The sequence below is a fragment of the Sinorhizobium sp. M4_45 genome, from assembly GCF_002885915.1.
Taxonomy (GTDB): Bacteria; Pseudomonadota; Alphaproteobacteria; order Rhizobiales; family Rhizobiaceae; genus Sinorhizobium; species Sinorhizobium meliloti_A.
Genome location: NZ_NWVE01000014.1, coordinates 1 through 56854, shown reverse-complemented (window position 1 = coordinate 56854; position 56854 = coordinate 1). Strand labels below are relative to the sequence as shown.

Below are 56854 nucleotides of genomic sequence, written 5' to 3'. Positions count from 1 at the left end.
TCAGGACCATTTCGAACCCGACGCCGCTTCCGCAATCTGCTGGATGGCGGGGTGGACGCTTTATCTGATAGCATATCTTCCGGCCATGAGCGGCCCTGTTCCCAGACCCGCGTTCAGCGCCGCACTCGGCAGTCAGGTCGAGCGCGGCAACGGCAAGGCGGGGTGCCTCTGTCCGCAGAGCACCGAGTTGCCGATGGTCCAGGATACCCAACCGAATAGACGTATCTCGCAAGGAAAAAGTGATGCACGTGCAACGAGATCAAAATGGAGACTTCACATTCAACCCCGCCGCGCTCGCGGATCGTTTCCAGCTCTCAACCGACGACTTTCGTCGGAACATCCGCAGGGGACTGGTGACCAGCATGGTCGAGCGCGGCGAGGGCGAAGACGTCGGCACGTGCCGCTTGCGCGTGAAGATCGGAAACCGGGTGTGGACCGCAATCCTGAACAGCGAGGATCGCGTGATCACCGAAGAAATGACCATTTATCGCGCGAGCGCGCGAACATCACGAGCCAGACCATCCGTAGGGGAAAGCTGAACCCGCCGCAGACAGTCCCAAGGGCCTGCACTACGCCAAGACTAACTTGAACCTGGCCTTGGCTCCAAATCGATGCTGCCTGACCAATTGACGCTTCGTCCGGTAACCTCACTCGGCAAATAGATTGGGACCGAATACTTCGTAGTGGATGTGCGCTTCGGAAATGCCAAGACTGAGCAGCATGTCGTGCTGCATGCGCATGAACGGAACCGGTCCGCAGATATAATAGTCAGCATCTTCGAGGAGTATGCTGTCCTTGATCCTTTCGACGTCGACCAGGCCCGCAAAGTCGTAGTCACGTCCTTCGGTGTCCGTCGGCAGGGGCTCGTTGTAGAAGATGAAAAGCTTGAAATCCGGATAGGTACGGGAGGCGTCCTTCAGACGGTCGCGCATCGCATGTACCGCGCTGTTGCGTGCGCCGTGCACGAAAACGACCTTCCGCGGCGGCGCCTGAAGCGCTTTTTTCAGCATGCTGACCATCGGCGTCAGCCCGACCCCGCCGCTGATCAGAACGATCGGCGTCGTCGCTGTGACGTCGATGTAGAAGTTCCCGTAGGGAGCCGTGAGCTTGAGTTCGTCGCCGACATTGATCTCGTCGTGCAGCAAGGAAGAGACATAGCCGGGCGTCCCCAATCCGCCATCTTCTCGCTTCACCGAAATTCGATAGCTGCGTCCGTTCGGAGAATCCGACAGGCTGTATTGGCGTATCTGCTGGTACCCGAGCTTCGGCACGTGCACGGCGACACTCGTGTATTGTCCGGGCTCGAAATCCGCCACCTGTTCACCGTCCGCCGGCTCCAGCACGAATGAGGTAATGACATCGCTCTCCGGATTCTTCTCACGAACGATAAAGCGCCGCCAGCCGGTCCAGCCACCGGGGCGGTCTTGCGAGCGCTCGTAGAGCTCACTCTCCATGCCGGCCAGGATATCCGCCAGATTGCCATAGGCCTGCGCCCAGGCCGAGATGATCTCCTCTGTCGCGGCGTCTCCCAGCACCTCCTTGATAGACGCGAGCAGATGCTCTCCGACGATCGGATACTGTTCCGCTCTGACGCCAAGGCTGGCATGCTTGTGGGCGATGTCCTTCAACACCGCCGAAAGGCTCTCCGGATTCTCGATGTTGGCCGCATAGGCGTAGACGGCGCGGGCGAGCGCTTGCTGTTGCTCGCCCCTTTCCTGATGCGCCATGTTGAAGATGTTCTTAAGCTCAGGATGCGCCTGAAACATCCGCTTGTAGAAGTGCTGGATGATCGCGTAACCGTGCTGCGCCAGGACTGGGGCAGTGGCTTTGACGATTTCCTTGGTCTGCTGGGTGAGCATTTGGGGTTCTCCTTTGGCCACTGAGCGGCTCTTCAAACCACGACGCTGTGACTGCGCCGGTTCAACATACGAATGGACCGACATGCCGTGCGGTACTGTGTTTCGGCTGAGCTGAGATTCTACTCAGCAATAGAGCGGAAATGCGCGCAACCGTCATTGCGACCGGACCGAGGATCGAATTTCGTTGTTCTCGAACCACGGATCTTTGGCCCGCGAGGTCAGGCAGCCCGGCCGAACCGCTCGTGCGCACCCGAAGCGGAGATCATGTCAACCGCCAGTTCCGAGTGGTGCTCGCACGCGATGCGGACAGCCGAAGTGCCCAGAAGGCTGAAGGCGGTTGAGAAGGCGTCGGCAGCCGTCGCAGTCGGGGCTACGACGGTCACCCGCCGATGGAGTCTTGGCGTTGCCCCGCTCAGCGGGTCGAGAATGTGGCCAAAGCGGCCGGAGGCGTCGAACTGGAAACCGTCCGGGCTCGAGGTCGCGACGGCCCTGTCGACGAGATTCAGAACGCTGTCCGGCGTGCCGGCATCTTCTCGCGTCGTGAGTCCGACCCGCCACGGCTGGCCGTCCTGCTGCGCCCCGATGGCGCGTGTCTCACCCATGCTGACCAGACTGTTTGCAATGCCCGCCTCCCTGAGCAGGCCGACGATCCGGTCGGTGATGTAGCCCTGCGCAATGCCGTTGAGCGTCAACGCCATTCCCGGTCGGGCGAATACGACGCGATCGCGGTTGAACTTGAGCTTCTCGAAGCCGACGCGCGATAATGCGCGCCTCTTCGCGTCCTCGGACGGCCCCGCAGGATCGGCGTCGCTGGCGGAAAAATGCTCGGCATAAAGCGTCCACAAAGGCTGAACGGTAGGGTCGAAGGCACCACCAGTCGTCTCCCAGAAGTCACGGCTCGCCTCCAGCAGGTTCACCAATTCCGCCGGCGGAGCGGCGATCGCTCCGGTTCGGTTCAGCTCGGAGAGGGCGGAATCGCGTTGGTAGAGACTGAACACCCTCTCGAGGCGCGACACCTCGGCAACGACGCGGTCTACTAGCCGCGCGGCGTCGGCCCGGCTCTCCAGGTTCAGGATCAGTGTCGCCGGAGCGCCCAGGGCACGGCCTCTCCACGTCACCGCGGCCACTGCGGCTTCGGCTCGTCCGCCAAGGCCTATGAGCGGGAGTCCCGCGGCAGCGGCCATGATGCAGATCGCCCGGCGGCGGGTAATCGGACTAGCCATGAGTTTGCGCCTCCCCATGGCTCTCAGTTTCGATTGCCGCGCCGTGCTCGGAGGCCCCGGTCCCCAGCACATAGTCCTTGGGAATTTCTTTGAATCCGGTGATCCGGCCGCCATTCTTCGCAGCGAAGTCCCGCGCAGCGCGTTCGCTCGAGAACGGCACCGCCTCCTCGGCGCCCATCCCGCCCCTAACCTTGCTACCGATGACGTAGAACGCCGTTTTCGCGTCGATCCAGTTCTCCGCTCCCGGCTCCTCCCAGCTCGGCGCCGCGCCCATGTCCGATACATAGATCGCGGCGACGTCCTTGGGTTCCTCCGGCAACAGGATGAAGGCGACGGTGTCCCGGGCCGATGAGAACCAGATGGGTTCGGGGATGTCCTGCAGGATGATCTGGCCCTTCGGCCCCGGATGCTCGAGGACGTTCATTCCGCAGTAGCGCCCCATCGCGTCGGCCGTAAGCGCATAGGGGGAGGGCATCGTCGCATCCTCCTCCTTCTGGCAGCCGGCAAGGAAAAGCGTTGCGGCGAGGATTGCAGTGGCGACCGTGAGCCTCATAGCTCCCTCCTTGAGAAGATCAACGTGGCGAAGCCGAGCGGTGCGAGCGTCCAGAACCCGAGAGCTGCGAGCAGGACGGGCGAGGAAAGGCCGGTGTGGTCGGCGACGCCACCCAGGGCCGAAAGAGCGCTTGCCCCGCCGGAGCCGAGGTTGAGCAGGCGGTAGACGTCAGTCGGGTTGGCGAGCAGGAGCAGGTTGAGCAGCCCGGTCGGAATGGCCAGCCCCTGCGCGGCAACGAGGCCGCCGAGCAGCGCCATGTCGTAGATCAGCACGAAGAACAGCCAGATACCAATGGCGATTCCCCCGGCCGTCGCGCGCTCCCTGGCCACCGAGCTTATCAGATAGCCGATCGCAGCAAACACGGCGCCAAGGAGGATCGAGGATGCGGTCATCGACCCGAAGGCCTGCCAGCTATCCGGTCCGACAGCGCTTCCCGTCGCGATCAGCGCCGCAGCAGCCGCGCCGTAGCCGAAGAGCGTTGCGAAGGCAAGTATCGCCAGATGACCGAGGAACTTGCCGAAGACGACCTCGCGTCGTCCGATAGGATAACTGAGGAGAAGCAGCATCGTTCCTCGCTCCATCTCGCCGACGATCGCGTCATGCGACAGCAGGAGCGCGATCAACGGCACGAGGAAGATGGTGAGGCTCGAGAGGCTGACGACGACGACATCGAGCTTGTCGACGCCCACGCTGCCGGTCGGCACGCTGCCAAGGAAGGACAGCGTCAGGGCGAGTGCGGTCAGTAGCAGGGTGGTCGCCAGTACCCACCGGTTGCGCATGCCGTCCTGGATTTCCTTTCTGGCGATGGTGAGGATATTGCTCATTTCGTTACCCCGCCGTTGAGAAAGTGCGCATAGAGGTCGTCGAGCGTCGGTTCGGTGATTGTCAGGCCGGAGAGCAGCGCAGCATCCGCGGTGATGTCATGCAGCAGCGCGATCTTGCGGTCCGAGGAGACTTCGGCGTCGACGACGCCGTCCGGGCCGCGGCACCATTTCATGCCGCCATTCAGCCAAGGGGGCGTGGCGTCGGCTTGCGAGAGCTTCAGGCTGATGCGCGTCGGCAGCCGGGCGATGCGACGAAGCTCCTCAAGCGTTCCGTCTACGATCTTGACGCCCTTGTTGACGATGATCACGCGGTCGGCCCGGCCCTCGAGTTCGGTAAGCGCGTGCGACGAGAGCAGCACGGTGGTGCCGTTCGCCCGCAGCTCGCTTATCAGCTCGTAGAAGTTCCGCCGCAGGGCCGGGTCAAGGCCGCTGGTGGGTTCGTCTAGCAGCAGGATCCGTGGCGTGCCGAGCAGGGCCTGCGCCAGCCCCAGGCGCTGTCGCATGCCCTTGGAATAGGTCCGGACCGGCCGGTCGACGGCTTCCTCGGCGAGGCCGACGCGCTCGAAAAGGCCTTTGGTGGTGGCACCGTCCACCCGCTTCAGCCGTGCATAGAAGCGCAGAGTCTCCCGGCCCGTAAGCGCCATGTTGAAGGAGACGCTTTCCGGCAGGTAGCCCAGGCTTTGCCGTACCGCGAAGTCGCCCGTCGCCGGATCTTCCCCCAGGACCCGCACCCGGCCTTTTGTCGGCCGGATGAGGCCGAGCATGAGCTTGATGAGGGTGGTCTTGCCAGCGCCGTTATGCCCGACGAGCGCGACGGTTTCGGCTGCTTCCAACCCGAATGACATGTCTCGCACCACGGTTGAGTTTCCGTAGCACTTGCTGACGCCGGCTATCTCGACGGTCCCGCTCATTTCACGGCCTTCCTGTCTGCCGGCACCATCAGCGGGCGGCTGTCGACGACGCCGCCGGGCAGGATTGCCGGAAACTGCGCCTGCGCCCAGCGGATGACCTGGACCGCGGGGCTGGTGGTCAGCAGCTTTGCCTGTGGTGAGGTCCATAGCACCTTGTCGATTAGATCGTTGGGCCTGTAGGGGTTGTCGCCAATTCCGTCGCCGTCCAGGTCGAACGCGGGATTGTCGCTCCAGTAGTTGCCCTGTCCTTGCGACGACCAATCGAGGTGGCGCGTTCCCACGTACTTGACCTGATTACGGTTCTTGATGAAGGAGTTACGGCTGATCAGGTTGCCTTCCGAGCCTGCCGTGAAGTGGATTCCGATCGCGCAGCCCTCGAACACGTTGTCCCGAAAGCGGTTCTTGTTGGCATTGTAGATGAAGACGCATTTTTCCGGTCCGAGGCGGCGGTCTTCACCTGCGGTCAGGTTCTCTTCGTCGCCCTTCGGAACGCCATGTCCGGAGGATCGCGCCTTCAGCCAACGGTCCGCCGGCTGAAGGCGGCCGACGACGATGTTGCCGGTGATCCGGGAGTTGTTCGCGTAGTTCAACAGAAGTCCGTGGTCGCGATCCCCTTCCGAGCGATTCCCGTCTATCTTGAGGCGGCTCGAATACATGATCGCATAGCCGACAGCGTTGCCCGTCGAGACGTTGTCGCTGATCTCGCTGTCGTTCGTGTACATGTAATGTACTGCGAACCGCAGTTCGCGAAAGCGATTGCCGCTGAAGACGTTCCGCTTGCTCGTCTTGCTGAAGATGCCGTCCCGCCCGTAGCTGACGTCATTGCCGACGACCCGAGCGCCCGGCGCGTTCCAGACCGATATGCCGTCTCCCGCCTCGCTGATCCTGCCCTCGCGCAAGCCGACGATCCGGTTGCCTAGCGCCGAGGAATCCCGTGCACCGTGCAGATAGATGCCGACGAGATTGCCGATGATCGCGTTTTTCTCCACGCGCGCTCCGGTCGCCGTCTGTGCCACGAAGATGCCGGAGTCCATTCCATAAAGGTCCTTGCCCGACCCTCTGACCTCAAGCCCGCGAACGATCGACTGCGGCGCCTTCACTGTTATCACGCTGCCTTTGCCGTTGCCCATGACGACGGCTCCGGATTCGCCTTCGAGCGTCAGCGTCTTGTTGACAGTGACCGGCCCCTGATGTTCCCCTCCTTGCAGTACAATAACGTCCCCCGACGCGGCGCGGTCGAGCACAGGCTGGAGCGGCGATCCGTCGGCAGCCTTGCGGATCGTCGCCGCCGATGCGGGACAGGCGAGGATGACGGCGGCAAGCGCCGCCATCCCGAGTGCCGATATGTTCGGACGAGCCATCAGGCGCCCTGCGCCTCCACGAGCATGCGGCCCTTCATCTCCATGTGCATCGCATGGCAGAACCATGTGCAGTAGTACCAGTAGACGCCCGGCCTGCTGGCCTTGAAGGTGACCGAAGCGGTCGCTTGCGGTGCAACCTCCATGCTGATGCCGTAGTTGACGATGCAGAATCCGTGCGTGAGGTCCTCGACCTCGTCGATATTCGTCACATAGACCGTAACCTCGTCGCCCTGCTTGACGGTGAAGTCCTCCAGCCCGAAGGCAGGGGCAGCGGACGTCATGTAAACGCGGACCTTGTTGCCGTCACGGATGACTTCCGAGTCGACCATCAGGTCGATGTTGTCGGCCTTCGCCTGGGCGACCGCATCGGCGAAGAAAGGATCGTCCCTGTTCCAGACGTGGACGGGGTTGATCTTGGAGGCATGGACGATCGTCGCGTCATGGGGTTCGGCAAAGGTCGGGTTGTCGTGCACGAGTACCATCTCTTCGCCCGAAATATCGATCAGTTGGTCGTTTTCCGGCTTGAGCGGGCCGACGTTCAGGTAACGATCCTTGGAGAACTTGTTCAGTGAAATCAGCCATTTGCCGTCCGCTTCCTTGGTCTGCCCCATCGAGGTGTGGTTGTGGCCGGGCTGATAGTGAACATCGAGCTTGTGGCGTATGGGATCGACCTTCTCGCCCGCATAGGCCCGCTTGGCGTCCTCGATGTTCCATTTGCAAATTTGGCTGTCGATGAACAATGTCGTGTAGGCGTTGCCCTTGCCGTCGTAGGCGGTATGCAAGGGACCGAGACCGAGTTCCGGCTCGGCGACAACGGTGTCGCGGGGCTGGATCTTGTCATCGAAGAGATCATCGAACTTGCGTACGTCGAACACGGTCACGGTCGGCGAGAGCTTGCCGTTCGCAACGACGTGGATGCCGTCGGGCGCCGTGTTGATGCCGTGGGGGCTGTTCGGCACCGGCACGTAGCGCGTGTAGGGCGAACCCTTTCGGCCGTCCAGCACCGGCACGCCGCCGATCTCCTTGTAGTCGCCCTTTGCGACCGCTTCCTCGATCCGCTTCAGGTTGAAGATGACGACCCAGTCCTGCTCGCTCGCCATCATGTCCGCCAAGGTAAAACCCTCTTCGGAATTGTAGCAGGTCGCGAAGCAGTACTTGCCCTGGTAGTCGGCGTCGACGTTGTCGAGGTTGCCGTCGACCATCACCTGCCAAGCGACCTTCATCGTCTCGCCGTCCACGGCGGTGAATATCGCCTGGTAGGAGTTCTTGTCGCCCATGGTCTTGCCGTCATTGGGGACCGGCACGGCGTCCTCGCCATTGCAGAAGACGTACCCGGTCTTCGGATATTTCTGGACCCGAAGCCCGTGAACAGTGTGCTGGTTCGGAAGCTGGATGATCTTGTCGCACTTCATGACGTCGAGCCGAATGCGGCAGACGCGGGAGTTGGACTTGTCGTTGGCGTAGAGATAGCGCCCGTCGTAGGTGCCTTCTGTAAAAGACGGATGCGGATGGTGAAGGTCGCCGTTCAGATAAAGGCCCCCCTGATCCTTCAGGAACTCGACCGTTTCCGGCAGCAGGCCCTCGGTCATGACCTTACGGCTTTCGTTGGTCTGGCCCCAGCCGGTCGCACTGCACCGGTTGAAGACGGGGATCCTCATCATCTCGCGCATCGAGGGGGCGCCGACGATACGGATTTCGCCCGACTGACCGGATGAGAAGAACACATAGTACTCGTCGAGCTCGCCGGGCTTCACTTCGTAACTTCCGACGGAAGCCGCCTGCGCTTTGGCAGGGGTCGCCGTGCCGCCAGAAAGCGTCAGCGCGCCGCCTGCGCCCATCGCGCCGGCCGCCGCCATGAAGGCGGTCGTGCCCAGCATCTGTCGTCTGTTCAGACGCATCTTGGTTTCTTCGTTTGACATTGTGCCTCTCCTTGGATGTTGGCTTCAGACGGGGTTTTCCGGCGCCGTTACAGCCTTTCTGATCGGGGCGCCCTTGTGAGTCACGACGGTCTTCGCCGGCACTTCCCCCCGCGATACCGGGGTGGAAAGCGCCATGAACTTTTCGCGTTTCAGCCGCACCTGGATCATGTGCGGACAGCGCTGGTCGTCGTGGTAAAGCTCCTGGCAGTGCATGCAGTAGATGCACTCGTTGACATTGATGCCGCCCTCCGGGTGGATGGACTGGACCGGGCACTCCTTGGCGCAGCGCTGGCAGGGCGAGCCGCATTCCGGCCACCGCTTCAGCCACTCGAACATGCGGATCCGGCCAGGGATGGCGAGTGCAGCGCCCAGCGGGCAAAGGTAGCGGCAGTAGAACCGTTCGATGAAAAGGCCGGCGGCGAGCACGGTGAGCGCAAAGACGACGAAGGGCCATTCGCGGGCGAACTTCAGGATGATCGCCGTCTTGAACGGCTCCACTTCAGAAAACATCTCGGCAAGCGCGAGGGAGTAGAGCGACAGCCCGAAAAGGCCGAGAAAGATGATGTATTTGATCGGCCAGAGCCGCTCGTGCAGGCCCCAGGGCACTCTCACCTGAGGCACCTTCAGCCATCGCGCGACATTGTTGGTCAATTCCTGCAGCGCGCCGAACGGGCATAGCCAGCCACAGAAGGGGCCGCGCCCCCAGAACAGCAGCGCCGCAGCGACACTCCCCCACAGGAGGAACACCAATGGGGCGGAGAGGAAGAACTCCCAATGGAAGCCCGTCACCAGGGAGTTGAAGAATGTCAGGACGTTGACAACAGAGAGCTGGGCGTTGGCGTACCAGCCGAGCCACACCAGCGTGAAGAGCAGGTAGCCGCGTCTGATCCAGGCAAACAGCGCCGGCCGCTTCACCAGCCAGTCCTGGAAGAAGAAGATCAGGGTCAGGACGAGCACGGCAGCCATCGTGACCGCCACCAACACCCGGTTCATGTCCCACATCTTCATCCACAGGGGCTGCCCCTCCGCCAGCGGCTCGGCAGGTGCAGCCTGTTCGGCGATACTTGGCTCGACAGGCGGCCGCGCTGCAGCGGCCTGGACGGTCACATGGGCGTCGGGCAGGGCATAGCTGAGATTGTAAGGTAGCACCGCCTTGTCGCGCCCGCCGGCGCTACGCTGAACCAGTAGCTGCAGTTCCCACGGTGCGGCAACGTCGAAACCGAAGTCCGCCGGAACCACAAACAGGGCGATTTCGCGAAGACGCGGCGCGCCGGACGCAGCTAGCATCGGCAGCCGTGTGTGGTCGCGGTCGCGGAACCGCAGGCCCTGGCCATCCTGGAGAAGCTCAATGCGGTCGAAAATCCCGCCACGGACGTAGCCGGAGCCCTTGAAGGAATAGGCCCCGTCGCCCGCCACGACGATCGCCTCCTCTCCCGGCTTCAGCTTGGCGCGCATCTGCTCGTAACGGGCATCGCCGAGCAGCGACCTTCCGATCACCGGCACGCTCACCGGCGCGATGTAGAGATCGATGAACCGATCGCCGGGACTGTGCGTCTCGGGCCGGCCGGCAGCGGCCGGTTGGCCGGCCTGGCGGAAGGCTTCCGTGACCTCGCCCACCGTAAGGCGAAGGCTTCGCACCGATCCATCGCCAACCAGCGTCTCCCAGTCGCTCGTCCCCGTTCTGGAGAGGTCGATTTTGCGGCTTTCGGATGATTGACCGGTCGCCGCGGCGTCCGCGCCGAACCTATTCGCACGGATCAGCTTGAGGGCGGAACGGACAATGCTGTCGCCCATGACCAGCACGGTCACGGTGGCGCCGCTGACGATGTCGACCTGAGGCGGCCGGTCGGCGCCTGAGGAGACCCGCCCGAGGTCTTTGCCGATGATGGCGTTGACCGATGCGACGACCTTCGCCTCTGGAATGCCAATGAGGACGATCGGCTCCTTGTGGTCGACGAGCTCCAGCCCGCGTACAACGCCTTTCGGATCGATTCCAACCACGATATGGATGGGCTTGCCGGAATAGCCGACGGAGCTTGTGACGTCGGAATTGAGATACGCGTAACCCAGCAGGCTGTCGCCGCGGAAGACGGGTGCGATCGGCGGATCGCCGGTGACCTCGCCGAAGCGGGTTGCACCTGGAAAGATCTCCTGCGGCTGCACCTTTTGAAGGTAGATAGACAGTTGGCCCGCGGCCATGCTCGGGCCGGCCAACAAGGCGGCGATGCAGAGAGCGACGAGGCTGCGCAGTAGGCGTTTCAATCCGATCTTATGTATCGCTGCTTGGTACATCGGGTTTCCTGGGCCACAGAGAGCCACTTCCATCGCGGGCCATTTCACACGGCCCGAAATGACTTTCTTTGCGCCAGATCAACTTGATTAAATTCAACTTGGGCCAATGTGTCTCAGGTCCGGAGGACCGAGTTCAGAATGCGCAGCTACGCGTGCCAACCGGGAGAGCAGGACATGCCCGAAAAGAGAACCGAACCGTGGGTGATGGTGTCGATGACCGAGCTGCTGTCGTTCGCCCGCGCGATGGAGCAGGAGGCGGTCGACGGCTATGTCGCTCTGGCCGCGCGCATGCGGGCCGAAGAACGCCCCGACCTCGCCGCAGTCTTCGAACGTCTAATCGCGGAAGAGGAGGGGCATCTCGGAAAGGTGGACCAATGGCTAGGCGAGAGAGCTCCACAACCAGTCAGCCTCCCAGAACCGTTCTTCGATGACGAGGGGGCGGGCGTTGTTGCTTCGGAGCTGCTGACGTCGTACCGCGCGTTTTCCATGGCGGTGCGCAACGAGGAGCGGGCCTTCGTGTTCTGGACCTATGCGGCGGCGCATGCGCCTTCCGAGGAAATCAGGCAGGCCGCCGAGCGACTGGCAAGGGAGGAACTGGGCCATGTGGCGACACTGCGTCGCGAGCGCCGCCGCGCCTTTCACGAAATGCGCCACGCGGAATCCGGCTCAATAAGGGACGACTTGCCGACGCTCGAAGGGCGGCTCGCCGAACTGTTGATACGCACCCCTGCGGCTGCACTCGGAGAAACTGCGGAGCGGTTGCGCGGCTTGGCGAGCGAGGCGCAGGAGCGCGCGACCGCTCTAATAGCAACGCCGCCTAGCGAAACGCCTCTCTTGCAGCACGTTCCCGCGAACGTCACCGGGCGGCTGGTCCCACTCTGCGAATTCCTGCTCGATTGCTATCTCGACCTTGCGGAACACGAAAGCACCGAGTCGGCAAGAGCTCGGGTGCAGACGTTCGCCAGCGACATGATCCGCTGCCTCTATGCAGTACGGGAACTTTAGGCTGCGGCCAGGTGGCATCACCGTCACAGGCACTGGGCCACTCCGGCGCTGAAGCCCACTAATCCATAGTCGTTTAGCTTTGATTTCGCCGTCCACTCGTATATCGGCGAAGCGGAGAGGCACTACCCCAGACGCTCCGAGCCTTTTTGATCGGTTTCCTTTGGTGAAGAGGAGATTGATCCGGAACAATGCGCTCCATTCTCCTTTGAGTAAATGTTCAGCAATCATCTTCCGTTTGCATTTGCCGGAAGGGAGAAGGCGCAGCCAAAGGAGACACTATGGGAAACTGGACCGCAGATCTGACGACCCGAACCGGGCTTAAAATTCACGTCAGGCCCGTTCGGACCGAAGACGAGCCGATGCTTGCCGAATTCTTCACCCATGTCACCAAAGAGGACCTGAGTTTCCGCTATCTTACTGGCCTGAACGAGGTCGGCAAGGAGCGTATCTCGGCCCTCACCGATGTCGATCACGTCCGGACGGAGAATTACCTGGCTTTCGGCGAGAGCGGCGATCCGTTGATCGCCACTGCGATGCTGGCCTGTGATCCCGCATTCGAGCGAGGCGAGGTGGCGATCAGCATTCGCTCGGACTACAAGAATCGCGGCGTAGGCTGGGAGCTTCTGGGATTTCTCTCGAGGGTCGCCCAGGCGAAGGGCGTCAAGGTGCTCGAGTCGATCGAACGGCGCGAGAACCGTGCGGCGATCGAAATCGAGCAGCAGATGGGATTCACCACCGTGACCGATCCCGACGACCCCACGATCCTCCTCGTCCGGAAGGAACTGAGAGCGGCGTGAGACGCCGCCGCGCTTGAGCAACTTTGTTCGGCCGGAGCATCGCCGTTCCGGCCGGAGTGCTGCCATCTCCAGTCTGGACCACGATGCCGCGGATGACTGTGGTCAGTTCAAGCGCTAACGCAGACGCTGGAGCCTCTTCCACTTCCAGACTTACGAGGACAGCCAGCTTTCTAGGGTTATTGGTATCATGCAGTGCGTTGCGATTTCATCGGAAGTTGAACGGCGTACCAATCCGTCAACTCCGCCGCACCCCACACTCGCTCGGCGGGTCTACTTTCGGCAGCAGGCGCGGAAACCAGTCCCAACTTGCTGTTGCCGTCATGAGTCAGCTGTGGCGGCCGCTAAACCGGAAATGCCGCTATCTTGCCGTTCAGCAGAAGGTAAAGGCCTGGCGACAGGCCGATCCGGAGACCGCCGGTTAGTGGCCAGGGATAACTTACTTCGGTGATTGCGCTCACACTGCGAAATCGGTCCAGGCCTCGATCCGCGACGATGGACTAGGGCTATCTCGCCTTTATGTACGCTACGAGATCGGCAATCTCGGCACGTGTCAGGGATAGATTTGGCATGCGGGAGTGGTGAGGGGTAGCCAAAAATGCCGCAAGGCTTCTCTCGTCAAAACGTTCCGATTCAGCAATCTGAGCGAACGTTGGAACAGTATCAGAGCCGCGAACTTGTCCAGGCGCAACGACGTGACACTCGCTACACCAGCGTTGGGCGATGGCGCGTCCGTGGAGCCGATCGGCCGCAGCGCCCTCGCCACTGACAGTCAGAAGAAGGGCAACGGTGCCAGCACATTGCAGACCACATATTCGCTTCATTGCAGCCGTGTCCTAATGGTTGACCAGCAAGTCGTACCAGCTTGGTTGCAATCGATAGATCTCAAGTCGCGTCCGGGTGATTAACTTTCCAAACAGACACATCAGTCGCGGTTACTGCAACGCGCCCGTCGGACGTGAGCTCCGTGCCATCGAATTTTTGAGACGCGATATCGCTGAAGATTGTAACGTATTGCTGCAGTCGACACTCGTTGCAGAGCGGGGGATCGGCGATATCGAGAAGGGCTTCCTTCGTGACAAGAACGATCTCGTCGCCTCCGATGTCTCTCTCCATGATCAGAAGCGCCTCGTCTCCCGATGCCTTCATCATTCCACTGAGCAGCTTCAAGGGCATGTTCGTCCTCCCGGCACGAGTGCGAGGCGAGCCAACCAAAACGGCGTTCACTCAAGCATTATGCTTCGCACGCACGGAAACTCCTTGATCAAGCTCAAAGTCGATCTTCAATCGCGATCCGTTGGAGGTTAAAATCACCGTGCCCGTCTGCCGCAATTGCGCATCTCGTCGAGCCAGCGAGAGCGTTTCTTCTCATCGGCAAAGGAGAGGCCGTAGAAATTCTCGCGAATGGGCTTGATTCCGGCGAAGCCCAGCATACTGCGCTCGAAACTCCGAACGCCATACGCGCCGAAATACCACCGGTAAAGAAGCACCGGCATACCCATGGTGACAATTATGCGGGCGGAGCGCCCGGCCAGCAGCCGCTTCGGAAAGCCGCCCTTCTTGTATTCCATCGCAAAGCCCGGCCTGAAGATGTGCTCGAGAAAGCCCTTGAGCAGGGCCGGCATCGTTCCATGCCAAAGAGGAAACAGAAAGACCCAGTGCTCTGCCCAGCGCATGTCCTCTCGGGCCTGCTCCAGGCCCGGTGGCAACGCCCCGGTCTCGAAATCCTCCTGCGTCCGCAGCAGCGGAAACTCGAGCTTGGCCACTTCTATCCGCCGTACCTCGTGTCCCGCTGCCGTGGCGGCCTCGGCGTAAGCGTCAGCCATGGCGTGCAGGAGGTGGTGCCTGGCCGGGTCCGGATGGCCCTGGACAATCGCAATGTGCCTGGTCATCTGCTGCGCTCCGTAAAATCACCACGCATGCCATTGAATGCCTGTTAGCTCCTCATGACCGCGTCAACGAAACTGCGGGTGCGGGCGCCTTTGGCCGAACAGAGGTGCCGGAACGGGACCCGGAAGATGGCATTGTGCCTGTCTGAGCAAGGAAATCGCTGACGACTTTCTTAACCTTCCCCCCTGTCCAACGAGCAGATGCCCGCCGGTGTCGTAGACGACCAGCTTCGCGCCCGGAATGCTCCTGGCGGCGAATATGGCTGCGGGGAGCGTGTTGAACAGATCATCTTGGGCCGACACGACCAGGGTTGGAGCGGCGATCTTCTCAAGAGGCAGGCGGTGGAGATCGGGCGCACTGTCGATGTTAATGCCGGGAAAGCGCCGCGAAAGCGGTTCGACGCTGCGAATTATGGCCATCACCCGATTTCGGTCCTGCGCCGGGGCCGCCTCAACCAATTCGGGCGGCACGCCGAGGAAGCGGATCAGAACCGACGGAGCAATCTTTTCGGTCGCCCACCAAGCGAAATCGGCGCCCGCGTTGACTAGCCAAAAGGCAAACGCGCTGCCACGACTCCCCTCGAGCATCACTGGACTCTCGGGCGCGTAAGTTCCAGGGACGATCAGAACAAGAGCTGAAACCTTATCCGGATGGCGAAGCGCCAGTTCGATCGCCGAGCGTGCGCCAGCCGAAACACCGACGACGACGGTCTTGTCGATCTCAAGCTTGGAGAGCAGCGCCACATGGGCATCGGCCTGGGCGGACGGCGAAGCATCGGCCGGAATCGGCGTGCCGAGATATCCGAAGCGCCACGAGGCGATCACCCGAAAGCCGCTTCCGACCAGATCGGCAACGTTGGTCAGGCCCTGATCCCATCCGCCACCTGCGCCGTGAATGGAAAGGAGCGGAATGCCGTCGCCTCTCTCGGCATATTCGATGGGACCGGCGGCAGTATTGGCGATGCGCGCGCCATTGGCGACTGCGGAGCGCGCCCGATCGATGTCATTGCTGTAGGACAGGAAAACCATCCCGCCTGCGACCGCGGCGGCGATAAAGATCGCTGATAATGTCCATCCGATCCGACCCATGGCCGCCATCCCGGAGCTTCAATTTGCCGGTATCGTAGTGGGTTGAGCCGCGAGGACTTTGATCTGCCTCAAAAGAATCGGTGAGATCTTCGGCAATCAGGCCGATGCGTCTATTCGTTGGATTACTCGTGCTCGAGCGATCGATAGATTTCCAGCTCCTGGGCGAAGTGGAGGCGAGTGATAGCTTCCAGACCGTGCAGCAGGCGCTGGATCTCGTAACGCTGTGCCGGGCTCGACGCATGTTCGCCAAAGGCTTGTCGAAGCGAAGTGAGGCTGTGGACCTGACGCTGGATCTCCATGTGAGTTCTGCTCATGCCGGCAAGAGCATCCGGCGCGCCTGCCTGCCTGCGCAGCCTGGGATAGACTTCCTCGTCATCCTGGCGTTCGTGCGGAAGAAGACGTTGTCGCAGCAGAGTATCCAAGTGCGCAAGCTGATTACGGACCTCATCTTCCGGGAGGTCCTGGATGCGCGCGCTTGTATGACGTATCTCGTCCACAACATCCATCAGGGCACGATGCTCGGCTTCGAGCTTCAGGAGCTCTGCATGCTCCAAAAGTGTTGTTTTCCTCCAGCCGCGCATGGGGTCGCCTAGCGCGCGCAGTGCATTCAAGATGGCGAAGATGTCGATTGCTTCCTGCAGCAGTGCGCCCTGAACCGGTGTCAGATACCCAAAGGCGGCCGCAACCATGCCAGCGGCGGACAAGGCCATACCCATATAGACGCTCTGGAGGGCTATGCCGCGTGAGCGGTGCGCGATGCGGATGGCGCTGACGAGGCGATCGAGCCGGTCCACCAGGATGACCACGTCCGCCGCTTCGGAGGAGGCGGCAGCCCCGCGCGCGCCCATGGCTACCCCGACGTCGGCGGCTGCGAGCGCCGGTGCGTCGTTGACGCCATCGCCGACCATCATGACCGGTCCTGCCGCTCTTTCCGCTTCCACAATTCGGGTTTTGTCTTCCGGCTTCAATTCGGCGGCAACCTTGTCCAGTCTCAAAAAGGACTGGAGACTCTCCGCCAGCTCGGTGCGATCGCCAGTCGCAAGCACGATCCGTCCGACGCCGGCCTCCCGCAATTGCCTAAGCACGCTGCCGACCTCTGGCCTGACCTCGTCGGCGAGGAGAAACGCGCCCGCGAGAACTCCGTCGATGGCAGCGAGCACCGAGACGACGCCATCCCTCCGGATCCACGTCCGTATGTCTCGCGAGAAGGCGGTCTCATCGATCCTTTCGCTGATGAAATCCCAGCCGCCCACTGCGATTTCGTGGCCATCTATGTTGCCGCTCACGCCGGAACCCGCCGATTCCCGAGTTCCGGATGGTGCAACAAGTTGCAGGCCCCGCTCTCTTGCGGCTGCGACCAAGGCGCGGGCAATCACGTGATGTGAGCCCTGATCCAGCGATGCCGCCAGCCGCAGCACCTCCAGAGGGTCAAGATCGGTGCGCGACTTGAGCTCGATAAGGTGGGCCCGGCCGTCTGTAATCGTCCCTGTTTTGTCGAGGATCACTGTCTTGATGCGCGCAAGCATCTCCAGCGCGCCTCCGCCTTTCACGAGCACCCCCTTGCCGGCGCAACGAGAAACTCCGGCGATGATCGCCACCGGGACCGCGAGAATGAGTGGGCACGGCGTTGCAATGACCAGCACGGCGAGCGCGCGGACCGGCTCCCCGCTGATGGCCCAGGCGCCGCCGGCGAGGAGCAGCGTGACCGCAAGAAACCCCAGCGCATAACTGTCCGCAAGCCGAACGATAGGCGCCTTCGCGGCTTTTGCCGCCTCCACTAGCCTGACGATTGCCGCATAGGTGCTGTCGCTCGCCGCGCTCGAGGCGACCATTTCAAAGGCATCGCCGGCGTTCGTCGTGCCGCTCGTCACTGGCTCACCGGAGCGGCGCCGGATCGGCATTGCCTCGCCCGTCAAGGCCGACTCGTCCAGCACGGCGATGCCATCCACCACGCTTCCATCGACCGGCACCACCTCGCCACGGCGTATCAGGATTCGGTCGCCAGGATTGAGTTCTTCGATGGAAACCTCCTGCAGCTGCCGGTCCGTGTAACGCACGGCGGTGCGCGGTACCCGGTTGAGCAGCGCTGTCAGCTCTCGGCGTGCGCGCCTTTGGGCGAAATCCTCGAGCGCCTCGCCACCGGTGTACATCAGTGCGACGATGGTGCCGGTCAGGTACTCGCCGAGAATGAGGGCGCCGCCCATTGCGAGGGCCGCGATGAGATCCAGCCCGAATTCCTTCCGTCCCAGACTGATCGCGATCTCGGTCAGGAGGCTCGCCAGGATCACCGCGGTGCCGGCCGCCCAGGACGCGGCGCTGAGGTCGGGCCGGCCCGCGAGCCAGGTGATTGTGCCGGCGAGCATGGCTACAGCGATGAGGGCAAGGAGAAGGCGCTTGCCCAGCTCTCCCCCTTGCCAAATCGACGCGAAATCTCGGCTCCTGGTCAAGGTACTCTCCAACAGATCTCGTGAAGAATATTGGATCCCAGAACCGTTGTCTTGATTCTGCGCAATATCCCGCAAGAACCCTACCGGCGAGCAAAAAAAGCATGACAATGGGAATCGCGGCATCGTTCGCAGCGCATCGCGAGCTTGCAACTCCGCACCGGGTTTGCTTTTACTGGGCGGGGGTTCACGTGGATCATCACAAATGACGGTACAGCGGCGGCGGCGCATCATTAAGCGTCAGAGAAGTTCTGTTGGTTTGGCGCTTGTCGCTGCAATATCGTTCCTCGCAGGTATGACCGACGCCATGGGGCTTATGTTCCTCGGGGATTTTGTGTCTTTCATGAGTGGCAACACGACTCGCGCATCCGTTGCTCTGATCCAGGCGGACGTCGCGCGGGGAGTGCTTCTCATCGGGGGCCTCATCACCTTCGTGATAGGGAACGCCGTGGGAGTGATGGTCTCGATCAGGTTCAGGCCGCATTCTGTTTTGCTGTTTGTATCCGTTCTGCTCGCATGCGCAGCCCTGTTAGCTGATCGAAGAGAGATGCAGTTCCTTTTACTAATTCTGGCGATGGGAGCGATTAACGCCTCTGTCGAACAGATCGAAGGGCTACCGGTCGGCTTAACATATGTTACCGGGGCACTGTCACGCTTCGGACGCGGCTTGGGACGCTGGGTGATGGGCATCCGCAACACGCATTGGGTCATCCAAATCGTGCCGTGGCTCGGCATGATGGCAGGAGCCATTTCAGGGGCAGCCCTCGTGCAAGAAATAGGAAGCCTGGCCCTATGGATCCCGTCGGCTGCAGCCCTGTTATTGACAGCAGTCTCGATCCAAATACCCCGTCGCTGGCAAAGTAGATTCATTCAACATCGTTAGTGGTATCCGCATGTGATCTTGCCCATACCCCATTTGCAAAGCCGCTCGCTGCCTCTCCTTCAAATCGGAAGTGCTTTCAAACTTACTCGGACGTCTCAAGATTGCGCTTGTTCAGGAGCGCCGACATTAATCGTTGCACAGGGGCAGTGAATGGAACCTCTTATTCTCCGTCTGGGACTTGCTCTGGCAATAGGTTTGCTTGTGGGGCTCGAGCGTGGATGGCGCGAAAGGGAAGCGCCGGCAGGCAGCCGCACGGCAGGCATCCGCACTTACGGTATTTCCGGTCTGCTTGGAGGGATAGTGGCCGCACTGTCCGACACACAGCGGAGCGATCTTATCTTCGCCGTAGGTTTCATGAGCTTCGCGCTGAGTTTTACCTGGTTCAAGCTGCACGAGGCGCGACACGATGAGGATTTCAGCGTCACCGGCGTCGTTGCGGGATTGGCGGTTTTTGCGCTCGGCGGATTAGCGGTGGCCGGCGATTACAGGATAGCGGCGGCAGGCGCGGCTGCACTGGCTGGGGTGCTCGCGAGCCGCGAGCTTATGCACAATCTTCTCAAGACGCTGTCATGGATCGAGCTGCGTTCCGCTCTCGTGCTGGCGGCGATGACCGCCATCGGGCTGCCTCTTCTTCCGAACCATGCCATTGACCCATGGGGCGGTTTTAATCCACGTGAAGTCTGGCTCTTCACGCTCCTGAGCGCCACCATTTCGTTTATGGGCTACGTCGCGGTTCGCGTGCTCGGCTCGTCAAGAGGATTGCTGGTGGGCGGCCTGGTCGGTGCGGTCGTTTCATCGACCGCCGTGACGGCGAGCTTCGGGCAAAAAGCACGCTCTGGTGAGGAGCCACTGCCGTTGGCCGGAGCGGCAAGCATTGCTGCCGTCGTCGCGCTATTGCGCGTGCTGACGGTAACCCTTTTCATCTCCCCGCCGGTCTTCCCCGAAGTTGTCTTGCCAATGATCGCAGCAGCTTTGATCTTTGCCGCGGGTGGTGCCGCTCTGATGACTAAAACTGCACCTTCCGCCGGCGAGCCGGCAGAGCCGCGGAATCCGTTTGAGCTCGTTCCGCTTTTTATCTTTGCAGCCCTATTTGCCGTGACCGCGACGACTGGCGCAGCCTTGATGAAAGGTATGGGCCACAGTAGCTTAATCGGCATATCGGCAGCGTCAGGGATATTCGACGTCGACATTGCGGTGCTGACGGCGCTGCGCGCTGGAGAAGGAGCCGCACCTCTGCAGATCGTCGGGGACGCAGTACTCGTCGCGGTACTCGCAAACGCAGGCGGGCGGGTGTTGGTGGCGATCGCGTCTGGAACTCTACGCTATTGGACATCGCTCGCTGCTATATCGCTCCTCGCCGCGGGAACGGGAGTGGCAGTCTCTGTCCTCATTGCCCGCTAGTTGCATGGCGCGCGCGCGGTTAGCGAACAAGATCGAGGAAGCGGCCGGACTCCTCGCGCGTTAATCCGCGAACCAATCTCCGTCATGTGAGGTGTTGCGTTAAATCAATTGCTGTTTTCGTAATTCGGCCTTCTGCCCGGGCGGCAAGGAACGCATGCGTCGTTTGATGGAGGTGATCGCATCCGGCCGCGTCGACACGCGTCCTCTGGTGACTCATCGCTTCGAGCTGGACCAAATCGAGGAGGCATACGACCCATTTGCAAACCAGCTTGATGGAGTGCTTAAGGTCGCGATCACTCCATGACGCTTTCTATCGGCGCAGGACTGAGTTCAATAGCCTGAGGGAACTGCGCCCCTGGGCCAAAATCTTCATTGCCCGCGAGATCGTCCGCGAGTGGTGCGGCGAGCCCGCCACTTGTCAATTTCCACGACCAGGAGGGCAGACGATGCTGCTACAAGCAGGAGCGCCCACTCTGAGAACGAGATCGGTGAAACTTGCAGCGTCTCACTGAGGATCGGAGTGTACATGGCAGCGATATGAAGGCCCTGGGCCGCTGCGATTGAGAGAAGGAGAAGCGGGTTGGCAAGAAAGCCAAGCTGGAAGACGGACTTGCGCTCGGAGCGGCTGGCGAGCGTCTGGAAGTTCTCGAAAAGCACGAACAACAACAGCAGCAGATTGCGTGCTTCGCTCTCGCTGTAGCCCTGCTCAAGCAGAACATAGAACATCGCGAAGCCGCCGGCTCCCATAACGAGCATGGACTGCCATATGCGCCGCATCATCAGCCGGTCGAAGATCGGCTCGGACGGCCTGCGTGGCGCGCGGCTAAGTTCGTCGCCTTCTGGACTTTCACCGGCAAGGGCAATGTCCTGAATGCCGTTGGTTACAAGGTTGAGCCAGAGCAATTGCACGGGAAGAAGGGGCATCGGCAAGCCGAGGGGGATTGCCAGCAGAAAGAGCAGCAATTCTGCGGCACCTGTCGACATCAGCATGAAAATGACCTTGCGGATATTCGCATAGGCGACCCGGCCCTCGCGGATTCCGCTGACGATCGAAGCGAAGTTATCATCGGTGATGATGATATCGGCGCTTTCCTTCGCCACCTCCGTCCCCTTTCGTCCCATCGCAACGCCGATATGCGCGTGCTTCAGCGCCGGCGCATCGTTGACGCCATCGCCCGTGACGGCGACGAAGTGGCCGTTGCGCGCGAGCGAGAGGACGAGTGCCAGTTTTTGCGAAGGAGCCACACGTGCGTAGATGCGGCCATGGCGGGTCAGCTTGTCGAGGCTTTCCTGTCCGTTTTCCTCGGCCTCGCGCACAGCTTCGCCGGTGACTACCTGATCTTCGGTGAAGATCAGCCCGGCCTGGGAGGCGATCGCCGCTGCAGTCTTGGGATCGTCGCCAGTGACCATTGCCACGTCCAGCCCTGCTGAGTGGCAATTGCGAATTGCCAGCGGTACTTCCGGCCGCACGGGGTCCTGCATTCCGGCAAGCCCCAGGAAGACGAGGTCGACGAGCAGGTGCCGGCCGAGGTCACCATCCGACTCGACCGCCGTTTCGCCCTCCGCAAAGGCAAGCACCCGAAGGCCACGCGCGGCCATCTCTTCTTTTTGCCGGAGAAGGGCTTCCCGATCGATCGGCTCGGCGCGACCATCCATGTCCATCCTGTCGGCCATGTCGATCAGGGTTTCTGCGGCGCCCTTCACGAAGATGCGGACGCTGTCGCCGTGGCGGTGGAATGAAGCGGCGTATTTGAGGTCCGGCTCATAGGGGATCCGGGCGACAATAGGATAATCGTCCTCGATTGCTTCGCGGGGCAGCCCTCCCTTGTACGCCGCTGCCAGCAATGCAATGTCGACCGTATCGCCGACGGCGGTCCAGCCGTTCTCTCCCCTGGTGAGGGAACCTTCATTGGGCAGCGACGCGGCCTTCAACAAGGCAATGGCACGTTCCCGCGCCTCCTCGGGAGGGGTTCCAGCGCCCCGGATCGTGCAGGCATCCAGATCAGCACCGGTATCGCAGATGATATCAGTACCATCCGGCAAGCGTATATCCGTCACGGTTAACTGGTTGAGCGTCAGGGTGCCCGTCTTGTCGGTGGCGATCATGGTGCAGGAGCCAAGCGCTTCCACGGCCGGCATCCGCCGCACGATGACGTGTGTTTTCGCCATACGCCGCATGCTGATTGCCAGCGCGACCGAGATCGCTATCGGCAGCCCCTCGGGAATTGCACTCACCGCCAGGCCAACCGACATCATGAAGAGATCGCTCGGCGACATCGACCGAGCGATCCCGACGAGAATGAGAAGCACTACGGCAGCAGCGACGACCCAGGCGATGAACTGCGAAAAGCGTTCCATTCTGATCATCAAGGGGGGCTTGGAGACGGATGCCTTGCCGATCTCGGCTGCGATTTTTCCAATCTCGGTAGCCGCACCCGTCGCTGCAATTGACCCCCGCCCGCGGCCGCGCGTGACGAGCGTCCCCGCAAAGGCCATGCGGCGGGCATTCACCTCGGGAGTGGCGTCAACAGCAATCAGCGTTTTATGGACCGGTGCCGATTCTCCGGTCAGCAGGGATTCGTCGCAGACAAGATCGGTCGCCGAGAGAAGCCGGAGATCGGCCGGCACGCGGCCGCCGGCTTCGATCAGGACCAGATCACCCGGCACCAGGAGGCGGCCGTCGATCTCCTGCATGTGTCCGTCGCGCATTACGGTCGCCTTAGGCTGCTCCAGCTTGCGCAGCGCGAGAGCCGCCTTGCCGGCCGAGTGCTCCTGCATGCAGCCTATTATGCCGTTCGCGACGAGGACGATTGCGATGAACAGAGCGTCGCGCACATCGCCGAGCGCGAGCGATACAAGCGTGGCGGCCAGCAGTATATAAATCAGCGGACTGCGAAACTGGCGCAAGAACGTTGCGAATAGGGAGGGCGCCTGTGGTTCCGGGAGCATATTCGGCCCGAATTGCGTGAGCCGGACCTCTGCCTCCTTCTGGCCAAGCCCAGTAGAGATGTCGTCATCCATCGCAGCGTCTTGAACGTGAGATGCAGTGTGAGGGAACGTTGCTGAGTTCATGAAATGCGCCCCGGTTAGGCGAGCTTCGCTCGTTCTCAAGCTGTGTTGCTCTAGACGCCCCCCGTGGCGCCACCCGGCTAAACGACAGTCTGGGCGGCAAGATTGTCCGCGAACAGTTTTTCTTCTCCATGCACGCGCCTTGCCGCCTTGGCTGCGAGGCTAGCGCCGATATCTGCCATACGGCCTGCTTCCTTCGAGTAGTCGAGGCAGGCATCTTGCCAGAAGCTGCACCACAAATCGAATGTGTCGTTCACGTGAGCAGGTGACCAGATTTCCTGCAGATACCGAAGATCCTGCTCGCATCGGCTCTTCAGGAACGATAACGCTCCGATCTGATATCGAAGCACTGCGCTGAGCGCGTCCGTCTGAAGACGACCCAGCGAGAAAAGGACGTTCGGACCCTCGAGCGGGATCGGTATCAATGAAGAACTAGGCCCAAAGCCAGGTGTGGGTTGCGAATTAGTCCCGTGCATAAATATTGCTCCTCATGTCGTCGCTTGATGGCTGCGAACACTGTCTGTGCATGAGTCGGTCCGGCGCATGTCTGATCCGGCGGAATCACCTATTGCGCGCGGCCACTCGCGTTCAGGGCCCCAGGCGCACTCGCGCATTCTCAATCCTCAAGTGGTCTTCCACGGCGGTCACGCCCGGAGCTGACCAGGCAGCGCGTTCCGCCATGACGCGTTCTCGCAGGCTTTGCACTTTTCCGCGCAATATGACGTGACTGCCCGAGACCTCCACGTCGATGTTTTCGGCTTCGGTCTCCGCGTTGCGTTTGAGGGCTTCCCTGATGCAATGCCTAACATCGACCACATTCATTCTTGGGCGGATCCTGAGCTGGTTGTCGATGCCCGTGACGCCGGTCAGCACACGAACCGAGTTCTCGGCCGCAGAGCGCTGGAAATGCCAATCGACGGTGCCCTCAAGTGTGACGAAACCTTTCTCGACCTTGACGTGGATGTCCTCGGGGGCGGAAATCTGAGCTCCCCAGGCGAGGATTTTCAGAACGCGGGTGGCAATTTCGTCATCGGCGGTTTCCGCGTCAATGCTGGGCTCATAATTAAGTTCGTCCAGGATGTCCTGGCGCAGTCGAACGTCATTGTCCATGGTTCTTCTCCGTGATCGAGAGCGCTGCAAAATCTGGAACAAGTATCGCCACTAGGCGGCGCGCCGTCATTGAGGCACATCAAAGCGGACCATGGGCTGGAACGTTAGTCTGATCATTTGAAGGACGGCAGAAAGGACAGACCGATGTTCGTCAAAGAAATGTCCCACCATGACTGCAACAGTGTGGTTCAGTTCGGTCACGTGGCTCGCCTGGCATGTTGCAGGGAAGGTAAGCCGTATATCGTGCCCATCACCTATGCGTTCACGGGGAAGTGCCTCTACTGCTTTTCCATGCCCGGCCAGAAGATCGACTGGATGCGCGAGAACCCGCATGTGTGTCTTGAAATTGAAGAGTTTTCAGGTGACCGGCAGTGGAAAAGCGTCCTTGTATTCGGCCGTTACCAGGAGCTTCCGCCTGAGGGGAAGTGGCACAACGAGTGCATCCATGCCTGGTCGCTACTCCAAGCGCGGCCAAACTGGTGGGAGCCGGGTGGGCTGAAGCCGGGCAAGCCGGAGATAGCAGCCGCTTCACCGCATGTGTTCTTCTGCGTCGACATCGATGAAATAACCGGCCGTGCCGCGTTCGAAGGCAGCCAATGAGAGCAAGTAATAAAGGCGCCCTTTTATGTGGCGCCTTTATTGGGTGCAGAGCGATGTTCAATGCACCATCAGCACCGGCACGATCGGTTTCTCGATCATTGCCTTCGTGACACCGCCAAATATTCTTTCGCGAAGACGTGTGTGTCCGTACGCTCCCATGACGATCAGATCGGCAGAGGTATCAATTGCATGCTGGTTGAGAACGTCCTCCACCCGGCGTCCAGCACTCGGCAGCCGATCGACTGTTACGTTGACCACGTGGCGAGCTAGGTAGGTGGCAATGTCAGCACCTGGTTCTTCGCCGTTTCTGGCCGGAGCCGCGCTCGGATCGACGAGCACGACGTTCACCTCCTGGGCGCTCTCCATCAGCTCCATTGCTTCCCGCGCCGCTCTCGCGGATTCCACGGTCGAGTTCCATGCGAGAAGAATCTTTTTCGGACGCAAGGTAACCGATTGGCGATTTGTTGCTAGCAAAACCGGCCTCGCCGAATAGAAGAGAGCCCCGTTGATGGCACGGTCTCGTAATGACGGATCCGTCTGCAAGCTCGCGCCGATCAATGTAACATCGGCATAGCGGGCGCGGCTGCCGACATCGTCGTCGGTCCAGGCGGTATCGCAGTAGATGCCATTTGCATCAAACGAGATCCCGAGGTCCTTCAGCGTGGTTCGAGCTCTCTTTACTGCATCATCCAGTTGCTTCATGTCCTCGGCGCGTTCGTCGAGCCAAGCGACCGACAGCGCGGCATAGTCTCCGACCGGTGGTGGAGCGGCGAGTTGGACCACAAGAACCGACAGGTGCGCACCAGCGGCCGCGCTGAGGTCCGCTGCCGCTGCCAAATCATTCTCGTGATCGTTGATACCGATTATCAAAAGAATTGTCTTGTAGGTCATTGTTTTCTCCTTCGAAGCGATCGACGATTGACCGCGGCACGATTGTTGCCCGCTTTAAATTGAGATCGGCCGGGTAGCGCTCGATCGCGGATACTAACTGAGCGCCCCCACTCTCTGAGTGGCATGAGTGATGTTTAGCGGGCCATCAATACCGGCACAATTGGTGCCTCGATCATGGACTTCGTAACACCGCCGAAAATCCTCTCGCGAAGACGTGTATGTCCGTATGCGCCAATCACGACCAGCTCGGCGGAGGTATCAATCGCATGCTGGTTAAGGACTTCGTCGATCCGGAGTCCAGCGCTAGGAAGCCGATCGACGGTCACCTTTATGCCGTGACGGGCAAGATAAGTCGCGACATCTGCGCCAGGTTCATGGCCGTTCCAGCGAGAGGCCGCAGGGTCGACTAATACCACGTTTACGCTTTCGGCACTTTTCATCATATCGAGGGCTTCGCGAGCGGCCCTCTTAGATTCGAGGCTGGAGTTCCACGCCAGCAAAATCCTTTTCGGAAGCAAGGTTACCGATTGGCGACGGGGCGCAAGCAGAACCGGGCAAGGCGAATAGAAAAGGGCGCCTTCGATGGCGCGCGCGCGGAACGAAGGGTCCATGCTGGTCCCAACCAATGTCACATCCGCGTAGCGTGCCCGCTCTCCGACGAGGTCGTCGGCCCATGCAGGCTCGCTGTATTCACCCGCGACGTCGAACGATAAATCAAGACCTTTGAGCGTCGTTCGTGCCGTTTCGACGGCCTCGTCGAGCTGTTCGAACTCGGCCGCCCGTATGTCGAGCCATGCGACCGATAATGCAGCATAATCCCCGAACCGAGATGGGGCCGCGACCTTCACCAGGAAGACCGAGAGATGAGCGTTGGCGGCGGCGCAGAGCTCTGCTGCCGCTGCTAGGTCCGCCTCATACTGGTTTGAATCGAGCACGAGAAGAACTGTCTTGTAGGTCATTGCTCCGGTCTCCCCAAGGCGGGTTGGAATTGTGCAACTCACTCTATGCCTGATGTGGGAACCTACATTGATCCCGGTCAAAATGCCCCCGCCTTAGATTGCAGTGCCAGCGTTGCGATCCTCAGGGTTTGATCGGTTGGGTGCGCCGAAATCGAGAATCCGAATTCCCTGCAGATTTTCAGCATCTTCGCATTGTCACTCAGAATGACGCCTTCGATGCGTTTCAATCCGTCGGCCGCGGCATAATCCCTCAAGTGGGCCAGAAGCTCCCAGCCAAGTCCGTTCCCCTGCAGATCGGTCCTGATCAGCAAGCCATATTCGGCAGCCTCGTGATCAGGGTCCGCGTAAAGCCTCGAAATTCCAACCAGCTCGCCGCTTTCGCTATCGAGAGCCACGAAGGCCATCTCGCGTTCATAGTCGATCTGCGTGAGCCTCACTAACATGTGGTCCTGAAAATGTTTTCGCGACGACAGGAAACGAAATCGTATGTCAGCGGGAGACGTCTTTGACAGAAAATCTGGATAGAGCGCCGCGTCTGCCGGTCTGATCGGCCGCAGATGGTAGAGCCGCTCAGCAAGGGTGACCTGTTTTTGCCACTCGCCCGGATATGGGCGGATCGCCAGATCGCGATTGGGGCCTGGACGCGAGACTGCCTGCGGGTCAATTTCAATGCGCGCGTCCAGCGCAATGACGCCCTCGGCGCTGGCAACCAGCGGGTTGATATCCATCGAAAGCACGCATGGGAAATCGACGATTAGCTGCGATAGCGAATTGAGCGCTCTGCAGATCGCTGCTCTGTCTGCTGGCGGCTCGTTGCGGAAACCGGCCAGGAGCTTGCCGACCCGTGTCTCGTCGATCAGGTCGCCGGCGAGGACCGTGTCGAGCGGGGGAAGCGCTACGGCGGTGTCTTCGACCACTTCCACTGAAACACCGCCCGACCCGAATAGAACGACCGGACCGAAAATCGGATCTCGGGTGATGCCCAGGAGTAGTTCCCACGCATGTCTGATATCAATCATAGGTTGTACGGCAAAGCCGTCGACCAGGGCGGTCGGATCACTCGCTTTGAGCCGCGCAACGATGTCCTCTGCAGCTTCGCGAGCGGCGACGGCGCTCGGGATGTCGAGAATGACGCCCCCCACATCGGACTTGTGCGTTATCGACTTCGAGATCAATTTGACCACTACCCTTGGAGCGTTTGCAAGAAGCGATCCAGCGATCGCTTCCGTCTCCTCCGGTGACTTTGCGATTAAAGTCTGAGGAACGGGAATGCCATAGGCTGCGATGACTGCCTTGGCTTCCAATTCGTTCAACATTTGGCGACCTTCGGCCGCGACTTTCTGGAGAACGGTTCGCGCCAGTTCGCGGTTGCTAGGCACATCTTCGTCCCTTCCCGATGGCGCCCTCACCAATGCCTGTTGGGCCTTTGACCATCTGGCGAGATAAGATGCGGCCAAGGCGACGTCAGACGGCGTGTCATAGCTTGCCAGTCGCGCCTGCTGTAACAAAGTGCGACCCTCACGAGCGGTCCGGCCGCCTATCCAGCATGTGAGAACGGGCTTACCGGAAATTGCCCCGGACTGCGCAAGGGAAGCGATCGCATGAGCCGCATCAACGGGGGACGCAAGACCTGTCGGGCAATTCAGAACGATGAGGATGTCCACTCCGGGGTCCAGAGTGATGATCTCAACCGTTGTCTTGTAACGGGCGGGGGGCGCATCGCCGATAATGTCGACGGGATTGGCGCGCGACCAATTGGCGGGGAGAACCCTATCTAGTGCACGGACAGTCTCCGAAGAAAGCTCCGCGAGCTCGCACCCGAAGTCCATCAAGCGATCCACTGCTAGGACGCCGGCTCCACCACCATTGGTGACGATTGCGACACGGCTTCGCTCAAGCGGAGGAAACCGTGCGATTGTCTCCGTCGCATCGAACAGTTCGCCAAGTCCTTCAATTCTCAAGATGCCAGCACGGCGCAAAGCAGCGTCGACAACGCGATCGGCCCCTGAAAGCGCGCCGGTATGCGTGGCGGCCGCGTTCGCCGCCTCCGTGTGACGGCCGGCCTTAATGGCAACCACCGGCTTTACCCGGGCCGCCGCCCGAGCCGCCGACAGGAATTTCCGGGGATTGGAGATGGCCTCGAGATACATGACGATCGCGTGCGTCTCGGCATCTCCCGCGAACAGGTCGAGAAAATCTCCGGCATCTGCATCGGCCATGTCGCCGAGGGAGATGATCTTCGAGAAACCGACATTGTTGTCCGCGGCCCAGTCGATCAACGAAGTTGTAATCGCTCCGGATTGCGAAAGCAGTGCGATTCCGCCCGGCTTCGCCTGCAAATGCGCGAAGCTCGCATTTAGCTTCGCGGAAGGAACGATGAGGCCGACGGTGTTGGGCCCGACGATGCGAAGGAGGAATGGTTTCGCGGCATCGAGCATCGCTTGTCTTAAGCCGTTATCAGCGCTGATACCGGCCGTGACGACCACAGCAGCGCGCGTTCCTTTTATACCGAGCTCATGGATCAGACTCGTCACAGTCTGCGATGGTGTGACGATGACGGCGAGGTCGGGGACACCGGGAACATCCGCTACTTGGCGATAGCAGCGACGGCCTGAGACCTGGTCATATTTCGGATTTACCGGCCAGATTTCTCCCTCAAATCCGGCCGCGAGCACATTCTCGATAACCACCCGGCCAAGCGATCCGCCGCGATTTGAGGCACCGATAATAACAACCGACTTCGGATCGATGGCGTGATGAAGGTTGCGAATGCTCATGACCTCGATCTCCAATCTTCGTTGATCGAAGATATCGCCGCATTCCGGCCGCACGTTGATCGCGCTCAAACGAAACCCCGTTCGGGCAAGGAGCTATTCCGTGCAGCTATGTCGCCATGACATCTGGCACATCAATCCAGCAGTTCTCGGAGCCGCAATGCCAAGTCTTTGGCGGTGTAGGGCTTTTGCAGCCAGCTTCCTGCAGCCCTGCCGGCTGCACTCGGCTCGGCATAGCCCGACGTGAACAGCATCTTCGCATCGGGTCTCATTGCGCGAACATGCTCGGCCAATTCACCGCCATCCATTCCGCCCGGCATTATCATGTCCGTGAAGACGAGGGAGACTTCCGGATGCTTTGCAAGCATTTGAAGGGCCTGCGTGCCCGCTTCCGCTTCGATAACTGAATATCCAGCGTCGCGCAGTCGCGCAACCACGACGCGGCGCACCCGAGCGTCGTCTTCCACTACGAGGATCGTTTCATGACCTCTCGGCATAGGCTCGAGGGCCTCTTCTTCTGATGCGCCAGCCTGGGCGGACTGGTTTTCACCTTGCGCCGCCGGCAGGAAGAGACGTACGCTCGTTCCCCGATCGGGTTCACTATAGAGCCGAATCTGTCCGCCGGACTGCTTGACAAAGCCATAGACCATGCTGAGACCGAGACCTGTCCCCGCACCAGTGCCCTTCGTTGTGTAGAACGGCTCAAACGCATGACGCTTGACCTCTTCGGTCATTCCGACACCAGTATCCGTGACGGCGATCAGAACATAGTGTCCCATTCGGACTTCGGGGTACATCAGAGCGTAATCACGGTCGAGAACCGTCGTCGAAATCTCGACTGTAAGGCGGCCTCCGTTCGGCATCGCGTCGCGCGCGTTCAGCCCCAAGTTCAGGAGGGTGTTCTGAAGCTGGGAGACGTCGATCAGGGCGAGGTTGCTGCTGCCGTTTACGACCGTGGACAATTCAATCGTCTCGCCGAGGGTTCTGGTCAGCAGTTTCGAAAAGTTCGAGACGAGTTCGCCTACATCCACGAGCTGCGGATTGAGCGGCTGCCGTCGTCCGAATGCCAGCAATTGTGCAGTCAGCTTCGCCCCATCGTCGGCCGCCGCCTGAGCTTCTCGTAAGAGGACCCTCAACTTCTCGTCTTGCAGCCTGGCTTCGATCATTTCCAGATTGCCGGTAATCACAGTCAGCAGATTGTTGAAATCATGCGCTAGGCCGCCGGTGAGTTGCCCTACCGCTTCCATCTTCTGCGCTTGCCTGAGCTCTTCCTCAATGCGCTGGCGACTGGTCAGATCCCGAATGAACCCGGTGAATATGCGTTGACCATCAGACGTCGCTTCTCCGACCGACAGTTCCATTGGAAAAGTTGTGCCGTCCTTTCGCAGTCCCGTCACGACCCGGCCAATTCCGATGATGCGGCGTTCGCCGGTGCGCAGATAGTTGTTGAGATAATGGTCATGTGCCTCGCGATGGGGAGAGGGCATCAGGATCTTGACATTTAGTCCAAGGACCTCGCTTTCGGCATAGCCGAACAGGCGTTCTGCGGCTGCGCTGAAAGAGGAAATCGCGCCCCTTTCATCGATTACCACCATCGCTTCGGGAACCGTGTCGAGAATTGAGCGAAGATGTGCCTCTCGCGCTGCCAGATTGGCCTGAGCGCGTCTAAGATCCGCAATGTCGCTGTCGGTCTGCTCGACCATTTCGCTTCTCTTCTCCATTAGGCCCGCCGCTTTCACGCACTGGCAGACCCATACTGCGCGCGTGGTATGGGCGAGGGCGCCCAATACTCGCTTTCGCCACCGTCTGCTAGCGATCGAAGCGTTTCCATCTTCAGGACCTTGACCGAGCGCCGCCCCGGTGTCGCGATGACGCCGCTGTTTGCGAGCTTTGTTATAGTGCGGGATACCGTTTCGATTGTCATGCCGAGATAGTCGGCGATGTCTAGCCGCGTCATCGGAAGGTCGACAATCGGCGTGCGTTTGCAGCTCTCGGTCCGTCCCATCAGAAGGAAGAAATTTGCCAGTTTTTCCTCGGCGCTCCGACGGGAAAGAAGGACGGCCTGATCCTGTGCGGCCGTCATCTCGTCACGCAGCCTTGAGAAGAGTTGCTGCTGCAAGTTTGAATGCCGCGCCACTTCGTCTTCGAAACGACGGCGAGGAAAGCGGCGAAGCTCGACAGAGGACACAGCCTCGACCGTGTAAAGATAGCGCTCCTTGAGCGACACACCGAGCAGGTCTCCGGGACGCAAGAAGCCGACGATGATTCTCCGACCGTCGCCAAGCAGCCGTAACGCACGCAGCATACCAGCGGCGACCTCGAAAACATGGGTGGCCTCGTCACCCTGCCAAAAGACGGCTTGACCCGGTGCGAACCTCTCGACTGGTTGCCGGGCAAACACCGAGGACAGATCCGCTACAGGCAACGCTTGCAAGCACACCGCTCCTGTACCGCGATCCTGCATACTAACGACCTGCGCATTCATGAGCTTCCCCTCCATCTTTGCTGATGGAAAGAGTTGAACGCCAAGCCGTAATCTCATGACGACACGAGTGCAAAAATCGGTACGATATTGTAACAGAGTGTAACGGCGCTAGGAGGGGGACCAGCGCCATTCAGGGTTGACTCATGCCGAATGCACCGACCTTGCCAGAGCACATTCTCGTGGTTGACGACGACTCGAGAATTCGGCAGATGCTGTCGCGGTACTTCGAAGAGGAGGGATACCGCGTCAGCCTCGCCGGCGACGGGCAGGAAATGCGCGAGTGCCTCGACAAACAACCAGTCGACGTCATTTTGCTCGACCTCATGCTGCCCGGTGAGGACGGGCTTACACTTGCGCGCGACTTACGCGCGCGCTCGGATGTACCGATTATCATGTTGACGGGTCGTAATGACGTTGTCGATCGGGTCGTCGGGCTGGAGGTAGGGGCCGACGACTACATTGCTAAACCCTTCCACCTTCGGGAGGTGTTGGCGCGCGTCAGAGGTGTTCTTCGCCGCCGTCAACCGCGACAGTCGCCAGAGGTCAGCGACCAGCAGATAGAAATCTACTGTTTCGAGGGGCTGCGTCTCGACGTAGGCCGTCGTCAATTGTTGTCGGATGATGAAAGCGAGATTCCATTGACGACTGGCGAGTTCGACATGCTGTGCGTGCTGGTCAAGCACGCAGGCCGCGTCCTTCAACGCGAATTGCTTATGGATTTGACTCGAGGTCGGAACCTGGATGCTTTTGACCGCACGATCGACGCGCAGATCGCTCGGCTGAGGCGCAAAATTGAGCGTGACCCCAGCCGTCCCGCTCTGATCAAGTCGGTTAGAGGTGTAGGATATGTCTTTAGCGCAAGGGCGACACGCCAGCACGCCTAGACGTCGCCGCATAGGTCTGACACGCGACAGATTGGCCCTGAACATTAAAGGGGCACAGAAACATGGTAGGTGGACCGAGGCGGGAACGCCTGCCGATTGCCACGGAGGCGCCGCGATGGCGGCTGGCCGCGCCGACCGCGGCTTTCTTCCAAATGCTCAACAATACGCTTCGGCGTATCGGCATTCTCACACTCGTCAGCCAGTTGGTCACCTTCTCGATTTTTACCTACTTCCCGCCGCAGGGATGCTTCCGATGAAGCACGCCGGTCCCCGTGCGGTCTGGGGGTCATAGTTTCCCTCGCGCTGCGGCTTGTCGCCCCCCATGTTTAAACTCAGTGCGATAGCAGCACTGGAATCCGCAGTTGAGTTAGGATCCCCTTCGTCGCCCCGCCAAGCACAACGTCGCGGATGCGGGAATGACCAAATCCCCCCATTGCCAGAAGCTGCGCGCCGCTCGACAGGGCGGTATCCTGCAACGCCTCGGCGATAGTTCTGTTACCGAGCTCGGATTCGGCAGGCGCGGCGTTGAAGCCCCGCTTCTGCAGCGAGGACGCAAGCGTCCCAGCAAGATCTGGTCCACTCAAAGGCTTTTCGTCCCGTACCGTCAGTACCGAGATGCGCCCGCCTTCGGCCAGAAGTGGCAGGGCATCGCCAAGTGCGCGCGAGGCGACCCGGCTTCCATCCCAAGCGATGGCGATGTGTTCGAGGGAAGCAGGACGGGCCGTAGGTGGCACCAGGATAGCCGGGCGACCCGATCCGAAGACGACAGCCTGCGCCATGTCTTGTGCCGCGGTCGTCTCGGCGGACCAGGGTAGCAGGGAGAGATCGAAATATCGGGCCTCCGCAGCCGCGTCGTCTAGCTCAAGGCCCCACGCAACCTTTCGGGCCGCGCACTGTACATTCAAAGTGTGCGATGCCGCGACCTCGCGTACTAGCGCTTGCAAGCGATGGCATTCGGCCCTGCTCCTTTCCTCGTTAGCTTGGACGAGGCCAGGGATGTCTATTAGCAAATCGCCCAGTCCCGAGGATGTTCGCGGAAGGTGGACCTCAAACGTTGTAACCCCGAGCGCGCATCCAATGGGGCCTGCCAAGGCGGCGGCTGCCCCGATCGCTTCGTTCAAAATCGCTTCTGGATAAGTGGCTAAGGGCATATAGGCGATGCGGATGTGTGTCATGTTCGGCTTCTCCATAAGACCGTGGCACTTGGGAAAGGACGGCCTCTGTGAGACTTTAGCGAAAGCCTACTGGACCAAGTTTGATCCAAATCAATCCAAAGCTGGAGCGCTTCCTGAAAGCCCGGGAGACGTCTCAGCGTAAGCAGGACGATAGGACAGCCAACATCGCGGGGCCGAGATCGTGAACGTCGGCGCGGGCGCGGCGGCGGTGACGGCGACCCCCTACAGCACTGGGTCTATCCCGGCGTGATCCTGGCGCGTCGGAATGGCTAATGCGGTGATCGGCCTTGCCCAGGAGGGCATGGCTGAGGCGGCGATGGCGGCGATCCGCCAGATACTGGCCCGCACGCCGCAGTGCTGCGCCATGGGCAGCGGCTGACGGTGGACGGGGCAGAGATCCGTGCCAGGCGACGTCCTGCTGCTCGAGGCGGGTGACAAGGTGCCCGCCGATTGGCGTGTCGTGGACGCGCGAGGGCTTGCCGCACAGGAGGCGATCCTGACGGGCGCATCTGTTCCGGTCGAGAAGGACACGGATCCGGTCGCCGCGGACGCCGCCCTCGGCGACTGGCGCTCAATGCTTTGGTCTTGAACGCTGGTCACCCAAGGCACCGCGCGCAGCCCGTCGCGACCGAACCGGGAACAGAGATCGGCGGCATCGGCGGGCTTTCTCGCCGGGGTGGAGCAGTTGACCACCCCCGCCGGTCGGACTCCCAACTCGCATGGGATCACGTGAATCTGACAGTCGACTATCTTTGGGAAGACAAACCTGCCGTCGATGAAAACGGCTTCCGCTCCCTCTCGTTCGCCCTTTGATCCGCCTATATCTGTGCCCCCTTGATGTTCAGGGGCCAGACTCGGTTCTCAGTCTTAAGTCGGGATTACTGAACAAGAATGAGGATTCCGCGGCCATCTCGCGGCAAGGGGGCCACGGATCCTGGCCAGTCGTGTGGATTGAGTGCGGCGACGCGAATGAACCCGCAACTGTTTTCGCGAGCGATCACCATGAAATACGCGAGAAGCGAATTGACCACTCCACGCGTGTCGCCCGCGCTTGTAACGATGAAGACCGGCACGTCGAGCATTCTGCCGTAGGTTTCGTTCGGCACTGGATGCATGATGCAGACGCCGGCGATATAACCGAGCGGGTTCTCTGCAGTCACTATTTCTGCGATATTTGGGTGTTCTCTGGCGACTGTCGCTGCGCATAATTCGCGCCAGGCCTGCAAGTCGAAATGGCAGTCGGCGGCGTCAATCAGCCTGTACGCTTTGTCGACTTGATGGCGCTTGATCGGACCCACGCTGTAGCCAATAGCCATTTTTCTCTCCATCGAACGCATCCCTGCCAACGTCGCCCGCCGACGAAACCCTTCAGCCGGTCGCCAGATCAGGCCGCCGACCGGCGATCGTGCTTGAGAGAGTTTTTCCAGAAAGGGAGATGACCCGTCATTGATGTTCATCAAAGCCGTGGAACCGCCCTGAGTTTGACGAGAATCAAAGCCTGCGAGCCGTATCTCTTATTCAATCCACAATCGGAGCTCTGCTCCGCAAAAACTACATCACGGCGCGATAATCAAAGCAACAGGAGCATGCCATGTCCGACAGCCTTCGGGGCCGCAACGTCCTGACGCTTGACGACTTCACTTCAGACGAGATCGGGGTTCTGTTGCAACTCGCGGCCCGGATGAAGGCTGAGAGGCGTAACGGCAATGAATCCCCCCGGCTCAGCGGCAAGAACATAGCGCTCGTGAGCGAAGAAAATTCGATCGGTACACTCCTCGGATCTGAAGTTGCGGCCTATGATCAAGGGGCGCGCGTTGTCAGCCTGATGCTTCCCGAGAACCATCGGGGACGTTACAGATCGATCAAGGACACGGCCCGTGTGCTCGGCAGGATCTACGACGCCATCGAATATTGCGGTCATGCCCAAAGCACTTTGGAGGAGTTGGCGAAATACGCCAACGTGCCCGTCTACAATGGCTTCACCGATGAATCCAATCCAATCGGGGCGCTGGCAGATTTCCTCACGATGCGGGAAGTCGTAGACAAGTCGTTGCCGGAGCTGGCGGTGGCATTCGTGGGTGACGGGCGCAGTGCTATCGCCAGGTCGCTCGCCATAGGAGCGGCCAAGCTCGGCATGGACTTCCGCATCGTCTCGCCGCCGATCTTCTGGCCCGCTTCGCCATTCATCGACGACGTGGCCTCGGAAGCGCACAAGAATGGTGGGAAGTTCACGGTCCTGGAACATGTCGGCGCCGGCGTATTAGGCGCCGACTTCGTCTACACCGCTCCGTGGCTGGGAGAGCAGGAGGCGGGTTGGGCCGAGTGCATCAGGCTGCTGGCGCCTTTCGGCGTTAGGGCCAATGTCATGGACGCGACCGACAATCCACATTGCAAGTTCATGCATTGCTTGCCTGCCATCCAGGATAGCCGCTCGAAGGCCGCAGCCCGCATCGCAAAGGAGTTCGGTCTCGACTGCATGGAGGTTTCGGACGCGATCTTTGAATCGGAAGCTTCCGTAGTGTTCGATCAGGCGGAAAATCGGCTGCACACAATCAAGGCCATTTACATCGCGACCCTTGGTGACCGGGAGACCGATGCGCGAATAGAGACCCCGCAATAACTAGCCACGACCGCTTGAGTTTGCGGCTATTGGGGCAGTTTTGCGTTGGCCAAATGGCGCGCGACACCGGCGCGAAACCAGTTTGCCGCCGCGAAGCCGAGGGCCACCAGAAATGCGGCGACTAGACCGAAATCTTGCGGGACGTTCAGCGGAAGCGCCGCACTGCCGCCGATGATCGCCCAAAGCGCAGGAATAAAGAGGAGCGCAACGCGCCAAGGCGCCAGTAGCAGGATTCCGATCGTGAAGATCGCGGCCGGGCAGGGTGCGATGCCGAACACAGGCACCGCCGGGTAGACGTGACCGAAAAGCCACCCGAGCACCTGATGGAGCAAGATCGCGTAAGCGGCGAGTGCGAGACCGGCGACCGTGCGAACATCTTCCTTGGGCGCCAATCGGAAGGTGGGTGCGACAAGTGGAGCCGCAGCGAGTAGCAACGCTTGGACTACGAACACAGCGCCGAAGGTTCGAGCAGCGGGATCGACGCTGGTGAAGAATGACCAATGGTAGCCCACACCGTTGACGAACCACATCAGCGCGAGTATCGCCATAAAAGCAACGTGGAGATCCGAGACCGCCAGAATAGTAGACCGAGCGTGTAAAGCCGAGGATGTAAGCGACGGAAGGCAGCGGTGAGATGGCCGCATTATAGGCGGCGAAGACTTGGAAGAACTGCTCCTCAGTGAATGGCATGATGTGCATCTCCAATGCGAAATCACCTCAGCATCACCCACTTTGGGGTCACCTACATTGAGCCAGATCATGAAATCGGGTTGGTCTAGTTTATGGATCTCATCGGATCGCGCGTGAGCGGAGTGAGGTTCCGCTCGGCATTTGATGTTCTGAATGCCCACGCTAATGGTGGAGTCGGGGTCGCGGCGGCTCGACAGTAGGCACTGCATGGGTGCGGACGAGATCTTGCGCCTGGGCCCTGCTCGAATTGAGAAATCTTCCTGAAAGAAGTCGCGCATCACAGCTTTGATGCAGGGCGACTGGGCCGACGCGCTTTGATCCGCATCAAGTCGCCCGCCCGCGCAAATGTGCATGCTTCGGTATGTCGTTTTAGATCAGGGGCGTGACCATGGAGATTCAACCGACCATCCGCTTTCATGGGGCAGCGGGGACCGTTACGGGCTCCTGCCAACTCGTCGAATTCGGTGCCACGAAGATTCTGGTCGATTGCGGTATGTTCCAGGGGTCAAAGACCGAAAAGGAGTTGAATTACCGCGACTTCCCCTTCGACCCGAAGACGATCGACGCCGTCATCCTGACGCACGCGCATATCGACCATTCCGGCCTACTGCCGAAGCTTGCCAGACTTGGCTATGATGGCCCGATTTTCGCGACACCTGCGACGAGCGATCTCTGCTCCGTCATGCTGCCGGATTCTGCTCACATCCAGGAGAGCGAAGTCGACCAGCTCAATCGCCGCAACCTCCGCCGGGGTCGCCAGACCGTGACGCCGATTTATACCGCGCGCGATGCCGCTGTCGCGATCACACTGTTTCGGCAGGTGCGTCTCGGCTCGTGGGAGACAGTGGGGGAGGGAATTCGCTTCCGTTTCTGGAATGCCGGACACCTGCTCGGATCCGCTTCCGTCGAGATGGAGATCGGTACCGGGCCGTCGCCATTGCGCTTGCTGTTTTCCGGCGACATCGGGCCGCGGCACAAGCTCCTGCAGTTCGATGCGAAAGCACCGAGCGGCTGGGACTACGTCATCTGCGAGAGCACCTATGGCGATGTCGAGCGGGAGGAAGCGGACGATGGCGCCCGTCGTCACATTCTGCGATCCGAGGTGCTGACCGCAGCGCATCCAAATGGCGCTCTTCTCATCCCCTCTTTCGCCGTGGAACGCGCGCAGGAACTGCTCACGGATCTCGTCTACTTAATGGAGACGGGTGCCGTCCCGAAATGCCCGATCATCATCGATTCACCGCTTGCGACTCGGGCGAGCGAGATTTTCCGCCGGCATGCCCGCGAGCTCGAGAACAGCGATGCTCTCGTTCGGGGGATCGAGTCGAAGAATGTTCGCTTTACCGAAACGACGGAGCAATCCAAGGCGGTCGATCTCATCAGGGGTTTCCATATTGTCATCGCTGCGAGCGGAATGTGTGAGGCCGGGCGCATTCGGCATCGCTTGAAAAACTGGCTCTGGCGAGACGAGGCGACAGTGCTGCTGGTTGGCTACCAGGCGAACGGCACCCTGGGACGGCTTCTTGAAGAAGGAGCCACCGTCGTGCGCATTCAGGGCGACGATATCCGTGTCCGAGCCCGCATCAGGAAGCTGGACATCTATAGCGGCCATGCCGATAGCAGCGAGCTTGCCAATTGGGTGCGGGCCCGGCAGCCGATCAGCGCTGGCGTCTTCCTCGTGCATGGAGAGGAAGAGGCACTTGAAGGGATCAGAGAGCGTCTCTCCACGTTCCTGCCGCAGGATCACCTCATCCGGCCGAGACTGGACAGCGCATTCCGCCTCGGCTCGCATGGTGCAGTTCAGATTTCCGAAGCGGTCGCCCCGCCGCGCATCGATCCCGTACGGGTAGGAAGGACGGATTGGCACAACGATTTCCAGAAGCTCGTCCTCGATCTTCAGGACGAGCTAGCCAAAGCCGCGGACGATAAGGCCCGTGGCGTCGTGATCCGTCGGCTGCGCCGTGCTCTGCAGGACGAAGCATGAGATGCCGAAGCGACCGTCAGCGAGCATGAGAGCAAACGAGTTGGACGTCATGCCGGCGCCCGGCCGGTGCGCCATGCTCCTGATCCGCATCGACTACGATGCACGCCGGCGAGAATGTCAGGAATTGATGCGCGTCAATGCGTCGGCGGGCAAATCCGGCTGAAATCCAGCATTAATCCAAGGAGTGCGACGATGCTCAAGATATCGAAGCTGCTGGTCTTAGCTGCTCTATTAGTCGACCCCTTCGGAGGGGCCGCCGAAGCGACCGGCATCGACGCAGGCGTGTCCGCAATGCTGGAGCGGGTGCAGCCGGCGGTCGTCAGTATCCGCACCGTCAGCAGCGGGATCTTTAGAAGCGAAATGCTCGAGGATCCGAATGTACGTAAAGTTCTCGGTCTTCCCGATGAGGTATTCATCGTCCAGACGGGGGCGACCGCGACAGGGTCTGGAGTGATCATCGATCGGGGCGGAGGCTACATCATCACCAGCCGTCATCTGGTCGCCGATGCCGATGATGTTTCCGTAACACTTGCGGATGGAAGGGTTTTCAACGCCGACAGGGTAGGGGAGGATGCACCGACAGACCTCGCGGTTATCAAGATCGATGCCTCAGAACTTGTTTCGCTCCAGTGGGGAAATTCATCCGAACTCAAGGTTGGCGAGTTTGTGGCCGCGATCGGCAGCCCTTTCGGTTTGGCGCAGACGGCGACGTTCGGCATCGTCAGCGGCTTGGGCCGCGCGGGCCTAGGTGCCGATGAATACCAGGATTACATCCAGACCGACGCGGCCCTCAACCCAGGGAATTCCGGAGGGGCGCTCGTCAACATTTCTGGTAAGTTGATCGGCATTGCGCGCGGGATCGCTGCGCCGGATCAAGCGAGTCCCGGCATCGGCTTTGCGATTCCCTCGAATATCGCGGCGAAGATCGTGCGGGAATTGATATCCCACGGAGAATACAAGCGGGGCTGGCTCGGCCTCTCGGTGACGGTTGCAGTCGATGCGCAAGACGGTAGTGCCACTCAACCGTCAGGGCTTATCGTGAACGAACTCGCGTGCAACTCGCCGGCGGAACGGCAAGGCCTACGCCTTGGAGATGTGATCACCGGCCTGAACGACCGCGCCTTCTCGACGGAGCCGGCGTTCAGGAATGCGATCAGCCTGCTTCCGGCCAACGCCCGGATCACGCTCGATGTTCGCAGGGGAGAAACGTCGCAGAAGCTGGACGTGACGCTTTCCGATTCGGCCGATCGTCCCGACGTCTCGGACCAGGGCTCAGTCATCGTCAAGTTTCCATCGGCGAGCGGCTCACCGGCATGCGTGCCGGCGGGAGCGGTCCTCGTCGATGTTACGCCGGGTAGCGCCGCCTATTCGATCGGACTGAGAACGGGCGACTACCTGACGGCCATCAACGGCAAACCGCCAGTCTCTGCCGATGAAATTGGAAGCGTCCTGGAGAGCGTGGAAGGCAGCGCTTCTGTCGATATCCTGCGCGCAGGAACGGCATACCGCATTGACGTTCAATAGGGGCATTCGGACGTTCACGTCCGGCAAGTTGCCTTGGCTAGGAGTGGAATGCCATGCGATGGTCGCTGAAACTTGGAACAATTGCCGGGACCGAAATCCGCATACACATGACGTTTGTCTTGCTGCTCGTCTGGATCTGGTTCATCGCACTACCAGCTCGGCGGAGCACCTGCCGCTTGGGAAGGGGTCGCCTTTATCCTCAGCGTGTTCGTTTGCGTGGCCCTGCATGAATTTGGGCTCATTGCCGCAGCGCTCCGTTTTGGGATCAAGACACCCGACATCACGCTTCTGCCGATTGGCGGCGTCGCCCGGCTCGAGCGAAATCCGAGCGAGCCAAGGGAAGAACTGCTGATTGCGGTCGCGGGACCTCTGGTCAACGTCGTCATTGCCGCCCTGCTTCTCGCCGTTATCGGCGGTGCAGCCGGCCTCAAGCAACTCGTCAGACCGCAGGATCCGCAAATCGACTTTTTTGTCCGCCTTGCCGGCGTCAACATCGTCCGCGTTCTGTTCAATATGATACCGGCCTTTCCGATGGATTGCGGTCGGGTCTTGCGGGCGATCTTGGCGTGGCGGTGGTCCTGGGAACGCGCCACGCGCGTCGCCGCGACGATAGGGCAGGGCACGGCCTTCGCCATGGTGTGGCGGGTTTGTTCTATAGTCCTCTGCTCATCCTCATCGCGATCTTTGTCTATCTGGCTGCTGAATCAGATAACAGGCGCACCGGCCGCAGCAGTGGTCAGCCGTAGCCAGCATCCGGTCGGTATCATGAACTATGAAACGATCGGCGAGATGCTGATGCTGCGCGCCGCCGTTCATGACTTCCGTTTCGGCATGCTGCGGCGTTCGAGAGTAGGCGTCTAACGCTCAACAATAGCGACCCCGTCCCTGATCCGGTCGCTCGGGTAGAGAATGACTCGATCTCCGGGTACAAGGCCCTCTCGGATTTCGACTGCGAGGCTGTTCCGCTGACCGACGGCGACAGTGCGCAATTGCGCCCGTCCCTCCGTGGCGACAAAGACGGCCCATTCTTCGCCTTGTCGAAACAAGGCGCCAAGCGGCAGCCTGAGGACTTCACCCTCGAACAGGATGACTTGCACGTCGACTCGATAACCATGTCCGAGCGTACGCCAACGTTGCGGTGGATCGGCAAAGTCCAGGATAACGTCGACCCGCTGCTCCTCGATACCGAGCGCCGACACCTCGGTTTGCCCGAACGGCTCGATTCGACGAACGACGGCGTTGAGGTCTCCGCCGCCCCAGCCGGTGATGATCGCTCGCTGACCTGGGGTTATGCGCACGGCGTCCTCCGAGAGGAAGTTGACGACGATCTCCAGATCCGCAGGATCACCGATGTCGAGCAGCGGCGTTCCAGCTTCGACCACGCCTTCGCTGCGAGCGCATGACCTGCAGCACGACGCCGCTCACCGGGGAGGTCATCTGCATGCATTCGCAGTCTTCACGCAGGCTCCGGATCTCCTGCCGCGACAGGAGCCTTGACCGGGCTTGGTGAAGCTCGTGTTCCCGTACCTTTAGGGCAGCCTCGGCTGTAGCTAGATTGGCTTGTGCGACGTTGTAGGAACGCTCGGCGTCTTCCAGAGTGCGCTGCGAGATTGTCCGGCGCTCGATCAATTGCCGGGCGCGGGCGCACTCTCCCTCTGCAAAGGTCAAGTCGGCTTTGGCCTTATTGAGTTCGGCAGCGGCGAGGTTGTGGGCCGCGCGCGCCGCCTCGACGGCGGCCTGCAGCTCCGCCTCGGTCCTGACGTCCAGGAAGGCCGGCGGCGCGGGTTCGATTTGCGCCAGCTGGGTCTCCCCCGCCTTGACGACGTCGCCCACCTCGGCTGTGATACGCTGCAACTGGCCGCGCAACGGCGCATGAAGCGTGTAGACCTCACGCACCCGCGTTTCCCCCTCCTCGTCCAGGGTGACGCGCAGCAACCTGGTCTCGGCGACGGCCAAATCGACCTGAATCGGCTGCGGCCGCAATGCATAGGCGATGCCCGCCGCGAACAGGGCGAGCAGACTGCCCCAGATCGCCAACCTGCGCTTTACGAGACTCACATGCTACTCCCTTGTCTTCAGCACTGCGATCAGGTCCAGACGATCAAGCCGCCGGCGCGCGAGCGCGGCGCAAACGAGCGTCGCCGTAAGCGCGATCAGAGCCGCCTTGCCATAGGTTGCGTCCCGCAGAACGAGCGGCACGCGGTAGAGCTCTGTTTCGAAGGCGCTCGTCATGTACCATGCAAGGGCATAACCGATGGTCGCGCCGAGCGGGATGGCGATCCATGTCAGAATGCCGACCTCACCGAGCAGGATGTAGGAAATCTCCGAGCGGCTGAAGCCGAGGACGCGCAGCGTCGCTAGTTCGCGCGCCCGCTCGGAAAGCGCGATGCGGATCGAATTGTAGGTGACGCCGACTGAAAGCGTCATAGAGAAGGCGACGAAGAAGCCGACGAAGATTGGTCTTGTAGAAGGTGTCGATCGCGGCCTGCCGGAAGAGTACGGCGGCAACGTTGGGAATGTCCTTGAGTCTTGCCAATAAGCTCGCGCGGCTCGGAGAATCGACAAGGATATTCAGTCCGCTCACGACGCGACCGTCACCGGCTATCCGGTTCAGCGCGCCCATGTCCATGTAGGCGGGCGTGCCGAGATAGGTTTCGAAGACCTGAGCTATGGGAAGGCTCAATCGGGCCTGGCGCCCTTCCAGGAGTTCGACGCCCACGGTGTCGCCTGCGCTCACCTCAAGCAGCTCCGCGAGCTTGCGTGAAAGCAGAAGCCCGCCTGGGGGAACGTTCATACGTCCGCGCTCGACATCGAACACGGGACTGAGGATTGCGCCGGGCAGTACGCCGATTATGCCTTGTCTCTCGACAAGGTGTCCGTGCGTGATGCGCGCCGACGCGTGGCGATAAGGTTCCGCCGCCAGCACGCCGGGGTAGACGCTCAAAATCCCCGACCGTGTGAATGGGCTGCAGGTCGTTGAATGCAACAGTCGCGTCCTGATGCTGCCCGCGCTCGAAAGCGGTCTCGGCCAGCGCGTCGATCGCGTTGACCCACTGCAGCGCCATGATCAGCACGGCGATCGACATCGCGAGACCGAGACTGGCCAGGAAAGCCCTAACCGGCCATCGGACGATGCGTCTTACGATCATGCGCGACGGTTCGTCCAGCGCGCGGGCAAGCGCCGTTCGAGAAGCCCAGCTACGCCGATAGATTGGTGGGGAAGGTGGGAGCATCGCCTCCGCCGGCGGAAGCCGGACTGCGCGGCGCACCGCGGCGAGGCTGCCAGCGAGCGCCGCGCCGAGACTGATCGCGCCGGCAATGACGAAGCCGGCAGGGCCGGGGCGATAGAGCAGGAAAGGAAAGCGGTAGAATTTCGTATAGAGTTCCGTGTTCCAGTGACCGAGCCAGGCGCCGAGCAGCGAGCCGATGAGGATGCCGATCGTGCCGATGACAAAGACCATCTTGGCATAGTGCCAGCCGATCGCCAGGTTGCTGTAACCGAAGGCCTTCAGAAGGCCAATCTCGTGGCGCTCGGTTTCGATCAGCCGTGCGATTACCATGTTGGTCAGAAAGGCGGCGACCGCCAGAAAGATGGTCGGCATGATCCGCGACATGTTCTTCTGCTGGGCGATCTCGGGACTGAGCGCCGTGCCTACGACCTGGAGCGTGCGTTTGCGCCCCCTTAAGACGGCACTGAAACTGTCGCCGGGCTTCAATTCGTGAGCCTCGGCGAAAGGCTCACTGACGACCACCTCATTGGGCCGGGTCGGGTCGGTCAAGCGTCCGGATCTGATCACCAATGTGTTCAGAAGCTCAGGGCCCCGCTCGGGCAGCGACAGCAATTGGGCAACGACCGGCTCGGCAAAACCGGGCATGTCGAGAATGGCGCCTTCGACGATGCGTGTTTCGGCGAGGCGCACTCCCGGGATATCGGCGATGTCGCGACCAAGATGTTCTGGCGCACGCTTTGCCTGGGCAAACACATCGGCAAAGCGCGTCCGATCGTAATAGGCGGCGGTTGTCTCCTCGAGCGCCTCGATCGTCGTCAGTGCCATGATGAGCAGGGCGGTACCGGACGCGATCACCACCGCGATGGCAAGAACCTGGGCCTTCAGCCTCCAGAGTTCACGAACGAGCTTTCGATCGAGACTGCTCATCATGCTCACCAGGCGAGTTCGCCGGGGGCGCGCTGAACGGCGTTTTGCCGAGTTTCGACGATGCGCCCATCGGCAAAGTAGAGGACGCGATTGGCAATCTCGGCAATGACGGCATTGTGCGTGATGAGCGCAGTGGTGGTCCCAAGCTCGCGATTGATCTTGAGGATCGCCTCGAGCACGAGGATTCCCGTCTTGCTGTCGAGTGCGCCCGTTGGCTCGTCGCAGAGGAGCAGATCGGGGCGCTTAGCGATCGCGCGGGCAATAGCGACGCGCTGCTGTTCGCCGCCGGAAAGTTGCGCCGGGAAGTGATCGAGCCTCTCGCCAAGGCCAACAATCGAAAGCGCTTCAACCGGCGACATCGGATTTCTGGCGATCTCCGTCACGAGGGAGACGTTTTCGCGCGCCGTCTGGCTCGGAATGAGGTTGTAGAACTGGAAAACGAAGCCGACGTGATTGCGACGGTAGAGGTTGAGGGCGCGTTCGCTATCCAGCGTGAGGGGTTGGCCACGAAACATGACCTTCCCCCGAGTGGGTGTATCGAGCCCTCCAAGGATATTGAGCAATGTCGATTTACCGCTCCCCGATGGCCCCAACAGAACGATCAGTTCGCCCTCACGAAAGTCCGCGTCCACCCCGCGCAGCGCGTAAACTTCCACCGCGCCCATCCGATAGATCTTGGTGAGTTCGCGTGCTTCAAGAGCAATGGCTGATGCCTCGTTCTCCACTACACACTCCTCGGAATGCCGATGTGTCGTTGACGCGCGTTGTTCAGGTAAATTCCAAAATGCACCGCGCGATCTTGGGCGTGACTTTAGCCGATCAGTTTGGAGTTCGGCGGGGGCTCGCGCGCTGCGGCCGAGAACGCAAGGCAGCAGCGCCAGTTTGGTGTGCACCTCAGTAGCGTCAAATCGCTGTTGCACGCCTCCCGTCCGCAAAGGTGTTGCATTATTGCGGACGGGAAAGGCGGGCGACAGTCAATCGGCCTTGATCTGGATCTTGCGCTCGTTCTGCTGTGCTTCCTTGGTCTTCGGCAGGGTTATCGCCAGAACGCCCTTCGAGAAATTTGCAGCTATCTTTTCTGCATCGACTCCATCTGGCATCCGGAAAGTGCGCTGGAACGAGCCGTAGCGGCACTCGGAGATGACATACTCCTTCTTCTTCTCCTCTTTCTCCTCCTGTTTTTCGCCTCGGATCGTCAGGATCCCGTTGGAGATGGCTACCTCTATATCCTGTTCTTCCATCCCCGGCAGTTCACACGTGATCTCGTAGTTCTTTTCTGTTTCCGCCAAATCAACGGCCGGCGCCATGTCCAGTTCTGAAAGCCGTGGCACCCGACGCATGAGGGCGGAAGCCAAGGGGCGATGCCAAAGGTTTGGAGCGAAGTCATCGAATAGCCGGTCGATCTCGGATCTGAGGCTCTCAAAGGGGAGCCAGGACTCCGCACGACGTTCGACGCCTTTTTTTTCTTCCGACTTGATGGGCAGTTTGGTTGCAGGTTCAGCCATAGCTGGTGTCCTCCTTCAAAGCGGTGGTTCCAGGCCAGTCTCGCCGCGGGTTGCTTAAGGGCGCGGCCGCAAGCCAGTCTGGCCGATTTCTATCGGCGCTTCTCCGCCGGTAGCTGACGCCAGATGAGATCATTAAAAAGCCGTGCTGCGGCAGCCTCATTGATCGGCGTCAAAGACCGGGTGGTCTGTAGAAGCCACAACTACCGTGTTCGGCCCCGCCTCACTCTTCCCAATCAGCACAGCACTCGAATGCGGCGGCCGGGCGCCCATACGGCCCGGTGATTTGCCGGACTAGTTCCTTAAAACGTGAACCGCCGGGTGCCGCCAATCCGAATCGACGCTCTGCTGACTACCGCGCAGTCCAACCAGACTGAGCCGTGATTGTAGCAGGCATGTTCTGGCATCCGCCGTCGATCTATGGCCTCACGCTGCCTTCGAACGCGTTCGTGGCATCGTTGGCCATCCGGTTCACGCACCAGCGTGCGTAGACCGGTTCAAACATCGGACCGAGAAACTTTGCCGCGATCGTCGCCGGATAATTGTAGTCGATGAAACCGCACAGCCGCGAGGCCCGGCCCGGGGCGCTGATCTCGAACCCCATCCGGTAAGCACCAACGACAAGGAGGTTCGGGCGGCCTCGCGTCTCCCATACGTTGCGTCGAGGTGGCTGCCGCTCGATGATCACTTCTTCGGCGGAAAGCACCAGACCAAGTATGTTGCCACGCATCTTGATAACCGAACCGACGGTGCGGCCTTTGGCTTCGTCGAATTCGTACGACATCCGCCCGCCGAGCATCATCATCGAAGGCTTCTGCATGTGCGAGCCGAGGCTCGCCGGGTCATCCAGATAGTCAAAAAGCACCTCTGCGGAGGTCGCGATATCGGCAATGGCTTGTGCCATGTAAGGGTAGGTCATGCGATATTGTCGGTTTTAATACGGTGATCCCTGTGGCGATGACCGCCATGACCATGGAAGAGGTGCATCAACGGACAGGCGAGCAGCAGTAGGTACGGAGCGAGCCCAAGTGCATGCTGCCAGTGCTCACGGAGAATGAAGAACGCAAAGATCACCGCGAGCGAGGCGGCGAAGAGCGTCCATTTGCGAGCCCAAATCATATCCGTGTACTCCTCAATCTGAGCGAATTGCCGATCACGCTGACGGACGAGAGCGCCATGGCCGCCGCAGCGATGATCGGCGACAGCAAGAGTCCGAATGCGGGGTAGAGCACGCCTGCCGCAACAGGGACGCCAGCGGCGTTGTAGATGAAGGCGAAGAAAAGGTTCTGCCGGATGTTCCTCATCGTGGCGTGACTGAGCTGCCGTGCCCGCACGATGCCTTGAAGGTCGCCCTTGAGAAGGGTGACGCCGGCGCTCTCGATTGCCACATCCGTCCCGGTTCCCATGGCGATGCCAACGTCGGCGGCGGCGAGGGCCGGGGCATCGTTCACGCCGTCTCCTGCCATGGCGACGATGCGACCCTCGTTTCTCAGACGTCGGACGATTTCGCTCTTGTGCTCCGGCAGGATTTCCGCCTCGACCTCGGTGATGCCGAGCTTGCGAGCAACCGCATTGGCCGTGGTCCTGTTGTCACCAGTAAGCATTACCACGCGAGCACCGTCCTTCCCTGTCCGACGCCGACCATGATCGACATTGGCGTGGCGAGGCCGAGCGCGCACGGGCAGGCGATGATCAGCACGGCGACCGCGGCCACAAGGCCGTGGGTGAACCGCGGTTCCGGACCGATCCACATCCAAGTGGCGAAAGCGACGATGGCGATGAGGATGACAGCGGGCACGAACCAGCCCGAGACCTCATCGGCCAGCCGCTGGATCGGCGCGCGCGAGCGCTGGGCTTCCGCTACCATCCGTACGATCTGCGACAGCATGGTGTCACGGCCGACCTTCCCGGCCTCCATGACGAAGCCGCCCGTCTTGTTCATCGTACCGCCGATCAGCTTCGCTCCGACCTCCTTGGTGACGGGCATCGACTCTCCGGTAATCATCGACTCATCCACCGAGCTTCGGCCTTCAACGAGCGTCCCGTCGACCGGGACCTTTTCGCCCGGCCGCACGCGCAGCCGATCGCCGACGGCAACGGCTTCGAGCGGCACGTCTTCGTCGGTTTCGTCATTGCGGATACGGCGGGCCGTCTTCGGGGCGAGATCCAAAAGCGCGCGGATCGCTCCGCCCGTCTGCTCGCGAGCACGCAGTTCCAGAACCTGCCCGAGCAGGACGAGCACGGCGATGACCGCTGCGGCCTCGAAATAGATTGGGACCGCTCCGTCGGCGGATCGGAACGTGGCCGGGAACAGTCCGGGCGCAACGGTCGCCACCACGCTGTAAATCCAGGCCACACCGGTGCCCATCGCGATTAGGGTGAACATGTTGAGATGTCTGGTGATGATCGACCGCCAAGCCCGTTCGAAGAACGGCGCGCCGGCCCACAGAACAACGGGGGTCGCGAAGACGAGCTGCAGCCAGTTCGATGTCTGGGGGTCGAGTCGCATATGCAGGTTGGTGAGGTGACCGCCCATTTCGAGCGCCAGCACAGGCAGCGTCAGGACGAGCCCGATCCAGAACCTCCGCCGCATTTCGACGAGCTCCGGACTGCGACCGCTTTCGGCTGTTATGATTTCGGGTTCGAGGGCCATACCGCAGATCGGGCAGTTGCCCGGGCCGTTCTGCCGCACCTGGGGATGCATCGGGCAGGTGTAGACCGCGCCTTTCGTCATCGTCACTCGCGAACCCTCCGCTTGAGCGGGCGGGGCGTGCACATTTGTTCGACTATGGTGATGGCTCGGATCAGTTCCCATCCCGGCATCTTATGCATTTCAGCAGTCGATTCTTTGATTAACATCAATCTCCTGCTTGACGGTGCGGCGTATGCTGCGGGCTCTAATCGGAGGGCTGCAGGATGCTTGCCAGAGACATTATGAAGAAAAAGGTGCTGTCGATAAGCCCCGATCACAGTGTGCGTCATGCCGCGCGCACGATGCTTGAGAACCAAATAAGCGGCCTGCCTGTATGCGACGACCGCGGCAGGCTCGTCGGCATGTTATCGGAGGGCGACTTGTTGCGGCGTGCGGAGCTCAGATCGGTGTCGTGGCGCGACATCGCAGGCGTCCGAACGAAATCGGAGGCATTCATCAAGGGGCATAGCTGGCGCGTCGGCGACGTGATGGCGCAGCCTGTTGTCACGGTTGATGAAGACATGCCCGTTGGCCGCGTCGCCGAACTTATGGCTGCCAAAGGTATCAAGCGCATTCCGGTCATGCGAGCGGAAGAGATGGTAGGCATCATCAGCCGCAGCGACATCCTTTGCGCAATTGCTGCCTCTGTGCCTGATATCGTTGCCAAAGGTGACGAGGCATTGCGGCGAGCCATATTGGCGCGGCTTTGTTCCGATCTCGGGCTCGAGAAAGGGGGCATCGAAGTGACTATTGAGAATGGAACTGTCAGCCTGTCAGGCCAGGTCGAAAGCGAGGCTCTGCGGGAGGCGGCTCGCGTCGCCGCGGAGACGATCAGCGGCGCCGCGGGCGTCAGGAACAGACTGCGTGTTGTTGCGAACTGAGCCTGCTGATGGGGGAACCAAATGTTCTCGTTTCACCTGCGGCGGTTTCCGGATGATCAGCAAGTCTGCGGTTGCAAAGTCTCCGCGCGCACTCCCTTGGCTGACCTCGAAATTCAGCCGCGGAAGCCGGCGCAGAGGTTCGCGTCATTGCGTCGACGGACAAGCCATCGTCGCAGAATAGTCAACTATCTTCTCAATGAAAGGGTCCTCCCGATGACCGATACGCTGTCGCCCGAACTTTTGGCGCGGATGGATGCCTATTGGCGAGCCGCCAACTACCTTTCCGTGGGGCAAATCTATCTCCGCGACAATCCGCTCCTGAAGCAAAGGCTCACGCTGGAACATGTAAAGCCGCGCCTGCTCGGCCACTGGGGCACCACGCCGGGATTGAATTTTCTCTATGTCCACCTGAACCGGCTCATCCAGGCACATGACCTAAACATGATCTATGTCACAGGTCCGGGTCACGGCGGCCCCGGTCTTGTCGCGAATACGTATCTAGAAGGAACTTATTCAGAACTCTACCCGGCAGTCAGCCAGAATGAGGCCGGGATCAAGAGACTCTTCACACAGTTCTCCTATCCCGGCGGAATACCGAGCCACGTCGCGGCAGAGGTGCCGGGTTCGATAAACGAAGGCGGCGAGCTTGGCTATTGCCTGATGCATGCGTATGGCGCAGTCTTTGACAACCCTGACCTGATCGCGGCCTGCGTCGTGGGAGACGGAGAGGCCGAGACGGGAGCACTCGCGACGAGCTGGCACTCCAACAAGTTTCTCAATCCGGCACGAGACGGAGCGGTCCTGCCGATCCTGCATCTCAACGGCTACAAGATCGCCAATCCGACCGTGCTTGCCCGCATCAGCCACAACGAGCTGGAGGCGTTGTTCAGGGGCTACGGCTACGAACCGCTATTCGTCGAGGGCGCGGATCCGCGAAAAATGCACCAGCTTATGGCGTCGGCGCTCGACACGGCCCACGGCAGGATTGCCGAGATCCAGCGGCACGCGCGCAGTAAAGGATTTTCCGGCCGCCCTGCCTGGCCGATGATCATCTTCCGCTCACCAAAAGGCTGGACGGGACCGCGCGAGGTCGACGGCAAGAAGACAGAGGGTACCTGGCGCTCGCACCAAGTGCCGCTTGCAAAGCTTGCGGAAGTGCCGGAACACCTCGAAATTCTCGAAAAGTGGCTCAAGAGTTATCGCCCTTGGGAGCTGTTCGACGAGAGTGGCAGCCTTCGTCCTGAGCTTAGCGAGCTTTCGCCGAAGGGCGAACGCCGCATGGGAGCAAATCCGCATGCTAACGGCGGACTTCTCCTGAAAGACCTCAACCTGCCGGATTTCCGTCGATACGCTGTGGAGATCGGTACTCCGGGAACCGTGACGGTAGAATCGACGCGCATCGCGGGTCTGCTTCTACGCGATGTCATGAAACTGAATGCGCAAGAGCGCAACTTCCGGATCTTCGGACCCGATGAGACAGAATCAAACCGGCTGTCACCCGTCTTCGAAGAAACAGACCGCGTCTTCACCGGCGAGATTTTCGCTGGCGACATGCAGCTATCCCCCGACGGCCGGGTCATGGAAGTGCTCAGCGAGCAACTCTGCCAGGGTTGGCTCGAGGGTTACCTGCTGACAGGGCGGCATGGATTCTTCTCTTGCTATGAGGCCTTCATCCACATCGTCGATTCTATGTTCAACCAACATGCAAAATGGTTGAAAGTCTGCCGGGAGATTCCTTGGCGCAAACCCATCGCGTCTCTCACCTACCTACTGACCTCCCATGTGTGGCGTCAGGACCACAACGGCTTCTCGCATCAGGATCCAGGCTTCATCGACCACGTGGCCAACAAAAAGGCCGACATTGTCCGCGTCTACCTTCCGCCGGATGCGAATACGCTTCTCTCGGTCGTCGATCATTGCGTGCGGAGCCGTGACTACATCAACGTGATCGTCGCAGGCAAACAGCCGCAGTTGCAGTGGTTGGACATGGAAGCGGCGGTTGCGCACTGTCGGGCCGGGCTCGGTGTCTGGGAGTGGGCCTCCAAAGATGAAGGCGATCCCGATGCGATCGTCGCCTGCGCCGGCGACGTGCCGACCATGGAAGCACTTGCCGCCGTGATGATCGTCCGCGAAGCGTTTCCGTTGCTCCGGCTGCGCGTCGTCAACGTCGTTGACCTCATGGCGCTGCAAGCACCAAGTCAGCATCCTCACGGAATTGCAGATGACGCATTCGATCGGATGTTCACGACGGATAAGCCGGTCATCTTCGCCTATCACGGCTATCCCGCGCTCATTCATCGGCTGACCTATCGACGCACCAACCATGCCAACTTCCATGTCCATGGCTACCAAGAGGAAGGCACGACCACAACGCCCTTCGACATGGCCGTCCTCAACAAGCTTGACCGTTTCCATCTTGCCGAGGCGGTGGTCGAACGTGTTCCCTCTCTCGCCGCGACGAAGGAAGAATTCGCGCGCTTCGTCGAAAGCAAGCTGGCGGAGCATGATGCCTACATCCGCGAGAATGGCGAGGACTTGCCGGAGATACGGAACTGGCGATGGTTGGCATCCGCCGTTGACGCACAGTGATGGATGCTTGGTGAACTTGATCGCGTCAATGTAGATCGTCCCAGCCGTCGTACCTTGAAAGGTAATCGTTCACCGGAGCTAGGAGAAGCGAAATGGCGACACTGCGGACAATCCTGCTGGCGAGTACGATCCTTACGCTTGCAACGCCGGGCTTTGCAGAAGACGCACACCATCCTGAGGCCACAGGCGGGCAGCCCGGCGCGGAAGCTGTGGAGCCGGCCGCTCCCGCCGCGAATGCGGTCGCCCCGATGCCAGGCGGCCTGACATGCCGTGACATGATGCAGATGATGGCCGGTGGCATGATGGCTGCCGGGCAAGGCCAAACGGGGCAGACCGGCATGGGTGCGATGGCTCTGATGATCGCGCCCGAATACATTGAGGGGCGCATCGCGTTCCTGAAGGCCGAACTCAGGATAACGCCTGAACAGGAGCCGTCCTGAAGACGCTCTTGGTGATACCGACAGTACCACTGGAACCAGCCAAGCGGATCGTCGGAATGTATCCATCCCTTGGCTCGCCAGACGCTCAGCGGTTGGCTGGCGTCGACACCGAACCAGTTGAGTGATGGATCTTTGCGAAGCGGCGACAGCCGGGCCTCTGCAAACCAGCTGTTGGGGAATTCGTCACGGCAGTCGGTCATGTACTTGCCACCGAACACGCCGAGCCCAAGCATCTCGGCGGGTGTCAAGTCTGGTTGGAAATCGGGATGAAAGTCACGGCCAACGGGCGCAACGAGAGCGTACCGGTAGCCTTGCTGCATCCGATCATTCACGAGGATCCATCGGGTTCTCATCGGGCGCCCAGCAATATTGGCTTCGAGCGGTTGCGCCGCCAGATCGACATGTTAAGTGCCGCCGCAAAACTCACCCAGGCGAGGTAAGGAGCAAGCAGCAAGGCAGCCACCGCATTCACGGGGTAAAACACTATAATTGTCGCGAGGATCGCGGCCCAAAGCAAGATGATCGCCACCACGGCCAGCCCGGGTCGGTGAAGTCCAAAAAAGATCGGCGTCCACGCAGCATTGAGCAGAAGTTGCACTGCATAGACACCTAGAGGCAGTGCTGCGCCGGCAATGCCTGCCTCAATCAGTACGAGCCAGCCCGACAGTCCGATCGATGCATAGAGAACGGTCCAGACCGGAGCGAACAGCCAATCGGGCGGGCGCCATCTTGGCTTGTCGAGCTGCTGGTACCAGGCGCCCGGCCTGAAGATCACGCCGGGAGCCGCCGCGGCAAAGCTCGCAACCTCGAAGACGGCCAGCAGAAGGAGGGAGGACATGTCCATCGGCAAAAGATGAAGGGAGCCGCCGACGAGGAAAGCGGGTCCCTCCCAAGTCCTATCGGTTCTGCCCGGCAGCGAAATTGCCGGAGCCCATCGTAGAAAAGAGAGGGATGATCTGCCAGGCGGCCGACAGCCCCACCAGAATGTAAACGATCCGGGCGAGCCCCGAGCCAGCCCCAAAGATCGCGGCCACGAGGTCGAAGCTGAATAATCCGACCAGCCCCCAGTTCAGGCCACCTACGATTAGGAGGATGAGAGTGAAAACGTTGATTAACTTCATGGTTCTTCTCCAGGTCGAGGGATGAAAGGTCAGCCCTCCGGCGGCATGATCACCTCGTCGATGACGTGGATGACCCCGTTCGAGGCAGCAATGTCGGCAGCAGTGACGGCGGCGTCGTTGACCTTTACGGTGGAGCCCTCGACTTCGATGTCGATCATTTTGCCATTTACCGACTTCGCTTGGTCGAGACCGGCCACGTCCGCGGCCATCACCTTCCCCGCGACCACATGGTAGGTGAGGATGGCAGTAAGCTTTTGCTTGTTCTCCGGCTTCAGCAGGCTTTCGACGGTACCGGCCGGCAACTTGGCGAAAGCTTCATCGGTGGGAGCAAAGACCGTGAACGGACCAGTCCCTTTGAGAGTGGCGACCAGACCTGCCGCCTCGAGTGCTGCGGCCAGCGTCTCGAATTGACCCGCCGCAATGGCCGTGTCGACGACGTCCTTCTCCGCGGCGAACGCGCTGACGCCGCTTCCGAGCGTGATCGCTGCCGCGAACAAAAGGCTTCTCAACTTCATGGCAATCTCCTCTCGATCAGGGGTGCGAAATGCACCGCACCTTTTCATGTGGAGCAAACGGTTTTGCTTTCTACTCAAATTTTCGTGAGAAGAACGCCAATTCTCTTGTGAAGATAATTCTCGTTGTGGTAGTTTCACGACATGAAAAGGAGTTTGAGACGTGCTCTCTGACACGCTGTCCAATGAGCTCCAGCGCTACGCGATCGGCCCTCGTATCAAGGCACTGCGTCTGAGGAAGAAGCTGGGGCTGGTGCAGTTGGCCGGGCACACGGGGCTCTCGCCTGCGATGCTCTCGAAGATCGAGCGCGGGCAGATGTTTCCAACGCTGCCCACGCTGCTTCGGATTGCTATGGTTTTCGGCGTCGGCCTCGACCACTTTTTCAATGCCGACAAGGAGGAGCCGCTCATCGCGGTCGTCCGAAAGCGGCAGCGTCTCAAACTTCCAAGCCCGCCGGGCGAAAAGACCCCCGCCTTTCTATTCGAAAGCCTGGACTATCCCGCTTCCGACCGCCGCATGGAGTCGTTCTACGCCGAGTTTCCGGTCGATGCGCCGCCGTCAGAGCCGCATCAACATGGCAGCGCCGAGTTCATCTACGTGCTCAGCGGTCGGCTTATAGTCAATGTGGATGGCAAGGAGGCAGCGCTGGATACCGGGGACGCTGTGTATTTCGACTCTAGCGTTCCGCATAGTTACCGCCGTGAAGGCGGGGAAATTTCAACCGCTATTGTTGTTACTTCTTCATAGCCGACTTGGAGCACTCCTAAATTCATCCCTTGCCAGCGTCGATGGAGGAAGTCGGCTTTGGAGGCGGCGTGGTCAACGACCGAGGTGAGGGCGCGGACTGGCCATCATCCGTCGGCCGTTCACCCAAACCGGTCATCGACAATCAGAATGTGTCAAAGCCAACCATTCCTCCAGCATGCGCCTGATGGCCTCTTCTGGCTTGTCCATCCGGGTAAATGCCCACCATGTATGGGCACCCTGCCAGACTGCCGCCATCTGCCAGCCAAGCCGCTCCACGTGATGCCGATCGTTGGAAAGCCGACGGCCTAATGCTCTGGCAAGGGTATGGCCCCATTGCGCGCCCCGGGCACGAAGTTTCGGGTTGCGGATGTCTTCCCTCAGCAGGAGCAGACCATCGGTCGCGCTCAGCTCCGCATTTTCGGGCGGCATCAGGCGGATGAGAAGGTTTATAGCCCCGTGCGGCGTCAACGCTTCCTCGACATCTGCTGTTTCCGTTTCTGTCTGAAGGCGATCCCAAGCGCGAAGCAGGACGGCCTCAACCAGGCTAAGGCGATTGCCGTAACGCTGAACGAGCGTCGCCGGAGAGAGGCCGCATGCTTTTGCGGCCAGCGCGAACGTCAAGCCGTCTGGCCCAGTCTTCAGGATGAGATCGAACAGCGCATCGAGCACCTGCTGATCCGAAATAATCTTGTGTCTTGGCATTCTGCAATATAAACGTAAATTCGGTTATATTTCAAGGATATCAATCATGTCCAGAATTCTGGGGTATATAGCGGCAAGTCTCGACGGGAGGATCGTCTCAGGTGACGGCTCACTGGAGTGGCTCTACAAGTACGATGAAATGGACCTGGGAGAACATGACTACCGCCTGTTTGCGCATTTCGCAAAAGCCGGACAGGGATTCCGCTTAGTCGCGGACACTTGTTTCACTAAGTCGCGGACAGTTTGGCGGCGGTGGCCCTCGGGTGCCTGGTTGTCTTCATGGGTGATTGATTTCGCC

Annotated in this window: 48 protein-coding genes and 10 pseudogenes (1 of these 58 cut by a window edge); 20 read left to right on the top strand and 38 right to left on the bottom strand. The window is 60.5% G+C overall.

Annotated features, from left to right (window positions below):
- Positions 1-219, top strand: a pseudogene (locus tag CN933_RS28670) (NnrS family protein); it begins 995 nt to the left of the window's first position.
- 23 nt (positions 220-242) lie between these two features.
- A complete protein-coding gene (locus CN933_RS32140) occupies positions 243-539 on the top strand; it encodes a DUF6522 family protein (RefSeq protein ID WP_102763173.1) in 297 nt (98 codons plus the stop codon).
- A gap of 108 nt (positions 540-647) precedes the next feature.
- Here CN933_RS32140 and hmpA read toward each other — a convergent pair whose 3' ends face one another.
- The 8 genes from hmpA to CN933_RS28625 form a co-directional block, all read right to left on the bottom strand.
- The gene (gene hmpA / locus CN933_RS28660; RefSeq protein WP_102763101.1) at positions 648-1859 is read right to left on the bottom strand and encodes an NO-inducible flavohemoprotein; all 1212 of its coding nucleotides are present in this window, start codon (positions 1857-1859) and stop codon (positions 648-650) included.
- A gap of 218 nt (positions 1860-2077) precedes the next feature.
- Positions 2078-3082 (bottom strand): FAD:protein FMN transferase, encoded by a 1005-nt coding sequence (locus CN933_RS28655; protein WP_102763100.1) that lies wholly within the window; start codon positions 3080-3082, stop codon positions 2078-2080.
- Positions 3075-3635 carry a nitrous oxide reductase accessory protein NosL gene (locus tag CN933_RS28650; protein WP_102763099.1) on the bottom strand — a complete coding sequence of 187 codons (561 nt, stop codon included), beginning with the start codon at positions 3633-3635 and terminating at the stop codon, positions 3075-3077. The genes CN933_RS28655 and CN933_RS28650 overlap by 8 nt, the downstream gene beginning before the upstream one ends.
- Positions 3632-4459: an ABC transporter permease gene (locus CN933_RS28645; RefSeq protein WP_102763098.1), complete on the bottom strand. Its 828-nt coding sequence runs from the start codon at positions 4457-4459 to the stop codon at positions 3632-3634. The genes CN933_RS28650 and CN933_RS28645 overlap by 4 nt, the downstream gene beginning before the upstream one ends.
- Entirely contained in the window at positions 4456-5370 is a 915-nt protein-coding gene (locus CN933_RS28640; protein ID WP_102763097.1) for an ABC transporter ATP-binding protein, read from the bottom strand. The genes CN933_RS28645 and CN933_RS28640 overlap by 4 nt, the downstream gene beginning before the upstream one ends.
- On the bottom strand, positions 5367-6731 hold the full coding sequence (locus CN933_RS28635; RefSeq protein WP_102763096.1) for a nitrous oxide reductase family maturation protein NosD: 1365 nt from the start codon (positions 6729-6731) through the stop codon (positions 5367-5369). Before CN933_RS28635 ends, CN933_RS28640 begins: the two co-directional genes overlap by 4 nt.
- Positions 6731-8650, bottom strand: a complete 1920-nt coding sequence (nosZ, locus tag CN933_RS28630) for a TAT-dependent nitrous-oxide reductase (protein WP_102763095.1) — start codon at positions 8648-8650, stop codon at positions 6731-6733. The genes CN933_RS28635 and nosZ overlap by 1 nt, the downstream gene beginning before the upstream one ends.
- Positions 8651-8674: 24 nt before the next feature.
- Entirely contained in the window at positions 8675-10942 is a 2268-nt protein-coding gene (locus CN933_RS28625) for a regulatory protein NosR (RefSeq protein ID WP_102763094.1), read from the bottom strand.
- Positions 10943-11116: 174 nt separating this feature from the next.
- Between CN933_RS28625 and CN933_RS28620 the strand changes: the two genes are divergently transcribed.
- The gene (locus CN933_RS28620; protein WP_102763093.1) at positions 11117-11947 is read left to right on the top strand and encodes a ferritin-like domain-containing protein; all 831 of its coding nucleotides are present in this window, start codon (positions 11117-11119) and stop codon (positions 11945-11947) included.
- 278 nt (positions 11948-12225) lie between these two features.
- Positions 12226-12744, top strand: a complete 519-nt coding sequence (locus CN933_RS28615; protein ID WP_102763092.1) for a GNAT family N-acetyltransferase — start codon at positions 12226-12228, stop codon at positions 12742-12744.
- Positions 12745-13040: 296 nt separating this feature from the next.
- Here the strand turns inward: CN933_RS28615 and CN933_RS32625 are convergent.
- The 6 genes and pseudogenes from CN933_RS32625 to CN933_RS28590 form a co-directional block, all read right to left on the bottom strand.
- A pseudogene (locus CN933_RS32625) lies at positions 13041-13193 on the bottom strand (YeeE/YedE family protein); the annotation flags it as partial.
- A gap of 54 nt (positions 13194-13247) precedes the next feature.
- Positions 13248-13565: a c-type cytochrome gene (locus tag CN933_RS32480; RefSeq protein ID WP_102763091.1), complete on the bottom strand. Its 318-nt coding sequence runs from the start codon at positions 13563-13565 to the stop codon at positions 13248-13250.
- Positions 13566-13626: 61 nt separating this feature from the next.
- Entirely contained in the window at positions 13627-13917 is a 291-nt protein-coding gene (locus CN933_RS28605; RefSeq protein ID WP_180980839.1) for a hypothetical protein, read from the bottom strand.
- Between the two features lie 134 nt (positions 13918-14051).
- Positions 14052-14633, bottom strand: coding sequence for an NAD(P)H-dependent oxidoreductase (locus CN933_RS28600; RefSeq protein ID WP_102763089.1), 582 nt, complete (start codon positions 14631-14633; stop codon positions 14052-14054).
- A 52-nt stretch (positions 14634-14685) separates the two neighbouring features.
- Positions 14686-15728 (bottom strand): annotated as a pseudogene (locus tag CN933_RS28595) (alpha/beta fold hydrolase).
- A gap of 113 nt (positions 15729-15841) precedes the next feature.
- Positions 15842-18082, bottom strand: a complete 2241-nt coding sequence (locus CN933_RS28590) for a heavy metal translocating P-type ATPase (RefSeq protein ID WP_245425212.1) — start codon at positions 18080-18082, stop codon at positions 15842-15844.
- A 286-nt stretch (positions 18083-18368) separates the two neighbouring features.
- Between CN933_RS28590 and CN933_RS28585 the strand changes: the two genes are divergently transcribed.
- From CN933_RS28585 to CN933_RS32135, 3 genes and pseudogenes are all read left to right on the top strand, one after another.
- Entirely contained in the window at positions 18369-19046 is a 678-nt protein-coding gene (locus tag CN933_RS28585) for a YoaK family protein (protein WP_102763086.1), read from the top strand.
- A gap of 150 nt (positions 19047-19196) precedes the next feature.
- Complete coding sequence (locus tag CN933_RS28580) at positions 19197-20447, top strand: MgtC/SapB family protein (RefSeq protein WP_102763085.1); 1251 nt, start codon at positions 19197-19199, stop codon at positions 20445-20447.
- Between the two features lie 124 nt (positions 20448-20571).
- Positions 20572-20751 (top strand): annotated as a pseudogene (locus tag CN933_RS32135) (NAD(P)-dependent alcohol dehydrogenase); the annotation flags it as partial.
- A 65-nt stretch (positions 20752-20816) separates the two neighbouring features.
- On the opposite strand, the gene CN933_RS28570 reads toward CN933_RS32135, so the two are convergent.
- From CN933_RS28570 to CN933_RS28560, 3 genes are all read right to left on the bottom strand, one after another.
- The gene (locus CN933_RS28570; RefSeq protein ID WP_180980838.1) at positions 20817-23468 is read right to left on the bottom strand and encodes a cation-translocating P-type ATPase; all 2652 of its coding nucleotides are present in this window, start codon (positions 23466-23468) and stop codon (positions 20817-20819) included.
- Between the two features lie 128 nt (positions 23469-23596).
- A complete protein-coding gene (locus CN933_RS28565; RefSeq protein WP_102763083.1) occupies positions 23597-23992 on the bottom strand; it encodes a hypothetical protein in 396 nt (131 codons plus the stop codon).
- 112 nt (positions 23993-24104) lie between these two features.
- Positions 24105-24626, bottom strand: coding sequence for a BON domain-containing protein (locus CN933_RS28560; protein ID WP_102763082.1), 522 nt, complete (start codon positions 24624-24626; stop codon positions 24105-24107).
- Between the two features lie 144 nt (positions 24627-24770).
- Here CN933_RS28560 and CN933_RS28555 point away from each other — a divergent pair, with 144 nt between their 5' ends.
- Positions 24771-25226 carry a pyridoxamine 5'-phosphate oxidase family protein gene (locus CN933_RS28555; RefSeq protein ID WP_102763081.1) on the top strand — a complete coding sequence of 152 codons (456 nt, stop codon included), beginning with the start codon at positions 24771-24773 and terminating at the stop codon, positions 25224-25226.
- A gap of 57 nt (positions 25227-25283) precedes the next feature.
- Here CN933_RS28555 and CN933_RS28550 read toward each other — a convergent pair whose 3' ends face one another.
- The 5 genes from CN933_RS28550 to CN933_RS28530 form a co-directional block, all read right to left on the bottom strand.
- Complete coding sequence (locus CN933_RS28550) at positions 25284-26117, bottom strand: universal stress protein (protein ID WP_102763080.1); 834 nt, start codon at positions 26115-26117, stop codon at positions 25284-25286.
- Positions 26118-26251: 134 nt separating this feature from the next.
- The gene (locus CN933_RS28545; RefSeq protein WP_102763079.1) at positions 26252-27076 is read right to left on the bottom strand and encodes a universal stress protein; all 825 of its coding nucleotides are present in this window, start codon (positions 27074-27076) and stop codon (positions 26252-26254) included.
- Positions 27077-27153: 77 nt separating this feature from the next.
- On the bottom strand, positions 27154-29853 hold the full coding sequence (locus CN933_RS28540) for a bifunctional acetate--CoA ligase family protein/GNAT family N-acetyltransferase (protein WP_102763172.1): 2700 nt from the start codon (positions 29851-29853) through the stop codon (positions 27154-27156).
- Between the two features lie 131 nt (positions 29854-29984).
- Positions 29985-31571, bottom strand: a complete 1587-nt coding sequence (locus CN933_RS28535) for a PAS domain S-box protein (protein WP_102763078.1) — start codon at positions 31569-31571, stop codon at positions 29985-29987.
- Positions 31572-31585: 14 nt separating this feature from the next.
- Positions 31586-32335 carry a Crp/Fnr family transcriptional regulator gene (locus CN933_RS28530; protein ID WP_102763171.1) on the bottom strand — a complete coding sequence of 250 codons (750 nt, stop codon included), beginning with the start codon at positions 32333-32335 and terminating at the stop codon, positions 31586-31588.
- 143 nt (positions 32336-32478) lie between these two features.
- Here CN933_RS28530 and CN933_RS28525 point away from each other — a divergent pair, with 143 nt between their 5' ends.
- Both CN933_RS28525 and CN933_RS28520 read left to right on the top strand, forming a co-directional pair.
- Positions 32479-33219 carry a response regulator gene (locus CN933_RS28525; protein WP_102763077.1) on the top strand — a complete coding sequence of 247 codons (741 nt, stop codon included), beginning with the start codon at positions 32479-32481 and terminating at the stop codon, positions 33217-33219.
- Positions 33220-33281: 62 nt separating this feature from the next.
- Positions 33282-33476: a hypothetical protein gene (locus CN933_RS28520; RefSeq protein WP_102763076.1), complete on the top strand. Its 195-nt coding sequence runs from the start codon at positions 33282-33284 to the stop codon at positions 33474-33476.
- Between the two features lie 75 nt (positions 33477-33551).
- On the opposite strand, the gene CN933_RS28515 is transcribed toward CN933_RS28520, so the two are convergent.
- A complete protein-coding gene (locus CN933_RS28515; protein ID WP_102763075.1) occupies positions 33552-34394 on the bottom strand; it encodes a universal stress protein in 843 nt (280 codons plus the stop codon).
- A 400-nt stretch (positions 34395-34794) separates the two neighbouring features.
- Between CN933_RS28515 and CN933_RS32130 the strand changes: the two genes are divergently transcribed.
- Positions 34795-34983 (top strand): P-type ATPase actuator domain-containing protein, encoded by a 189-nt coding sequence (locus CN933_RS32130; RefSeq protein ID WP_245425209.1) that lies wholly within the window; start codon positions 34795-34797, stop codon positions 34981-34983.
- A 289-nt stretch (positions 34984-35272) separates the two neighbouring features.
- Here the strand turns inward: CN933_RS32130 and CN933_RS28500 are convergent, their stop codons facing one another.
- The gene (locus CN933_RS28500; protein WP_102763170.1) at positions 35273-35722 is read right to left on the bottom strand and encodes a hypothetical protein; all 450 of its coding nucleotides are present in this window, start codon (positions 35720-35722) and stop codon (positions 35273-35275) included.
- Positions 35723-35985: 263 nt separating this feature from the next.
- Between CN933_RS28500 and argF the strand changes: the two genes are divergently transcribed.
- Positions 35986-37014, top strand: coding sequence for an ornithine carbamoyltransferase (gene argF / locus CN933_RS28495; protein ID WP_102763073.1), 1029 nt, complete (start codon positions 35986-35988; stop codon positions 37012-37014).
- 26 nt (positions 37015-37040) lie between these two features.
- Here the strand turns inward: argF and CN933_RS28490 are convergent, their stop codons facing one another.
- Positions 37041-37562: a DUF6064 family protein gene (locus CN933_RS28490; RefSeq protein ID WP_102763072.1), complete on the bottom strand. Its 522-nt coding sequence runs from the start codon at positions 37560-37562 to the stop codon at positions 37041-37043.
- A gap of 530 nt (positions 37563-38092) precedes the next feature.
- Between CN933_RS28490 and CN933_RS28485 the strand changes: the two genes are divergently transcribed.
- From CN933_RS28485 to CN933_RS28475, 3 genes and pseudogenes are all read left to right on the top strand, one after another.
- Positions 38093-39688, top strand: coding sequence for an MBL fold metallo-hydrolase (locus CN933_RS28485; protein ID WP_102763071.1), 1596 nt, complete (start codon positions 38093-38095; stop codon positions 39686-39688).
- 192 nt (positions 39689-39880) lie between these two features.
- Positions 39881-41212: a trypsin-like peptidase domain-containing protein gene (locus tag CN933_RS28480; RefSeq protein WP_102763070.1), complete on the top strand. Its 1332-nt coding sequence runs from the start codon at positions 39881-39883 to the stop codon at positions 41210-41212.
- 53 nt (positions 41213-41265) lie between these two features.
- Positions 41266-41949, top strand: a pseudogene (locus CN933_RS28475) (site-2 protease family protein); the annotation flags it as partial.
- A gap of 120 nt (positions 41950-42069) precedes the next feature.
- On the opposite strand, the pseudogene CN933_RS32475 reads toward CN933_RS28475, so the two are convergent.
- The 8 genes and pseudogenes from CN933_RS32475 to CN933_RS28435 form a co-directional block, all read right to left on the bottom strand.
- A pseudogene (locus CN933_RS32475) lies at positions 42070-43270 on the bottom strand (efflux RND transporter periplasmic adaptor subunit).
- Positions 43271-43273: 3 nt separating this feature from the next.
- Positions 43274-43639: an ABC transporter permease gene (locus CN933_RS32115; protein WP_245425203.1), complete on the bottom strand. Its 366-nt coding sequence runs from the start codon at positions 43637-43639 to the stop codon at positions 43274-43276.
- Between the two features lie 311 nt (positions 43640-43950).
- Positions 43951-45369 carry an ABC transporter permease gene (locus tag CN933_RS28465; RefSeq protein WP_245425201.1) on the bottom strand — a complete coding sequence of 473 codons (1419 nt, stop codon included), beginning with the start codon at positions 45367-45369 and terminating at the stop codon, positions 43951-43953.
- A gap of 5 nt (positions 45370-45374) precedes the next feature.
- Positions 45375-46094 carry an ABC transporter ATP-binding protein gene (locus CN933_RS28460; RefSeq protein WP_180980837.1) on the bottom strand — a complete coding sequence of 240 codons (720 nt, stop codon included), beginning with the start codon at positions 46092-46094 and terminating at the stop codon, positions 45375-45377.
- Between the two features lie 249 nt (positions 46095-46343).
- Positions 46344-46874, bottom strand: coding sequence for an Hsp20/alpha crystallin family protein (locus CN933_RS28455; protein WP_102763069.1), 531 nt, complete (start codon positions 46872-46874; stop codon positions 46344-46346).
- A gap of 415 nt (positions 46875-47289) precedes the next feature.
- The gene (locus CN933_RS28445; RefSeq protein ID WP_102763068.1) at positions 47290-47790 is read right to left on the bottom strand and encodes an SRPBCC family protein; all 501 of its coding nucleotides are present in this window, start codon (positions 47788-47790) and stop codon (positions 47290-47292) included.
- Positions 47787-47990: a DUF2933 domain-containing protein gene (locus tag CN933_RS28440; RefSeq protein ID WP_102763067.1), complete on the bottom strand. Its 204-nt coding sequence runs from the start codon at positions 47988-47990 to the stop codon at positions 47787-47789. The genes CN933_RS28445 and CN933_RS28440 overlap by 4 nt, the downstream gene beginning before the upstream one ends.
- Positions 47987-49686, bottom strand: a pseudogene (locus tag CN933_RS28435) (copper-transporting P-type ATPase). Before CN933_RS28435 ends, CN933_RS28440 begins: the two are co-directional and overlap by 4 nt.
- A 101-nt stretch (positions 49687-49787) precedes the next feature.
- Here CN933_RS28435 and CN933_RS28430 point away from each other — a divergent pair.
- The 3 genes and pseudogenes from CN933_RS28430 to CN933_RS28420 form a co-directional block, all read left to right on the top strand.
- A complete protein-coding gene (locus CN933_RS28430) occupies positions 49788-50444 on the top strand; it encodes a CBS domain-containing protein (protein ID WP_102763066.1) in 657 nt (218 codons plus the stop codon).
- 213 nt (positions 50445-50657) lie between these two features.
- A complete protein-coding gene (locus CN933_RS28425) occupies positions 50658-53033 on the top strand; it encodes a phosphoketolase family protein (protein ID WP_102763065.1) in 2376 nt (791 codons plus the stop codon).
- Between the two features lie 92 nt (positions 53034-53125).
- Positions 53126-53467, top strand: a pseudogene (locus tag CN933_RS28420) (Spy/CpxP family protein refolding chaperone); the annotation flags it as partial.
- Here the strand turns inward: CN933_RS28420 and CN933_RS32110 are convergent.
- From CN933_RS32110 to CN933_RS28400, 4 genes and pseudogenes are all read right to left on the bottom strand, one after another.
- A pseudogene (locus CN933_RS32110) lies at positions 53464-53826 on the bottom strand (hypothetical protein); the annotation flags it as partial. The pseudogenes CN933_RS28420 and CN933_RS32110 sit on opposite strands and share 4 nt — an antisense overlap.
- Positions 53823-54311 (bottom strand): TspO/MBR family protein, encoded by a 489-nt coding sequence (locus tag CN933_RS28410; RefSeq protein ID WP_102763168.1) that lies wholly within the window; start codon positions 54309-54311, stop codon positions 53823-53825. The gene CN933_RS28410 and the pseudogene CN933_RS32110, both read right to left, overlap by 4 nt.
- Before the next feature lie 58 nt (positions 54312-54369).
- Positions 54370-54594 carry a DUF378 domain-containing protein gene (locus CN933_RS28405; protein ID WP_102763064.1) on the bottom strand — a complete coding sequence of 75 codons (225 nt, stop codon included), beginning with the start codon at positions 54592-54594 and terminating at the stop codon, positions 54370-54372.
- A 29-nt stretch (positions 54595-54623) separates the two neighbouring features.
- Positions 54624-55109 carry a fasciclin domain-containing protein gene (locus tag CN933_RS28400; RefSeq protein WP_102763063.1) on the bottom strand — a complete coding sequence of 162 codons (486 nt, stop codon included), beginning with the start codon at positions 55107-55109 and terminating at the stop codon, positions 54624-54626.
- Between the two features lie 160 nt (positions 55110-55269).
- Here CN933_RS28400 and CN933_RS28395 point away from each other — a divergent pair, with 160 nt between their 5' ends.
- Positions 55270-55854 carry a helix-turn-helix domain-containing protein gene (locus CN933_RS28395; RefSeq protein WP_102763062.1) on the top strand — a complete coding sequence of 195 codons (585 nt, stop codon included), beginning with the start codon at positions 55270-55272 and terminating at the stop codon, positions 55852-55854.
- Positions 55855-55986: 132 nt separating this feature from the next.
- On the opposite strand, the gene CN933_RS28390 is transcribed toward CN933_RS28395, so the two are convergent.
- On the bottom strand, positions 55987-56556 hold the full coding sequence (locus CN933_RS28390) for a TetR/AcrR family transcriptional regulator (protein ID WP_102763061.1): 570 nt from the start codon (positions 56554-56556) through the stop codon (positions 55987-55989).
- Between the two features lie 46 nt (positions 56557-56602).
- Here CN933_RS28390 and CN933_RS32105 point away from each other — a divergent pair.
- Positions 56603-56854 (top strand): annotated as a pseudogene (locus CN933_RS32105) (hypothetical protein); the annotation flags it as partial.

Bases quoted from the DNA above. Each gene is read 5' to 3' on its own strand.
- CN933_RS32140 (WP_102763173.1), top strand. From the start codon at position 243: ATGCACGTGCAACGAGATCAAAATGGAGACTTCACATTCAACCCCGCC.
- hmpA (WP_102763101.1), bottom strand. From the start codon at position 1,859: ATGCTCACCCAGCAGACCAAGGAAATCGTCAAAGCCACTGCCCCAGTC.
- CN933_RS28655 (WP_102763100.1), bottom strand. From the start codon at position 3,082: ATGGCTAGTCCGATTACCCGCCGCCGGGCGATCTGCATCATGGCCGCT.
- CN933_RS28650 (WP_102763099.1), bottom strand. From the start codon at position 3,635: ATGAGGCTCACGGTCGCCACTGCAATCCTCGCCGCAACGCTTTTCCTT.
- CN933_RS28645 (WP_102763098.1), bottom strand. From the start codon at position 4,459: ATGAGCAATATCCTCACCATCGCCAGAAAGGAAATCCAGGACGGCATG.
- CN933_RS28640 (WP_102763097.1), bottom strand. From the start codon at position 5,370: ATGAGCGGGACCGTCGAGATAGCCGGCGTCAGCAAGTGCTACGGAAAC.
- CN933_RS28635 (WP_102763096.1), bottom strand. From the start codon at position 6,731: ATGGCTCGTCCGAACATATCGGCACTCGGGATGGCGGCGCTTGCCGCC.
- nosZ (WP_102763095.1), bottom strand. From the start codon at position 8,650: ATGTCAAACGAAGAAACCAAGATGCGTCTGAACAGACGACAGATGCTG.
- CN933_RS28625 (WP_102763094.1), bottom strand. From the start codon at position 10,942: ATGTACCAAGCAGCGATACATAAGATCGGATTGAAACGCCTACTGCGC.
- CN933_RS28620 (WP_102763093.1), top strand. From the start codon at position 11,117: ATGCCCGAAAAGAGAACCGAACCGTGGGTGATGGTGTCGATGACCGAG.
- CN933_RS28615 (WP_102763092.1), top strand. From the start codon at position 12,226: ATGGGAAACTGGACCGCAGATCTGACGACCCGAACCGGGCTTAAAATT.
- CN933_RS32480 (WP_102763091.1), bottom strand. From the start codon at position 13,565: ATGAAGCGAATATGTGGTCTGCAATGTGCTGGCACCGTTGCCCTTCTT.
- CN933_RS28605 (WP_180980839.1), bottom strand. From the start codon at position 13,917: ATGCCCTTGAAGCTGCTCAGTGGAATGATGAAGGCATCGGGAGACGAG.
- CN933_RS28600 (WP_102763089.1), bottom strand. From the start codon at position 14,633: ATGACCAGGCACATTGCGATTGTCCAGGGCCATCCGGACCCGGCCAGG.
- CN933_RS28590 (WP_245425212.1), bottom strand. From the start codon at position 18,082: ATGCTCGCCGGCACAATCACCTGGCTCGCGGGCCGGCCCGACCTCAGC.
- CN933_RS28585 (WP_102763086.1), top strand. From the start codon at position 18,369: ATGACGGTACAGCGGCGGCGGCGCATCATTAAGCGTCAGAGAAGTTCT.
- CN933_RS28580 (WP_102763085.1), top strand. From the start codon at position 19,197: ATGGAACCTCTTATTCTCCGTCTGGGACTTGCTCTGGCAATAGGTTTG.
- CN933_RS28570 (WP_180980838.1), bottom strand. From the start codon at position 23,468: ATGGATGACGACATCTCTACTGGGCTTGGCCAGAAGGAGGCAGAGGTC.
- CN933_RS28565 (WP_102763083.1), bottom strand. From the start codon at position 23,992: ATGCACGGGACTAATTCGCAACCCACACCTGGCTTTGGGCCTAGTTCT.
- CN933_RS28560 (WP_102763082.1), bottom strand. From the start codon at position 24,626: ATGGACAATGACGTTCGACTGCGCCAGGACATCCTGGACGAACTTAAT.
- CN933_RS28555 (WP_102763081.1), top strand. From the start codon at position 24,771: ATGTTCGTCAAAGAAATGTCCCACCATGACTGCAACAGTGTGGTTCAG.
- CN933_RS28550 (WP_102763080.1), bottom strand. From the start codon at position 26,117: ATGACCTACAAGACAATTCTTTTGATAATCGGTATCAACGATCACGAG.
- CN933_RS28545 (WP_102763079.1), bottom strand. From the start codon at position 27,076: ATGACCTACAAGACAGTTCTTCTCGTGCTCGATTCAAACCAGTATGAG.
- CN933_RS28540 (WP_102763172.1), bottom strand. From the start codon at position 29,853: ATGAGCATTCGCAACCTTCATCACGCCATCGATCCGAAGTCGGTTGTT.
- CN933_RS28535 (WP_102763078.1), bottom strand. From the start codon at position 31,571: ATGGAGAAGAGAAGCGAAATGGTCGAGCAGACCGACAGCGACATTGCG.
- CN933_RS28530 (WP_102763171.1), bottom strand. From the start codon at position 32,335: ATGAATGCGCAGGTCGTTAGTATGCAGGATCGCGGTACAGGAGCGGTG.
- CN933_RS28525 (WP_102763077.1), top strand. From the start codon at position 32,479: ATGCCGAATGCACCGACCTTGCCAGAGCACATTCTCGTGGTTGACGAC.
- CN933_RS28520 (WP_102763076.1), top strand. From the start codon at position 33,282: ATGGTAGGTGGACCGAGGCGGGAACGCCTGCCGATTGCCACGGAGGCG.
- CN933_RS28515 (WP_102763075.1), bottom strand. From the start codon at position 34,394: ATGACACACATCCGCATCGCCTATATGCCCTTAGCCACTTATCCAGAA.
- CN933_RS28500 (WP_102763170.1), bottom strand. From the start codon at position 35,722: ATGGAGAGAAAAATGGCTATTGGCTACAGCGTGGGTCCGATCAAGCGC.
- argF (WP_102763073.1), top strand. From the start codon at position 35,986: ATGTCCGACAGCCTTCGGGGCCGCAACGTCCTGACGCTTGACGACTTC.
- CN933_RS28490 (WP_102763072.1), bottom strand. From the start codon at position 37,562: ATGGCGATACTCGCGCTGATGTGGTTCGTCAACGGTGTGGGCTACCAT.
- CN933_RS28485 (WP_102763071.1), top strand. From the start codon at position 38,093: ATGGAGATTCAACCGACCATCCGCTTTCATGGGGCAGCGGGGACCGTT.
- CN933_RS28480 (WP_102763070.1), top strand. From the start codon at position 39,881: ATGCTCAAGATATCGAAGCTGCTGGTCTTAGCTGCTCTATTAGTCGAC.
- CN933_RS32115 (WP_245425203.1), bottom strand. From the start codon at position 43,639: ATGACGCTTTCAGTCGGCGTCACCTACAATTCGATCCGCATCGCGCTT.
- CN933_RS28465 (WP_245425201.1), bottom strand. From the start codon at position 45,369: ATGAGCAGTCTCGATCGAAAGCTCGTTCGTGAACTCTGGAGGCTGAAG.
- CN933_RS28455 (WP_102763069.1), bottom strand. From the start codon at position 46,874: ATGGCTGAACCTGCAACCAAACTGCCCATCAAGTCGGAAGAAAAAAAA.
- CN933_RS28445 (WP_102763068.1), bottom strand. From the start codon at position 47,790: ATGACCTACCCTTACATGGCACAAGCCATTGCCGATATCGCGACCTCC.
- CN933_RS28440 (WP_102763067.1), bottom strand. From the start codon at position 47,990: ATGATTTGGGCTCGCAAATGGACGCTCTTCGCCGCCTCGCTCGCGGTG.
- CN933_RS28430 (WP_102763066.1), top strand. From the start codon at position 49,788: ATGCTTGCCAGAGACATTATGAAGAAAAAGGTGCTGTCGATAAGCCCC.
- CN933_RS28425 (WP_102763065.1), top strand. From the start codon at position 50,658: ATGACCGATACGCTGTCGCCCGAACTTTTGGCGCGGATGGATGCCTAT.
- CN933_RS28410 (WP_102763168.1), bottom strand. From the start codon at position 54,311: ATGTCCTCCCTCCTTCTGCTGGCCGTCTTCGAGGTTGCGAGCTTTGCC.
- CN933_RS28405 (WP_102763064.1), bottom strand. From the start codon at position 54,594: ATGAAGTTAATCAACGTTTTCACTCTCATCCTCCTAATCGTAGGTGGC.
- CN933_RS28400 (WP_102763063.1), bottom strand. From the start codon at position 55,109: ATGAAGTTGAGAAGCCTTTTGTTCGCGGCAGCGATCACGCTCGGAAGC.
- CN933_RS28390 (WP_102763061.1), bottom strand. From the start codon at position 56,556: ATGCCAAGACACAAGATTATTTCGGATCAGCAGGTGCTCGATGCGCTG.